Source organism: Pseudoalteromonas aurantia (genome assembly GCF_005886875.1).
Lineage (GTDB): Bacteria > Pseudomonadota > Gammaproteobacteria > Enterobacterales > Alteromonadaceae > Pseudoalteromonas > Pseudoalteromonas aurantia_A.
This window is the reverse complement of the sequence record NZ_PNBY01000135.1, coordinates 1-46,713: the sequence shown is the minus strand read 5'-3', so window position 1 is coordinate 46,713 and position 46,713 is coordinate 1. Positions and strand designations below refer to the sequence as shown.

Sequence of the window (46,713 nt, the reverse complement as noted above, 5' to 3'; positions counted from 1 at the left end):
TTTCATGCTCTTGCCCTGGGCGAATACCTTTGCTAGATTGTAATTCAGTTAACCCTTTTAGAGCTCTAGTTAATAAAGCACCATTAAGTGTTTCTTTTCTATGATGCACTTGTTTCAAAGCATGTAAAAGTGCTTCTTTGCTTATACCTCCATTAACACCATGAAAACCTAACTCCAAAATATGCATCACAATATAATAATGCAAAAAATATGGCATAGGTTTGTCAGCAGAAATCGCAACACCATTCCCGCATGCCATAGACTCTAAATTTCTTAAATGTCGACCCGAATACTCTTCAGTTTTCGCTTGAATTGCTTGATCGTAAAATTCGGTATTATCAATAAATCTATTTTCTAATTGCTTTTTTGTAACGCCACTTTTTATACAAGTGTTTTTTAATAGCTCTTGGAATACGCCAACACTTCCAAATGCATTTTCTATACAGCTAATTAAAATCACTGTCGAAAATGTAATATTGAGAATCTCTGAACCTTTAGTTGCTATTGCTCTAAAATCGTCTTCTAGCCATGGTTCAACAGGGATTTCGAAAATCCTATCTTGCAGTTCGTTATTAAATTGCGCTAGCCTATTGGCTTCTTTCCAAACACCTAGGATTATGAACCGTACCTTTAAATCTTGAAATGTTCTTAAATCGTAGGCAAATGTTCTTTGCAGCTCTTCGGGAAGGTAATGGAAGTTTTCTAAAATTATAACTTTTTTATGACCAACTCTATGAATTAAATCAGCAACATCATCGGGTAGTTCTAAATTAAACTCTATTTCATCAAATTGCTCTTCAAGTTTTTTATTTTTATCTTTCTCTAATCCTACTTCTACTTTACCTTTTAAAACCATGGCTACAGCACCTTGGATAGAAGCTTTAGATTTTATTTTTGTGGTATCACCTGTTCCTTCAGTGAAAGAAGTCTTTAGAATTACACCTGATTTTCTCAGTATAGATTGGTAAATATCTTTGAGGGTTGTTCTCGGGGATAAACTAATAAGTATATTTTCTTCATACTTGATATATTTTTTGACTAAAGCTGTCTTCCCCTGTTTGGAAGCACCATAAATAATAATTTGCTTGTCGGTACGAAGGGCATCTTTAAACTTGTCATCGACTTGCTCCCTTTCTACATGGCTTTCAACTTGCTTTCCACTTACACCAAATACTTCTTCGACATTCACTGATATAACTTCCTTTTATGATGCTACGAACAACTCTAGTTGCGCTATAACAGCGTTTTAGCGTGAATGCCGATAAACACTCGACACTCATCTCATTCAGAGAAAACCAAAACTGTTTATTAATTTTATATATATTAGTAACTTAACACTTTCCCTCACACACAACAATCATCTTTTCACACCTTCTGAACCCGAGAATTTACTTAACCGAGCATCAGTTGGGTCGTTATGTAATTTTACTAAAGTAAAAACCACATATAATTCAGTTAATTATGTCCACATGCTAATTTAAACGCGCATTTTTAAAATTACATAACGAGAAGCAAAGTTCGCAATTTTCACAAATTAAATTATAACTGTATATAAATACAGCTATCGGGCTTGTTATGTCTTCCTCTCCTTTTCTTGAATCTGTTCGAACCGAACTGCGCACAAGGCGCTATAGTATTAAAACTGAGAAAGTGTACTTATACTGGATCAAGTCATTCATCATTTTTAATGATAAAAAACACCCTAAGGATATGAGCAACCCTGATATTGAGCGCTTTCTAAACCATTTAGCGGTTAATAGACTCGTCAGTGGCGCAACTCAAAACCAAGCTCTGTGTGCCATTATTTTTCTGTATCGATATAATTAACCTCAGCTCTGGATAAGCGAATTTGCCCAATAAAGCTATTTTTCTCACTCTCGGCGTTGCTTTCATTTGTAATAGCCGGCTATTACTGCATAAAAGCGCCTTGATATTGAGTAAAATATCATCATTGGATTGTACGTAAGTTTGTTTTCAAAACATTTTCTGCTCCAAAACTCTTATCCAAACCTGAGGTTAATTAAAAAAGATATTAAAAATCTTCGCTACTCGTTTACTAAACGAGAGCAATCAATGCCTACCGTGTTATCCCATGAAGAAGCCATGCAGGTAATTGCGCAGCTACATGGAAAATATTGGTTAATCGGCTCGCTACTTTACGGGTGTGGGCTACGAATCAATGAAGCACTCCAACTTCGCATAAAAGACATTAATTTACATGACAATTCCCTCTTTGTATTTCGAGGAAAAGGCAAAAAAGACCGATATACTTTGCTGCCACAGCGCCTTAACCATGCAATAACCCAACAAATAGCGCAGGTGAAACTACTTCATACTAAAGACGTGTCTGAAGGATATGGCTTAACTTCACTTCCGCCTGCCTTATTACGAAAATACGGCAATGCAGCGAAAGATACTGCGTGGCAATATCTATTTCCTTCATCTACGCGTTGTGTGCACCCGTATGACAACTGTATTTGCCGACACCACATTCATGAAACATCCTTTAGAAAACAGTTAAGGCAGGCTGTGTTAGCCACGCCAATTACCAAACACGTTAAAGCGCATACATTCCGCCACTCTTTTGCCACACAACTATTACAAAATGGTACTGATATTAGAACTGTGCAAGAGCTGTTAGGCCATACCGATTTAAAAACAACCGAACTCTACACGCATGTGATAGGGAGTCGATTTGGCCATACTTTAAGCCCAATAGATAGATGAAACATTCAGTTATAATAGGCCAGTAAGCTAATGCCTTACTGACGTATTATAAAGGGCTGTTTATAACTGATGAATTATTACAGGCTGACTCACTTGGGCCTAAGTGCTGCTATCACTTTTGCATCTACCCAATGCTGTTTACCAACATAATAGCGACTACCATCTTTTCTATAATGCCAATTACCTCGAATAAAAAACAAATATTTACCATCATGTGACACGATTGGAGAACTTTCTTGAAGATTAGTGTTTATGAGAGGCCCCATATTTTGAGCCGCTCGCCAAGTGCCATCTGTATCTTTAAAGCTAATATAAAGATCTGACTGACCGTTGCCATCTTCGCGCACCACATCCCAGATCAGATAAGATTCATCGGGTGCAATATAAGGGTGGGCGATATAGTCCCCTTGGTTTATCTCAGGCCCTAACTTCACGGGGTTTTCGTATTTGCCATCAATTAAACGCGAATAACCCAAACTGCCGTGTCCATTATCTTCTTTTTTAAAAAAAGGAAAGTAATAGGTGCCATTTAATGACACTGATAAGCCATGCGCGTTTTCTTTTAAAAAATCTCCCGGGGTTTTTAACTCTGACCATCTGTCACCTACCCTCTCTCTATATTTCTTAGCGACATACATTGTATTGCCATCATGAGAGAATTGCGGCCATCTTATTGGTGTTTCTGATACAGGCCCCCAGCGTTTACCATCATAGCGAATAACAAAAAATGTCCTTTGTTTATATTTACCATTTGCTCTTGTGAAGTAGAATGTTTTTAAGTCAGGGGTAAATGTACCGCTTTCAAATAACCCCTCTGGTGAGACGACCTTGGGCTCAAACACTTTGGGAGTTAAGCCTGGTGGCTTTTCACCAAAATAGCGTGCCTCACTTCCTATAGGTTGAGCTTGGCTATCACTATTCCCGCTCAACGCGATGGCTGAAAAAAATAACACAGTTGACATACCAATACGTTTCATAATTTACCTTGTTGTGAAACCAATAATAGCGATTACTTGCTTATTGTTTTTAATTCGGCAGCTATTATTGATGTATGATTGAACGAGAGAGAACGGTAACCTTTTCGACAAAAAAACACCTGACACGCGAGTGACTTTATACTGATTTTTAGCTGGTTAGTACTGTATATCCTGCATGTAAAACGCACTGTTTTAAGATAACCAATATATTTTTATAATCATATAAATCATGTGATTAAAAAAATTACGTTCATCAATTTACAGGTACATCGTTTTGAAGTGGGGTTTTTAATACTTGAGTTAGAAGCAATCGACTACTCTGCCATTCACCACTGATGTAAAACGCATCGCCTGAACCATAAACAGGGCCAAACGGACGAATTAAAAAGAGATCTAAAATACAGTAAAATAGATGAGCACCAAATCATAAAAAGGTGTGGCTATGTATTGCCTTAGGCGCTGGAGTCGGCTCCAATGTCGGTGTCACGATTGGGGTTATTTTTGATATTTTAGCATTGAGTATTACAATGGGAGGCGCATTTGGCGCAAGCATAGGGGCTACTATAAGCGCCCCTTTATCAACAAAAACACCGCATCAATAGCGCGATGTTTAATAAAAAATATGCCTCGCCCTGCTGTCTTTTTGCTGACTGAGTGTTAACTCACATCACATTTTAACGACTATCAACGGTAAAGTCAGTGTTCATAACGCTCGGCCCATGTCAGGGTGCCCAATAACTTGGGTTCATCCTGTTCATAAGAATAAGTATGAATATCATCTATTTGACGTGCATGAAAGCGCTGCTCAACATCTGCTATATTTACGCTTGCCCACTGTTCGAGTGAGTCTGACTTTTTAAATAAATGCGATTTTTCTACTACATCCGTCATCAACTTAGACCACAATTCGGCCTGAATTTGCGCGGGCTTATCATTAACTTGCTCAATCATGTCATTCATCCAGTTTAATCCAAATCCCTCATACGCATTTAATAATTTTTTATGGAAGCTTTTACGCTTTCCATCGTCAGGCATAGCATCATCCAATGACACGAATTGCCCCTCTGAGCTTTTGTGATAGTTTAAATGTGCGCCGTAATTCACTTACTGGCCTACATAATTAAAAATATTATTTGGCCCGTTGTCGTCCGCTTCATTTAACATATCAAAAAAGCCCTTTTATCGTTGTGCAACACCAATTTTGCCATAGCAATAATGCCACACTCTCAGCAGCACGAGAGGTAGTCACGTTATTTTACACGTATTCGGCTGCTCCTTTATCCAGCAGCGAGCGTTCTGCATCAGTCAGTTTAATGTGACCCGAACTCACCGCTGAAGGGCGATGCATATCTGCCAATTGGGCTTTGTATAAAGTAATTTGCTGTATTTTCACCGCTGTTTATTTGCGATCGTTTAGTTCAAAAAACACTCAGCAACAATAGGTGTCGACTAACTCCTTGCAAGCTTTATCGTTATTTGGTTATAAAATTGCCACAACGTCAAAGTGCTGAGTACGATCGCCCACAGTAAGCACCACTTCATCATCAACTTCTTTATTAAACAACGCTTGTCCTACAGGGGAGCCATGTGTGATCACCAAAATAGCATGTTGCTGAACAGTCACTTTTAACCCGCCTTCGCTGGGGCCTAAGTAAAACCAGTGCGTCTTATCATCTATATCAATGAGTTGCACAAGACTCCCTTCTTTTGCCTGTTTTTTAGCGTCTTGGCTAAAGCTATGGGTAAACAGCGCAATCGATTTATGGATCTCATTCACCCGTTCACTTTGCCCATGCGCTAAATACCCTGACTCAATACTTAAAGAGTCATACTGTGTTTCTGCTGCGCTTTGTTCATGTGTTGCATCTTGATGTGCACTGTCTGCAGCTTGTTTTGCTTCTGCCAGCTTTGTGTCTAGTGCAAATTTTATATGCTCTATTACATGGCCTTTATTCATCTTTATTGTCACCGTTTACTACTGAATTACATACAAAGGAAAATCGTACAAGCTTTCCTGATTGGTATTATCGACTACGTTGAGTGTTAATCTCCATTGCATCACTTGCGTTGTACAAAGACCAACCATAGTTGTTGCATAAAACTGACCATTTTTTTCTTGCTCAAAAAACACCGGAATATACCCCATATTCATCTCTTCTCCGGCTAAAAAAGCAGACTTAATCACCATATTACTTGGAAGAGTGACTGTTACACCGATTTCTTCCTCTCCCTTTATTAACTTAGAAGAGTACCAAAGCATTAATTTTTCGGCGTTGGTGCAGGGCGATAGCACGACACAATTTTCAATTTCACTTAAACTTTCACTTTTTTCTGAACTTTCATGTATAATAGCTGTGGGGTCAGAGCAAGCGCTCAAAAAACTCAACACGGCAAGTACGCAAAACCATGATTTGGGCATTATTTATCCTAGTTTAGGCGATAAAAACTGATGCATAGTAATGCAGATTTTTATAATACGCTACACTGATGAATAACTGAGCAATGAATGGGGTGAAATTTGATTGAGGTCATAATTCTAAGCGTTTGAGGTATCTTTTTTTTTGCAAAAAAATTATTATTTCCTTGCAAAAATAAAGGTTTCTCAGGTTGGTTTCAAATGAAATTGTCAAGCAATTTCATTTTTAAGCAAGCTTGTTGAAATATAAAGCAGGGCCTGTTTATGCAGGTAATTCATTTCTAATCGCATTAATTGCAGCGGAAACCAGAAAATGAGCCAGACAGTAGCATCACAAACTGAGTACAATTATAAAGTTGTACGCCAATTCGCTATCATGACAGTGATTTGGGGCATCGTTGGCATGGGTGTTGGTGTTCTTATTGCTGCCCAACTAGCTTGGCCAGCATTGAACTTTGATACACCATGGTTAACTTACTCTCGACTACGTCCGTTACACACGAACGCAGTTATATTCGCATTTGGTACTAGTGCACTTTTTGCAACATCTTACTATGTTGTTCAACGTACATGTCAAACGCGACTTTTTTCCGACAAACTTGCTTCGTTCACCTTTTGGGGTTGGCAGGCAATCATTGTTTCGGCAGCTATTACGCTTCCTCTTGGTATTACTTCGTCAAAAGAGTACGCAGAGCTAGAATGGCCAATCGATATCGCACTTGCGGTTGTTTGGATCACCTATGCGGTTGTGTTCTTTGGTACATTGATCAAGCGTAAAGTTTCTCATATCTACGTAGCAAACTGGTTCTATGCTGGTTTCATTATTACGGTTGCAGTGTTGCACATCGTTAACAGCATGGCAGTGCCTGTGTCGTTAACTAAGTCATATTCAATTTATGCTGGCGCAGTCGATGCGATGGTTCAATGGTGGTATGGTCACAACGCAGTAGGTTTCTTATTAACAGCTGGTTTCTTAGGTATGATGTACTACTTCGTACCTAAACAAGCTGGTCGCCCTGTATATTCTTACCGTTTGTCCGTAGTTCACTTCTGGGCATTGGTTTCTCTTTATATTTGGGCTGGTCCTCACCACCTTCATTACACAGCACTTCCAGACTGGACGCAGTCTTTAGGCATGGTAATGTCGATTATCTTATTCGTTCCTTCATGGGGTGGTATGATCAACGGTATCATGACGCTATCTGGCGCATGGCACAAACTTCGTACTGATCCCGTGTTACGTTTCTTAGTTGTGTCTCTTTCGTTTTATGGTATGTCAACGTTCGAAGGCCCAATGATGGCGATTAAGTCAGTTAATGCATTGTCTCACTACACTGACTGGACTGTTGGGCACGTGCACTCTGGTGCGCTAGGTTGGGTTGCGATGATCTCTATCGGTGCAATTTATCACCTCATTCCTGCCTTATTCGGTCACGGCAACATGTACAGCGTTAAACTCGTTAACACACATTTCTGGCTACACACTGTGGGCGTTGTTTTATACATCGTTGCAATGTGGATTTCAGGTGTAATGCAAGGCCTAATGTGGCGTGCTGTAAACTCTGACGGTACATTGATGTATAGCTTTGTTCAATCACTTGAAGCATCTAAACCATTCTACGTAATGCGATTCCTAGGCGGTGTATTCATCGTTGTGGGTATGCTTGTTATGGCATATAACGTATTCCGCACTGTGAATGCTAAAAGTGGCACACTTGCTACCGATGCACACGCAAAAATGGCTTAAGGGGTGTAGAGTATGAGCGATAAAAAATTAGCCAATAAACATGAAATTGTAGAAAAGAACGTTGGCCTGATGGCCATACTGACTGTTTTTGCAATCAGCTTTGGGGCCCTGGTCGAAATTACACCACTTATGTTCCAAGAAGACACAACTAAACCTGTTGATGGCCTCCGCCCATTAACGGCATTAGAAATGGAAGGTCGTGATATTTACGTGCGTGAAGGCTGTTATAACTGTCACTCACAGATGATCCGTCCATTTAGAGATGAAGTTGAACGTTATGGCCACTACTCTGTAGCTGGTGAGTCTGTATGGGATCACCCATTTCAATGGGGTTCTAAGCGTACTGGACCTGACTTAGCGCGTGTTGGCGAACGTTATTCTGATGATTGGCACTACGCCCATTTGATGGACCCTCGTTCAGTAGTTCCAGAATCTAATATGCCTGGTTACCCGTGGTTAGATAGCAACAAGGTGGATACCTCTCTTACTTTGAAGAAGTTGCAAATCTTCCGTGACAATTTTGGCATTGATAAAGCATCACCAAAGTATGATGGAAAAGGTTACGGCGATGATAATGAGCTACTTGCTCAAATTGCTGAAGTCGATTCTATGAATAACGCCACTGGTGCAACCGAAATGCAAGCCCTAATTGCATACCTTCAGCAACTTGGCACACATTTGAAGTAATTATTATGGATTACGGCACATACAGAGGCATTTTGACTCTGATAATTTTGGTACTATTTATTGTGATTGTTGGCTGGGCATACAGCAAACGCTCAAAGAATCGTTTCGACAGCGCCGCAAATGCGATTTTCGAAGACGAGAAAAAGCACGACAGCACAATCTCTAACGAGGAAAAGGAGTCTGAAAAATGACTAGCTTTTGGAGTATTTGGGTTATCGTATTAACCCTTGCATGTCTTGCTCTGATCTTAGGCTTACTACTTTGGAACCTGAAAAACTATGCAGGTGTTGAAGAAGGTGAAAGCTGTGGTCACGAGTTCGATGGTATCGAAGAATTAAACAACCCACTACCAAAATGGTGGACATATATGTTCTTCGCAACCTTTGTTTGGTCTGTGTATTATTTAGCAGCCTACCCTGGCCTTGGTAATTTTACAGGTTTCCTTAATTGGACCAGCTCAAACCAAGGTGTTAAATCAATGGAAGAATCTAAAGCCGCTATTGAAGCTGCAAAAGAGAGCGGAAATTGGGTACAGCTAGACAAAGAAGTTGAGTATGCACAAGCGCGCTTCGGTCCTATCTTTGAAGCATTTGCTAAACAAGACGTGATCACACTAGCCAAAGACGAAAAGGCACTTGAAATCGGTCAACGTTTATTTGCGCAAAACTGTGCACAGTGTCACGGCTCTGATGCACGTGGTGGTATGGGCTTCCCTAACCTAACAGACAACGACTGGTTGTATGGCGGCAAACCTGATCAAATCAAAGAAACACTCCTTAAAGGCCGTGTAGCTGCGATGCCTGGTTGGAAAGACGCACTTGGTGAGCAAGGCATTGACGAAATGACGGCTTATGTACTTAGCCTTTCAGGTCGTAAAGTTAACCAAAAAGATGCTGATGCAGGTAAAGCTAAGTTCGCAATGTGTGCGGCTTGTCACGGTATGGACGGTAAAGGTTCTGTTGCGCATAATCTCCCATTCGGTGCACCTAATCTAACAGATAACATTTGGTTATACGGTGGTTCTAAACGCGCAGTTGAAGAAACACTAAACCACGGCCGTGCCGGTGTAATGCCTGCGTGGAAAGAGATCTTAGGTGAAGATAAAGTTCACTTATTGACCGCTTATGTTTATAGCTTATCGCAAAATAATCAATAAATTATAACCAGTTAATCGAGATCAAAAAAGCCTCCATTTGGAGGCTTTTTTTTAGGTTTTTCACCGTAAATAGGATAAAATACCCGCACACTTTTTAAGTCTTTGAGTCGTTATGAATCCTACCCCGTGGTATAAAAACTTTTGGCCCTGGTTTTTAATGTTCTTTCCTGTAGTCACCATTGTTGCCTGCATTGGATTAGTCGTATTTGCGATTGGCAATGGCCCCGATATGGTCGTTGATGACTACTACAAAAAAGGTAAGGCAATTAACCTTGAGCTCACAAAGTTCAATAAAGCCAAAGCGCTTTATTTACACGGAGAGTTACAAGTAACAGCAGACACCGTCAAGTTTCACTTTACTAAAGGTGATGCCAGCAAAGTTAACGCATTAAAGGCATCGTTTTATCATCGTACTATTCAAAAATACGACTTCAATACAAACTTACTTGCCAACGCTAATGGCGAATTTACCGCTGTATTAGATCCAATAGAACAAGGCGCTTACACTGTATTCCTTGAACCTATGGATGGCAGTTGGAAATTAAAAGAAAACTTACAATTACCTAGCGACACAATCATAAAAATATCACCAGAATATAAGTAGTCACCATGTCAAAAGCGTGTTTCCATTGCTTAGAGCCTGTCCCAAAAGGATTCAATGAAACGGTGCTATTTGATGGCCAGCAACACCTTGTGTGTTGCATTGGCTGCCAAGCCGTTGCTGAAACCATTGTTGCACAAGGTATGAGCGACTATTACAAATTTAGAACGGAAAGTGCAGGAAAAGTAGACGAGTTAATTCCTGAACAATTGTCGATTATTAAAAGCTACGACAACCAAGATATTCAATCAGATTTCGTCTCCGACAGTGGTAACTTGTCAGAAGTATTATTGAGTGTAGAGGGCATTAGCTGTGCAGCATGTGCTTGGCTTATTGAAAAACAACTGCTGGCACTCAATGGGGTCACTCGTGTGGATGTAAATACATCAACACACCGTGCGATGGTCATCTGGAACAAAGAACACACGCTTTTAAGTGATATCATTCAAGCGTTAATGCAAATTGGCTACAAAGCTTACCCATTTCAGGCAGACGACGAAGCAAACCAAAAGCAGGCAACCGCAAAAGCCTATATTCGCCGTTTGGGTGTAGCAGGTTTAATGACAATGCAAGTGATGATGTTTGCATTTGCGATGTACTTTGGCATGTTTTCAGGCATGGAAGAAGACTTCGAACAGTACTTTCGCTGGATCAGCCTGATCTTGGCTTCCCCGGTTATTCTTTACTCAGCACTGCCCTTTTTAACCAATGCGATTAAAGGCCTCAAAGCCAAACAACTCAACATGGATTTGCCTGTCTCTTTAGCTATTTTTGGTGCCTATGCAGCGAGTTGTTACGCCACAGTGATGGAAGTGGGTGAAGTTTATTTCGAATCGATTTGTATGTTTACCTTTTTACTTTTACTGGGTAAATACCTCGAATTTAGAGCACGTTTAAAAGCCAGTGAGTTTACAGCAAACTTACAAAAACTCTTGCCGCTTACCGCACGAAAAATCGATGATAATGGCGGTGAAACGGTCATTGCAGCCAAAAATCTAAAACTCCATGACCGTGTACTTATCAAAGCCGGTGAAACCATTGCTGCCGACGGTATAGTCATTGAAGGTACCACAACCGTCGATGAGTCTATGATGACGGGTGAGCACTTACCAGTGAAAAAGCACCTTGGCCAGCAGGTGTTTGCCGGTACCGTCAATCACGATGGTGTTGTGAGTATTCAAATTAATAAAGTGGGGCAAAATACTCTACTCAACCAAATTATAAAACTCCAACATTCAGCCCTGTCGAAACGACCCAAATTGGTCGAGGTTACAGACAAAGTCGCACAATGGTTTGTTGCTTGCTTATTGGTTTTTGCTTCAATGACTGCCATTGGTTGGTACCCAGTTTCTCCCGAGCAAGCTTTTTGGATCACTATTTCAGTCTTAGTGGCAACTTGCCCTTGTGCACTGAGTTTAGCCATCCCCACCGCACTCACCTGCGCCGTGGCGACCCTGACTAAAAAAGGGGTCTTGATCAAAGAGGGCCATGTACTAGAAACCTTGACCAAACTCACACGTGTCGCATTTGATAAAACAGGTACTTTAACAGAAGGCCATTTCTCTATAGACAAAGTGGTGTTACATAGTGACGCTTATCAAGAACAAGAGGTACTTGCCTTAGCCGCCAGTTTAGAAAAATACTCTGAGCACCCCATTGCAGCCGCATTTAGCGAACACTTAAACACACACCATGAGCTAAAAAACATAGAAGTGCATACCGGTAAAGGAATAAGTGCTTCATTAGGCGAGCAAACCATTGCAATTGGCAAAAGTGGCTGGCATCAAGGAAAGCGCTCTAATGCACAAGCAACTTTATACATAGATGAACACGCAATCGCGGACTTTTATTTCAATGACAAAGTCAGAAAAAATGCCAGCGACGTCATTGCCCAGTTACAAAATAACGGTTTGAGCTGCCACTTATTAACGGGCGACAGCTCCGATGCAGGCGCAAAACTGACATCAGCGCTTAAGCTTGACTCACAACAAAGCAGTTGCTCTCCAAGAGACAAACAACATGCTGTTGAAGCATGGTCTAAACAAGGCGAAATCGTCGCTATGGTGGGCGATGGTGTAAATGATAGCCCTGTTTTTAATAGTGCGCACCTGTCTATCGCGATGGAAACCGGTGCCGATATCTCAAAAAATACCGCTGATGTGGTATTGTTAAAGAGTGACCTTAATGCCATTTTGCAATTGCAACAAATTGCGTTGCAGACACGTCGTATCGTAAAACAAAATTTAACCATTTCGTTATTATACAATGGGTCTATTTTGCCACTGGCAGCGCTTGGTATGGTTCCTCCTTGGGTCGCGGTTATAGGTATGTCGGCCAGCTCAATCATTGTGATTGGTAATTCATTGAGGTTGTTAAAGTTATGAGCATCATTTATATTTTAATTCCCATCGCTATTTTGTTCGTCATTATTGCTATCGGTATCTTTTTTTGGGCCGTTAGAAGTGAGCAATTTTCAGATCTGAACAAACAAGGCCATAGTATTTTGTTTGAAGACGACAAAGAACAACACAAAAACGCCAATGACCGAGATTAGTTTATTCGGGGCATTTATTATGGGCTTAGTAGGCAGTGGCCACTGCATTGTTATGTGCGGGGGGATTGCCTCTAGCTTGCAAATGGCCAATACAACTCTCAAACCCATCACTGTCGGATTACTTTACAATTTAGGGCGTGCATCAAGTTATATGATTGCTGGTGCATTAGTGGCGTCATTAGGCAATGCGTTTGCTAAACAAAATACGGGATTTGCACTGAGTTTAAAAATATTCAGTGGTGTATTTATGATACTGGTTGGCTTATACGTAATGCGCTTAGCCAGCTCACTCAAATGGCTTGAAAAAGCGGGTAAAACCGTGCTTTGGCAACATTTAGTGAAACTAAATAAGCACTTATTACCCATTAACACTTACCCAAAAACTTGGCTGTATGGCATGCTCTGGGGTTGGTTACCTTGTGGGTTGGTCTATTCAGCACTGACATGGACTTTGCAGGCCCCTACTCCTTGGTATGGCAGTGCCATTATGCTCAGTTTTGCACTAGGTACACTACCATCCATGTTACTTGTAGGACAATCAGCACAACAACTCAGCCGCTTTTTGAACCTGACGCTTATTAGGTGGGCATTAGGTAGTATTTTTATCTGGTATGGCATCTATCTACTAATCATTGCATCCGATAGATTAGTACATTAACCTAGGTTCAGCGTCATATTTTAATGGATTTATTATGGATTTAAACAATCAAAAACGTTCAAAGAGTCAATGCACAATTAGCTGTAATGACTGTAGTATAAGCCAATTATGTTTACCATTTACTTTAAATGGCAGCGAAATGGATAAGCTAGATGAAATCATCGAGCGTAAAAGACCATTACATAAGGGTGATTACTTGTTTGAATCAGGCGCGCCACTTAATTCAATTTATGCTGTTCGCTCAGGATCTTTTAAGTCGTATACACTGTCAGAGCAAGGTGACGAGCAAATTACAGGCTTTCATTTAGCCGGTGATTTAGTTGGATTCGATGCCATTAATCAGATGAAGCATCAAAGCTTTGCACAAGCACTTGAAACCTCAATGGTCTGTGAAATTCCATTCGATACCCTTGACGAGCTGGCGGGGAAACTACCTAAACTACGTCAACAGATCATGCGATTAATGAGTAACGAAATTAACTATGATCAAGAAATGCTGTTGTTATTAAACAAAAAAACAGCAGAAGAACGCCTTGCTACCTTCATATATAATTTATCAAATCGCTTTGGTGAACGCGGCTTTTCTCGTAAAGAGTTCCGTTTTACCATGACGCGTGGCGAAATCGGCAATTACTTAGGCCTCACCGTTGAAACCATCAGTCGACTGTTAAGTCGATTCCAAAAAGCTGGCTTTATCAAGGTTGAAGGTAAATTCATTACTCTCTTAAATATTCCTGAGTTAGCAAAAACAGCAGCTATTTCTATTTGATCTAGGGCAATGAATTCCTAATAACAGCTTTCGCCTTGCGCTAAATCAGTTACACTTAATATAACTGATTTAGCTAATTTAGCATGTTAAGGAGTTCGTAATGGATAAAATTAAACGCATTCTTGCCGTTATTGATCCAACAAAAGCACAGCAAAATAGTTTGCAACGCGCCCTTTCATTAGCCAAAAAAACCGGTGCGCACATTACCGCATTCTTATCAATTTACGACTTTTCTTACGAAATGACCACCATGTTGTCTCGAGATGAACGTGAAGCTATGCGAGAAGCGGTTATCAAAGATCGCGAAGCTTGGATCAACGACTTACTCTCTAGCATTAACGACATAGACGTACACAGCTTGGTTTTATGGCATAACCGCCCTTATGAAGCCGTTATTAATACCGTTATTAATGAAGGCTATGACTTAGTCATTAAAAGTACGCACCAACACGACACGTTAAAATCAGTGATTTTTACGCCCACCGACTGGCACCTTATTCGCAAGTGCCCCTCGCCTGTTTTGCTAGTAAAAGATCATGAATGGCCTGAACAAGGGCATATTCTGGCAGCAGTCAACTCAGTCAGTGACAACGAGCAACACCAAGCATTAAATCGCCGAATTATTAGCGACGCTCAATTTATTTGTCAGCTCGCCAATGCCCAGCTTAGCCTTGTCAATACTTACCCTTCAACCCCAGTCAATATTGCCATTGAGATCCCGGAGTTCAACCCATCACAGTACAATAAAGCGGTTAAAAAGCACCACGAAGATGAAACCTTTGCTTTAGCAGATTCATTCAATATTGCGCGAACTGAATGTGAAATAAAAGAAGGCTTACCAGAGGATATGATCCCTTTAGTGGCCAATAAAAAAGGGTCTGAGCTGGTTGTTATCGGCACTGTTGGTCGCACCGGGCTGAGCGCAGCCCTTGTTGGAAATACCGCAGAGCATGTGATTGATAGCCTTGATTGTGACGTGTTGGCATTAAAACCAGATGGGTATAAAAGCCCGCTTGCAGGGAAATAACTTTAACTGCCTAAGCGGTGCTATGTGCTGATTTCACCGCTTACTATACAAAATTGTATCAGAAGCAACGCATTATTTAAGGTATTATGATCACAACTCATCAAGCTGGGCAACGAAATTAATGCAAAAATTGCCAATTGTTTAAAAGCAGGTAATGCATTCACCGAACAACAACGAATTGCTTTTAACGAAAAAATAGAATTAAGGTATGTGAGTACTGCAGATAAAGCGAATTTATTTGATGCGTTACAAAAGATCAGGCTCAAGTAAAGCATCATATAACTTTAAAGATAACAACCCCAGTATATATGTGGGTGTTATCTATGTACTAGTATTTAGATATTCGTCACATCGATGAATAAAGACTCATCAATATTTGACGATGACACGGTGGCCTCAGCAAATTCATACTCTGCTTTTTGCGCCTCTCGGTCGATTGGTAAATTAATAAAATCAAACAAGCCTCTATCAGCTAGCTGACTCGGGCTAACATTCTGTATTGATTTAAAAATACTCTCAACACGACCTGGTGTTTTAGCATCCCAATCAACAAGCATCGCTTTAATATTCTGTCGTTGTAAGTTTTCTTGTGAACCACATAGATTACAAGGAATAATTGGAAATTGCTTATATTCGGCGTATGTAATCAAATCTTCTTCACGACAATAGGTCAATGGTCTGATCACCACATTTCGCCCATCATCTGAACGCAGTTTTGGTGGCATCGCTTTTAGTCGAGCACCGTGAAACATATTTAAAAACATGGTTTCAACAATATCATCTAGGTGGTGGCCAAGCGCTATTTTAGTTGCACCAATTTTTTCCGCAAATGAGTACAAGGTACCCCGTCTTAAACGAGAGCAAAGTCCACATGTCGTTTTGCCTTCAGGCACCTTTTGCTTTACAACCGAATAGGTGTCTTTATCAACAATGTAATAAGGGATGTCAAGGCTTTCAAAGTATTCAGGTAAAATGTGCTCGGGAAAGCCAGGCTGCTTTTGATCGAGGTTAACCGCTACAACATCAAATTTGATCGGCGCAACTTTTTGCAAACTCAAAAGTATATCCAGCATCGCAAATGAGTCTTTACCGCCACTAATACACGCCATCACCACGTCGTTTTCTTCAATCATGTTGTAATCCACCACGGCATTACCAACATTCTTTCTTAGACGTTTATGTAGCTTTGTGATTTCAGGTGTTTCTTTTTGAGTCATTGCAGGTTTCCCACATCGCCAGTTCACCGACGCCGCGTTATCAAATAAAATTACAGGGCGCGAATTATACGGGTTTTTAGCTAAGGTTGGAATACTGCGGTTTAGATTCTAACATTTGGACCTTTTTGTATTGTAAAGGCTCAAAAAAGCCAGGAATTATTTGCTAAATTTGGTAAAAGCGACTTACCTTAGAAGGATAATATTACCAAAGGAACTATAATGATGTTACGAATAATATTAATAGTCAGTATTTTTATTACACTTTCTGGTTGCTCTGATGCCGCCCCTGTTCCAGTCAGTGAGTGTGCAAAAGTAGTCGCTCATGCAAAAAAAGTACTCGGTGATAAGGCCCCTAATACCATAGACATGACAAAACAATGTAAAGAAGCAAGTGATGAAGCCCGCGGATGTGTATTAACCGCCGACAAAGCCATGAAAATACTCAACTGCGATATGTAAACACTACGGTGATATATTCAAGACCGCTGCATATCAGAGAGGCGCTCACCTCTCTGATATTTGACACTAAGTACGATACAATACTTTTATGACATGCCAACCAAACCGAGTTTTCACGAGATGAGGCTCTAATATTTCTTTGCTGAAAACAACTTTATCAAACTGCGGAACCATTTGACCTCGTTTGAATTCACCTAAATCCCCCCCTTTTTTACCCGAAGGACATGTCGAGTGCTTTTTAGCAAGCACTTGAAATTTTGCCCCTTTTTTAAGTTGCTTAATAATATCTTCGGCAAGCTCCTTGTGCTTTACCAAAATATGTAATGCATGCGCAGTATTGGCCATAATTGCCCCTATCGATGTAAATCGTGCGAATTGTAGCACATCTCCACACCTGATGAAGTAAATCAAAAATTTCATTATTATCAAAAAGCAAAGGCCAACCATATATAATAATTACTTTTATTTTTAAAACCAAAAAGTAAAAACCGGTTACAGCCAAAGAGAATGACAAAAAACAGTATCAAAAAGTACAACGTAACTAATTTTTAATAATAAAAAAGCCAGAAAAAAAATTGCAACAAAAAAGATAAATGTAATTTAAGTAAAATACTATCAAAGGAAGACATGACGCTTCCTCAAGCGGCTACTCCCAATGTTGCTGGTGGCACACTAAGTCAAGATAATGTTGTGGGTGGAAATTGTGGCTAGCTAGGCTTCTTTCAAGCTTAATTATACTTAGGGTGGAGTTCCGATTTGCTCACATAATAGCCAAAAAGCAATTCCGTCCTCAAATCACCGTTTCAAGCTACCTCTCTTCGTTTCGCTGCTAAGCCGTCTTTTTGCTTCGATACTGCCTGATTATGTTTAAGCATACCCTGTTGTTCAACAGGGTGTATGCTTTGAAAAGAGTGTAAAACCACAAAGCGGATGTTGTTCTCAGTGTATAAATTAGCATACTGAGCAATATTGGATACCTCCAAGGAATAGACAAACGGCCTTCGCTTTATGATTGAATTTAAAGACCGTTTAACTGGTTACTGTAAATGCTGGCAGTGACACAAAATTATTTACAGGCTTATAATTTATTTGCCTTCTCAATCAATCGAATTTAATTTTTTAACATTAAAACTCAGTTGACCCTGACTCGATTCGCCATTACCAATCAAAAAGAACGACTAGTCACTCGCCGGTTTTACATAGGTAGACAAGCCATAGGTAAGTGCTTTTAATACTCGATTACCGTTCTATTCTAAATATGAAATTCTCAGCGTAGAATAAACATACATTTAAATAAAAGGTAACCAATACATTATATCACCCCGCATTTTTACAACTAAGGTGCTCACTCAACATATCAATAAACCGACGGACTTTAGGCGAAAGATGTTTTTTACTCGGGTAAATCACATAAACATTCACCGTTGGTTGGCTATACTCTGCAAAAAGTACTTCTATATCATTATGAGCCAATGCATTTCCGATATAAAATGCAGGTAATCTGCATACGCCTAGCCCAGCTTTAACCATCGCAAGTTCCATATGTCCGTTATTACATTTTACCCGCTGTTTTACATCAACCGAAAATGCTTTTTCACCACGCTTTTCAAATTCCCAACGACCCGGCATCTTCAAATTTGAATAACAAATTGCATTGTGGTTAACCAATTCTCGAGGGTGGTGTGGCTTCCCATATTTTTCAATATAACGCTTTGACGCGACGATATAAGTCGGGCAAGAATAGATTCTTTTGCATATTAAGCTCGATTCATCGAGTGCAGGGGCCGCTCGCACCGCTAAATCATATCCATCACCAATCACATCAATACGCTTATCACTCAAGTCTAATTCTAAGCTAACGTTCGGGTATTGTTCCATATATTGTGCGATAACCGGCTTTAAATGATCATGACTAAAACCTATTGGGCAGCTGATCTTTAATGCTCCTTTTGGGATCGAGTCATTATGAGCCACTAAATCAAATGCAGTTTGAGCATCTGAGACCAACTGCTCACATTGCTGAAAATACGCCTCCCCTTCTGGCGTCAAAGCAACTGACCGCGTCGTACGATTTAAAAGTCTCACCGCTAAGCGCTATTCAAGCTTAATAACCTCTTTGCTTACGTGTGAATTCGAATGCCCTAACGCTTTAGCCGCTGCACCAAAGCCTCCACGCTTAACCACTTCAACAAAAATAAGGATCCCATCAAACAAATCATTATTAGCCATATGGAAATAGTTACTCCACTTTTAAAGTATTAACATCACATAGAACTTAATATAGACTTATTTTCATCGAGTCAAGCATGGTCACAATCATTAAAGGGTTTCTAAAGCAAACCGCATGCTAACGCTCATTATCATATATATTATTTGGAGAACACCATGAAGGTATTAGCATTTGCAGCAAGCAGCAGCCGCCAGTCAATTAACAAGCAATTGGCAATCCATGTCGCATCAAAGATAAACAACGCAGAAGTTGAATTGCTTGACCTCAACGATTACGAAATGCCTATTTACAGCTCAGACAGAGAAAATGCATCAGGGATCCCTGAACAAGCACAACGATTTTTTGCAAAAATAACAGAAGCGGATGCCATCGTTATCTCTTTTGCGGAGCATAATGGGACATATACCGCAGCTTATAAGAATATCTTCGATTGGGCATCCCGCATTGACATGAAGGTATATCAAAACAAAGCCGCTATTTTACTTGCAACATCACCGGGCCCTGGTGGAGCAAAAAGTGTATTAAGTAAGGCTACGGACTCGGCACCTTATTTTGCTTTAAATGTAAAAGCATCAATATCAGTACCAAGTTTCTATGACAATTTCGATATGCAAAAAGAACAAGTCACTCACTCTGAAATTATTGACCAGATCAATACTGCGATAAACGGGTTAGTAGCTTAGTCAATAGAGTGTAATCGTAATACCGCTATAAACAACAATGATTAGGGAGCTTCTTCTCCCTAACAAAAAATATGAATAAAAAAACAACCAAGTTAAACAAAAGTTACTGAAAAAAGAAATAATTAAAATCTGGTGACTATGCAACGTATTTCAGAAAGATAAATATCACTAAATGTTAAAATTATTGAAATATAATATTACACTCCATTATCAGCAAACAATAAAAACACATTACTCCAAGCTATAAAAACATCCATTATAATTAGTATTATAGTATTAAATAATCCTTTTTCATTGACACTTGTTTACAAATATACGCTAATAACCATTCTCATTCGTTGATGTATCGTGTACATTGCGCCGCTGTCAATAATAAGTGGAGTATGTATGCTAATTAAAACCCGATTACTATTATCTTTTATGTTAATTGGTCTGGTGCCAGCAGGAATAATCGCGCTATTTTCCTTACTAACGGCAAGCTCTGCTCTAGAAAAGCAAGCATACAACCAACTCACCTCTATTAAACAAATAAAACACACACAACTGACGGACTACTTTAACGCACGTCAAGCAGATTTAGAGATCTTAGCCTCCGAGTGGCAAGCCGCGCACGCTAAAAAAGCAAATCAAGCTCTCAAGCAAACAGCGCAGCAGCATCACAGTTTCTTTAAAACATTTATAGAAAAAAAAGGCTACTACGATTTATTTGTTATAAACCCTAATGGCTTTGTAGATTACACCGTGGCTAAAGAACCTGATTATCAAACGAGTTTAGTATCGGGCCCATACCGAAACTCTGGACTAGCAATACTTTACAACAGTGTACTTATAAAACGCAGTTTTGTACTTCAAGATTTTAGTCGCTACGCACCGAGCAATAATGAACCAGCCGCCTTTATTGGTTTGCCTGTTATTGTCAATGGTAAAATTGAAACAATAATTGCATTACAGCTGTCTATCGATGCAATCAATCGAATCATGCAAACCCGAGATGGAATGGGTGAGTCGGGTGAATCATATTTGGTGGGTGATGACTTGTTAATGCGCTCAGACTCATACCTTGATCCAACAGGACATTCTGTTATTGCAAGTTTTGCTGGCAACGTTGAACAAAATGGCGTGAATACCGTCGCAGTAAAAAAAGGGCTACAAGGCATTTCTGATACTGAGATTATTATCGATTACAATGGTAACCCTGTTCTCTCTGCATACCTCCCCTTCACTTTTTCAAACCTAAAATGGGTTTTGCTTGCAGAAATTGATGAATCAGAGGCATTTGCCCCCGTATATAAGATGTATTGGGCGATTGGTTTAATTGTCATTATCACGTTAATTGGCGTCGCCGCCATCACCATTATGATCGCAAAGTCAATCATACGCCCGCTTGGCGGAGAGCCGAGCACGATGCACTCAATAAGCGAACGCATAGCACAAGGTGATCTTCGTCAAACCTTTGAACACATGGACTCGCAGCAAGGTGTTTATGGCGCCATGGCACGAATGAATCAATCATTAAATAGTATGATTGGCACTATCGTCGAATCTACCTCGCAATTAGCGAGTACCGCAGCGCAAACCAGTGCAGCCAGCAGTCAGTCTAATGCCAGTTTGCAAGAGCAACACGCAAACATCGAACAAGTCGCCTTTGCAATGGAGCAAACCAATCAGTCTATCGAAGAAGTTGCCACTAATGCACGTGCAGTGGCTGATTTAAGTCATAGTGCTGAGCAAACTTCTAGTTCAGCCAATGAAAACCTGCAAGCAACAGTTATTCAAATGCAAAAGCTCGGTGCAGCCATCGACAATGCAGAAGCAGTGATAAAGCGGGTTGAAGGTAATGCGCAAAATATTAGCCGCGTATTAGAAGTTATTCAAACAGTTACCGAACAAACCAACTTACTCGCGTTAAATGCGGCGATAGAGGCAGCACGTGCAGGTGAACATGGCAGAGGCTTTGCGGTTGTTGCTGATGAAGTTCGCCAACTTGCTAAAAAAACCCAAGAGTCAACGGCTGACATTGAAGGAATGATCAATAACTTACAGTCAGGTACACATCAAGCTGTTGAAGAAATGCACCTGTCTATTGAAGCGACCAAACTGACCATTAATGCTGCAAACGACAGTGCAACACTGCTTGAAGATAGCGTGCAACAAATCAATCAAATCGCACAAAGCGCTGAAATGATTGCCACTGCAGCTCATCAACAAACCATGACCACAGATGAAATTAAGCATAACATTAAGTCAATCAAACAAGCAGCTGTTGATAACGCAGCAGGCGCAGATCAAGTCTCCTCCGCGAGCTATGAATTAGATAGGCTAAGCAAGGATCTTAAAAACGTCACAGAAAGCTTTAAGCTCGCTAATTAACTCACTCTCAAATAAAACGCCAGTTCACTCACTGGCGTTTTAAAAGCTAAGTTATATTAACGTTTTACAGTACATTACCTTATAATTTTCTGGTGATCATCAAAGCTAAAGCCAGCAATAAACTCGATACCACTAAGCAAGCTTCTAGCCCATAACTTTGATAAATTAAGCCTGAAAACACCGTGCCAAATAATCGGCCCATAGCGTTAGCCATATAATAAAACCCAACATCTAACGATACGCCATCGCTGTCTGCAAGTTTAACAATTAAATAACTGTGTAAAGACGAATTAATCGCAAACAAAGCACCAAACACCAAAAGCCCAATAACAACAATAGCGAGTGGACCTACATCCAACACCAAACCTGACGCTATCAACAAAGGCACCAAAGTTAATGGCGTAGCCCAAACCACGGCAGCTCGGTTGCTTTGTTCAATGCTGCTCGCTCTACCTGTGATTTTAGGCGCATTCGCTTGAACTAAACCGTATAAAATGACCCATGTTGCCATAAAGCCGCCTACCCAAGTGTGATCCCAACCAAACTGACTAGACAAGTAGACAGGTAGTGCAACAACAAACCATACATCTCGGGACGCAAATAGGCACAATCGGGCCGCAGACAGTAAATTAATCGCTCGGCTTTTTGAGAAGATCTCAGAAAACTTGGGTTTATTTTGCTTTTTACCTAAGTCTTGCTTTAACAAACATAAACTCACCAACCAAGTAATACTCAACACGCCAGCCATCATCCACAAAGCACCAGAAAAACCAAGCCATGTGAGTAATACCGCCCCCAGAAAAAAGCCAACCCCTTTTAACGCATTTTTAGAACCGGTTAACAAAGCAACCCATTTATACAAGGTGCTATCTGCATTTTTAGGGATCAATAATTTTATGGCACTTTTGGCACTCATTTTATTAAGATCTTTGGCTATTCCAGATAACGCTTGGGCCACCATAACATAAGCAACGGTTAACCACTGCGGGTTAATAGCCAACATGGCAATAGCGCCGATTTGTAAGAATAGCCCCACATTCATCGTTTTATTCAAACCCAAGCGTGCCCCAAGCCAACCACCGAGTAAATTGGTAACAACACCAAACATTTCATAAAACAAAAATAGCATGGCAATGCTAAGCGGACTGTATCCTAACTGATGAAAATACAACACCACCAGCATGCGCAATGCACCATCAGTCAACGTAAAGGTCCAATAGTTCGCCGTGATCACTAAGTATTGCTTTAGCGCTTGCGATAAATGTAGAACGGGCATAATACTCTCTAACTATTTTGTGCAATAACATAGCGAACAAGGTCGGCGGTACGATTTGCATAACCCCATTCATTGTCATACCACAAGTACATTTTTACTTGGGTATCGTTAATCACCATTGTCGATAATGCATCAACAATACTGCTGCGCGGATCTGTTTTGTAATCAACCGATACTAACGGTCTCGTTTCATATCCTAACACCCCTTGCATATCACCATTTGCAGCGTCTTCCATCCAACGATTGATTTCTTCAGCTGTTGTCGGTCGACTTACTTCAAAAACACAGTCAGTAATAGAGGCATTTGCTAAAGGCACACGTACCGCATGGCCATTGAGTTTACCTTTTAATTCTGGGAATATATGTGTGATTGCAGTCGCAGACCCAGTAGTTGTTGGGATTAAGCTAGCACCACATGCCCTCGCTCGACGTAAGTCTTTGTGAGGTGCATCTAAAATTGTTTGCGTATTGGTTATATCGTGAATAGTGGTCATTGATCCGTGTACGATACCAATCTTATCTTGTAACACTTTAACAACTGGTGCCAAACAATTGGTCGTACACGATGCTGCCGTCACTATTGGGTGTACTGATTTATCATATAAATCATGATTTACACCCATAACCACATTCAACACGCCCTCTTCTTTAACTGGCGCAGTCACTACCACATGCTTAACACCTTGTTGCAAATATCCTGATAACTTTTTTGTGGTTTTAATTTTTCCTGATGCTTCGATGACTAAATCACAGTCAGACCAATTCGTCTCTTCAAGCAACGTATTTTGTGTCACTGCGATCTGCTGATCATTAATAATGATGTTTTCGCCTTGCGCTAGCGCTTCATGCTCCCAACGCCCATGTACCGAGTCAAAATTCATCAAGTGTGCCAATGTATGTGCGTCACCAGCAGGATCATTAATACGAGTGATCGAAATATTGACACTGTTAAATAAAGCGCGCATTGTTAAACGCCCCATACGGCCAAAACCATTAATACCAACTTTAATCGTCATTTTTCTCTCCTAAGTTTTCTGTGTCACAGCATGATAAAACACGCTCAGGCCTAGAGCCCATTGCATTCAGTTTGGTGAATGCCGCTAAATAATATGCTTCGTTATCTTTATGTGTCTGCGCCAACGTTGTTAACGCCCATTGAGGTAACGCATCGTTGACTCTGTAATAGACCCACTGCTTATGCTTTCTATCTAATAACAGTTTTTCTTTACGTAATTGCGCAAGATGGCGAGACACTTTTGGTTGGCTTTCATTCAGCGCCACCATAAGTTCACACACACATAACTCTCCCTCTTGTTGAATAAGTAATAACGCTTTTAAACGTGTTTCATCCGCTAAGCACTTGAAGAATGTGACAGGATCCATACTGACTCGCTATAGTTTTATAATATATGAAATATCATATATTCGAATTTCCATATATACAAGTATAAAATTGCTTTGACACATCTTTTAATAAAATATTCATTGATAATTTCCTGGTCTGGTATAGGTTAATAATTACCCAAGGAACCTTGGGCAATCAAAATTAAGGAAACGAAAAGTCAGATTTAAATTTAGATGCTACATCGCAAGTAGCGGGTGGCCGACCTAAAAGTTGGTAGGATGGCTGCGGCCCTTCAATGGACCGATTTTGCTATGAGGAATCTCTTTCCCCACGCTTTTGTGAAGGCTAACCCAGTAAGTCAATAAAACACTTTTAGAGTGCTTTTTAGGGCCCAAGCATTAAAGAACATCGAGTAGTCCTCTATTTATTAAATTTGATACTAATCTTTCACCTAAATCGGCATAATAGTACAAAATAGTTCAACAAGGATTTAACATGAGTGAGCAAAATTCAAGCTTTGAAGTCAACTTTGATGGTTTAGTGGGCCCAACACATAATTACGCGGGGCTATCCTATGGTAATGTCGCATCTCTCAATAATGCCGACGCAATTTCTAACCCCAAAGAAGCTGCACTGCAAGGCTTAGTCAAAATGAAAGCAATGCACGATATGGGGCTGAAACAAGGTGTATTCGCTCCTCATGCCCGTCCAGATGTTTCTGCATTACGCCGACTGGGATTTACAGGCAATGATACACAAGTACTTAACAAAGCAGCAAAAGAGTCTCCCATATTATTAAGAACGTGCTATTCAGCGTCAGCCATGTGGACCGCCAATGCTGCAACTGTGTCTCCTTCTCAAGATACCACTGATGGGAAAGTCCATTTCACCAGTGCAAACCTGAATAATAAATTTCACCGTTCATTAGAACCCAGTACAACCAGTAATCTACTCAAAGCCATGTTTAATGATGATGAAACCTTTGTACATCATACTCACCTACCCGACCAACCATTTTTTGGTGACGAAGGCGCAGCAAATCATACTCGTCTATGCGATGAACATGGTACTAAAGGATTAGAGGTGTTTGTGTATGGTGCAAGCAGTTTAAATCAACAAATAGTCGGACCAAGTAAATTTCCTGCTAGACAAACATTAGAAGCGAGTGAAGCGATCGCGCGATTACATAAAATTCCAAACGAACAGCGTATTTTTATTCAACAAAACCCTGAAGTTATCGATCAAGGTGTTTTTCATAATGACGTTATTGCCGTAGGTAATGCGAATGTTTTATTTTGCCATGAACAAGCATTTTTAAATCAAACACAGGCATTAACCCAAATACGTCAAGCTTACACTGGTGAAAAATTGCACATTGTTGAAGTGCCAACCCATGCTGTCAGTGTGCAAGATGCAGTAAAAAGCTACCTATTTAATAGCCAGCTAGTCAGTTTGCCTGATGGAAGCATGATGTTAGTAGCACCTGAAGAATGTATTAAAAATCAAAAGGTCGCTGATTATATTGAATCTATGCTAAGTGCTAACAACCCTATTAATACAGTGAAGTTTTTTGACCTACGTCAAAGCATGCAAAATGGCGGCGGCCCCGCTTGTTTACGTCTACGTGTTGCACTCACTCAAACAGAACTAAGTAAAGTCAATCAAGCGACATTAATGAGTGAAGAAAAATTTAACACTTTAAGCCAATGGGTTGAAAAACATTATCGAGACAAGTTAAGTGATCATGATTTGGCAGACCCACAATTACTCGTTGAAACTCGCGCGGCGCTTGATGACCTGACTGACATATTAAATCTGGGGAGTGTTTACGAATTTCAAAAATAGGCACACACTAAAAGATACTTTCTCTTTAAAGGCTGCAAAGATTTTGTAGCCTTTAACCTCTTTTTACTCATGTATTTCTATCCATATTTAAATTTGTATTCAAAACTATGACATGATAAATTAAATTGCATACAATATACATAAATGGATCTTCTTATGCTGCGTACTTTTATTATACTCAGTACATTACTCTTATCAGCCTGTGCTCAAACAGGTATGGCTGTGCCTACTAGCAAACAGGTTAATTCACTACAGCCAGTTTCTTATCATAATCAACGCGTCGATATTCAAATCAGTGGCAGAACCTCTAAACTGAACCACATAGACATTGCCTTTTTAGGGAAAACAATTCCCCGCACTTATAGCGACAATAAAATTCATAACAGCAGAGGCTATGACTGGTGGGTAAGTAAACATTTCGCTTTAAAAAGTGATTTACCCGAAGACAAAGTCCGCCTCTATTTAGAGTTGCTTGAAATGTCTTATCCTCATTACGTTGAACTGTTTGGAATGGCCCCCAGCAACATCGCTAATCAACGAATAGCAGTGGTATATGGGAGCTCTCGAGAGCGGGTGCGAGAAGCGATGTTAGACGATGGTTTTTTAAGAGGTGTACATAAAACAGCGGGCGGAGAGACCATGTTCTACAATCGCGCGGGCTATAACTTTCCAAGTCACCGTGAGCACCATCAAAGATATATCGTCATACATGAAACCATGCATGCATTTCATATGGCACTCAATGGTCATTCAACTTGGGCCCCCAATTGGATCACTGAAGGTCTTGCTGATTCAATTGCCAGTCATGTATATAACCCAGAGACGAAAGAACTCACCGTCATGGTTTTTGATAGAGCGCCAATGAATTACATCACGACTGGCTTGAAGCAATTTAAAGCAGGCAATGCCCCCTCAATTGAGGCAATTAATAATGATCCTGCACTAAAACGAGGCCTCAACTTCTTCGTCATACACTTTTTAATGCAAGATCCAATAAGGCAGCATTATTTCAAACGTTTTCTTGCTAAGCTCATGCACGAAAACCCCCATTCAGACGATACGCTCCCAACAGCGAATAGATTATTGAAGGAAATATTCCCCAACTGGGAAGAGGTTGAGCGTCAATTTCAAGCGTTTGTAACAAACATTCGGCCTACATTTCAGATAAAAAGTGGTCCATGGGAACAAAATGGCGGTGCGTATTGGTTACGAAGTGACGACAGCAAAACATTACACGAGCTCACAATCACCCCCCATAAACGGGCGCATCACGCAGTTTTAGACTTTCCTAGGCCTCAAGCAAGCTCTCTCATAGATACGAAGCTCTCAGAAAGCATTGCCATTAAAATTGATTTTGAAAAGTCACACATTCATCGCGGTCAGATAGGTATTGGGCTTCACGCTCATCGCATATTACATCAAGATGCGCAAGAACACATGATCCCATTAATGCTTTTTGAGGGTCAACGACTTTCCCTTGGTTCAATCGCTTCGAATGTTCCTATTAAGTCACTTGCACTCACATCAGATATAACCGAGGAACTTGCAAAAACAGGTCGTTTAGGTATGACCATTACTCAACAAGACGATAGGTTAATCGTTATTGCTGCAACAAAGAGCCACAAACAAACTCTGAACTTTAATTTACCTATGCGTGTTGACCTAAACACTCTATCAATACTTGGGCAAGGTATGAACCACAAGCTAACACCTTATTTATCAAGCCATACTCACACCGTTGTGCACCAAGAAAATAACAATACTGACCCTTGGCTTTATCCTCAGCCAGATCTCATTCTTCGCGCTTTTAATGCATGCGAAAACTATGCGACTATTCTACGTCACTGTCGCTCACAACTCGCGCAGTATATACAAAAGCTCCCCGATCCGAGCCAACATTTATCAATTACACAAGCAATTCATGACTTGATTTCAAAGTGGCAACCACAAATACCAACTTATGCAGCCATGACTCTTAATGGGATAGATATCAATACTTACTTCGACGCCCAGCAACCTTATATGACCGTGAATAACACAAGTAACACTGATGTGAAGGTCATGATAAGTCCGCTCTCTTTGTCGAATAAAAAGCACGCAGTAGTCAAAGCGAAAACGACTGCTCATATCAAGCTAGATCCTAAAATGGCAGCCGTTAACTACACTCTATATCTAAATGATTTAGTCGCAGATGGTCAAATTGACCTGCATGACACATTATTTGATGGCGTGTATTTAAGTGTGTCAAAAAGCGATGGAAAATTGACACTTGAATTAAGTGGCCCTTATTCAGGGCAAACGTCAGGAGAAATTTCTGCCACGTTTTTAAGCTACAAACATTCAGATGCAACAAAGACAGTGTGGCGCCAACCCGTTTCAATAGCTCCTTACGAGCATAAAGTTTGGCGTCCCACTGAACTAAATTTGCAGCACTATAAAATGGGTATACTTGAAATATCAGCGATATTAGATGTAGAACCTCTTAAGCTAACTAAACGAGTTAAATTATGAATCTGAAATTGTATAAATAAATACGACCCCTTGCACTCTGTCTAGGATCCAGTAGCTGGCACATTCATGTGAGTAATATGTTTCTATGAATGTGCCACCGTCTCTACATAACAGAACAAGTCGAAAAAAGAGAACAATTGAATCAATGCTTAATCACATGCTATTAATTTTCTTGCATCTTCTAGCTATCACTCAATAAAAAAATTGTGGCTGAGCAACTAATATCAACCATTGCTCAGAAGAACATTTATCCAAATACCACTTCACAACTCTTAATGGCTTGGTCAGTCACCCGGCCTTATCGCATTCAGCTTGTGATATCGCATGTTCCATCGCCGTAATTAAAGCCTTAATTTTACGTTCAATATTCTCTATGTCATCTGTTTTCAAACAAACATCTATATCTGCAGACAATTGATGGATGTCTTCACAATCAAACATCCCTGCCGTCCCTTTTATGGCATGTATTGATTTTGATAATCCATCTAGATCTTGATATTTTATCTGGTTTTGTAATTGCACCTTTTGCTCATACAAACCACTGATATATTGCTGCTTTAAAGCTTCAAATTCTTCATCAGGTAAATCTAACTCATCATCAACCGCAATCTTTAAATAGTGACTAACTTTTTGGTTGAACTGTACTCTATCAATTGGCTTTGACAAATGATCGCTAAAACCGAGCTTCATATAGCGCTCAATTTCATGGCGCATCGTATTGGCGGTTAATGCAATCACTGGCGTACTGCACCCCGTTGCTTGAATAAAGTTCAGAGCTTGCTCACCATCCATCACGGGCATCTGAATATCCATCAAAATTAAATCATATTCGTTATCTAACACCGCTTGTACTGCCAATTGACCATTTTCCACTGTGGTCACGTTTAGACCCATGCGCTCTAGAATACGTTTGATCAACCGACTATTATCACTATGATCTTCTGCTAACAATATATCGCCATTGAGGTCATTCTGTGTATGAAGGGGTTGCTCTTGCGCTATTTGACTTTGATTAACTTGCTCGAAACTCGTTAACCAACGGGTTTTCTCAGTCGTAAATAAACCTAACTTTAAGGTGAATGCGGTACCTGAACCCACCTCACTTTCAACATCAATATCACCGTCAAGTTTACGTGCTAAATTTTTAGAAATATTCAGCCCAAGTCCAGTGCCTCCGTACTTTCTTGAGGTCGAAGAATCAGCTTGGTAAAATGCGCTAAACAACTCTTTTTGTTCATCTTTTGCCATTCCGATGCCCGTATCCTTTACACAAATAAGTAATTTTTCATCTACACACCTTACCCCGATAGAAATCTTACCGACCGTTGTAAATTTCATGGCATTTGAAGTAAGATTCAGCAATATCTGTCTGAGGCGTGTCGGGTCAATTACCACATAGTCAGGTAATGGAAAATGGTAATTCAACTCAAACTCAAGTCCTTTGTCGCGAATTTGTTTACCTAATAATGACTCAACATGCGCGATTGAATGGAATAAATTGGCTTCTATTAATTCAATTTCTAACCGGTTCGCCTCTATTTTTGACATGTCTAAAATATCATTAATAAGGCCCAATACATGACGGGAATTTTGTAAAATAACACTGATCGCATGATTACGTTCATGCGGTTTTATATCCCCTAACATTATACCATCAGCATAGCCAATGATTGAGGTCATAGGTGTTCTGATCTCATGACTTATATTGGCTAAGAAGCGGCTTTTTGCTTCACTTGCATCACGTAATTCAGACGCCAACTGTTCCAGCTCATAAGTGCGTTTAAGTACCTTTGATTCAAGGTTTTTATTAAGCTCAATATTCTCTTCACTGGTTAGTCTAAACTTATCTGCAACGGCAAACGCCAACAACATCGCATCTAATGCGATACCGGTTAAACCGAGCAAATATAAGTTAAGAGTAGAAGGGGGTAATATTCCTAAGTTGGTTAAATTACCAATCATGTTAGGGACCATCATAGCAACATACGCGAGTACAAAGTATCGCGCTGGCACAAAGCCATCTAGCATGCATCTTACCCCAATGAACATACCTAGACATAATGCAATGCCTGTCATAACGGTTGCCCATAAAAAACCAAAGCCTGGGAACAAAATACAAAAAGGTAGGCCTGTTGCTGATATCACGCCTACCCAAATCGACAGGGTCGCTAAGTTAGGGTGTGTTTCTTTTAGTTTAAGGAGGCTGTTATAAAAGAGCACGTTGGCAATCGGTGCAAGCGCAAAGCCTAACCAATGTAAGTGGGCTGAATAAAATCCAAATAACTGATCTGAAATATGAAAAAAGTGGCTCCAAGCGAAAACCCATACGCCAGTAAAAATAGCGTAATAAAGATGTGTAGTATCTTTAGAGCCAATGTATATCAATAAATTATATAACCCCAAAACAATACCTACACCAAAGCACAACACCATGATGAGGTTTTCTCTTACCACCAGCTCTTTAAATTCACTGACTGATTTAATAACAAGTTTTGTCGGCGTATAAAAAAAATCGCTTTCAAACATCGTTATTAAATAATAACTTTCACCAGGCAATAGCCTGATAGTATTCCCATAATGAAACGCAAATTCATTTGGATTATCACCACCACTATAATAACGTTGAACTTCACCATCTCGATGGTAAACCCTTGTTTCAATACTCGACATCACCGTGTTATATGGGTAAAGTACCAGTTCTTCTTGTTCAGTATTATTTTCCAGCTCTACAACTAACCAATAACGCCCTGAAAATAGAGTCGTTGAAGGTAAAATATCAAGCCTTTTAGACCAGTTTTCTATTGTATTAAACGAGTCAGGGAATCCTGTATTATCTTTCGAAGCGAACAACGTAGCATGATCATGTAAATTAACATCAAGTTTTTTTGAGTCGTACGAAAAAGGCTCGCCAAAACTCGACAAGGAAATAAACAAACTCAGTATCACGATCAATCTAGTCAATAAGTGCATACAATGCCTTGAACGATTCAACTTTGTAGGCAAACACTGTACTTTGCTTATCCACCCATGACACCCTTCTGTAAGTATTGGCTATTACTGTCAAAAACGATAGGTAAAATCAACACCAACCCGTCTTCCCTCACCTTTAAAATCTTCTAACATGCCCAAAAATTGGCTTAGATCAAACTTCAAATGGCTATATTCTTTATCGAATAAATTCTTAGCCCAAATATTAGCTTGCCAACTTTGTGTTCGGTACTGTTTATTAAAGTGCCATAGGGCATAGCCAGATTGCATAGCATATGGATTTTGGTTTTGGTCGAAGTAGTACTCCGATTGATAGTCGACACCTAACGAAGTCACAACATCTGCACCATCAAGCATGTATTCATAACTTAACTGAGCATTAGTGTTAACTTCAGACGTGAAAGGTAAACGCTTATCTGACAGAGTAACCCCAAGCGGATCTGTATAATTTTCAAACTCAGCATGAGGTATAAATCCAGCGCCAATATTAAGCACTACGGCCGCGGTTAGCTGATACTCGATGTCAATTTCAGCACCGTAAATTTTTGAAGAAGCAACATTTTCTAGTAATTGAATCGGTGGTAACCCTGGTTCAGAAGCTGGTTGATTCATAAATACTTGTTGGTCTTGGTAATCATAATGAAAGAGTGCCCCGTTAACTTTAATGCCCGCCTCTGACCAAGTAAGTTTTGTGCCTATTTCATGTGCATTTAATGACTCAGGTCCATAAGCTGCATTCTCTGCTTGTTCAAGGCTAGATAAATAACCGCCATTATAACCCCCACTTTTATTACCATTAGAGAAACTATAATAAATCATTTTGCCTTCAGAGAAATCATAGTTTATTGCAACTTTACCTGATAAACCATCGTCATCTCTCGCACCTAATACATGATAAAATGGTAACAGTACACCTTGAGGTTGGCTTTGATCTAACACACTGTTCACTACCGACACCGAATCATATTCAACAGATTCGTCACTATAGCGTAACCCAGCCGTTATACGTGTCGACGGCCGCCATTGCCACTCATACTGTGCAAACAATGCAGCAACGTTAGTTTTTATATCATTATCGTAAAAAAACATTGTGGATGCTGCACCAAATGGTGTGCCGCGTAAATCTCTGCCTAAATCATTATTATTATCTTGATAAAGGCGCTCTTCTAACAAAAATACACCAGCAGTCAGGTGATCTTTTCCTATTTGAGCATGGTATCTAATCTCATTATTCAGTAGTTCGGCTTTTAAACCTAAGTTACCTTCGCATAATTTAGCTGGCGCACCATCACAATTAAAAGCATGCATTCTGTCTAAGCGACTAAATGCATTTAACCACACCAACTTACTGTTATCACTGACATCCCAATTAACTTCTGCAGTCCAACCCTTTCCAATACTATGGTGAGGAGAGTCATTGTTCACGCTCACAGCCCAAAAATCATCGCTACCGTCATTAAAGCCAAATCGATCAACACATTTACCTTGGGAGGCGACCGCCGCTGAACACGTCACTAAATTTACAGGGTCACTGTATATACCTATATTACCTACAGGTTGCACAATGCCATTCCAATGGCTGTAGTGGGCCTTAAAGTAAAAACTTATGGTATCCCACTCACCAAAATAGCTTAATCGTGCATTGTTTTGTTCTAAACCAGCTTCAGGTGATGGCTCATATAAATTGTAACTAGTGTACTCATACTTTGTGTGGCTAAAGGCCACTCTAAACGCTGAATGAGCATCCACTTCATGGTTGTATGCCCCTTGCAGTTTTTGCCAGTCGTCAGTACCAATACCTCCCGTCACGTAACCATAACTACCCGCATCAGGTCTCGCTGAGCGGATTAATATTGCACCGCCGGTACTATTTCGGCCAAACAATGTTCCTTGAGGGCCCTTTAATACTTCTATCTGCTCAATATCAAACAAATCTACTAATTGATTATTTGCAGAACCAACTGACGCACCATCAAGGTACATGGCAACAGGAGATGTATTGGCTGTATTGTAATCAATCAGACCAACACCACGAATATTAACTGCTGGTGGTGTCCCTTCTGCCGCGTTTTGGCTAATTTTCATATTCGCAACAAAATGGCCAATTTCGGTCGCATCTTTAATCCCTCTTGACTCCAACTGTAAACCAGTGAGATGTGAAACCGCAATGCTAACTTCATCAATCGATTGAGCGCGTTTTTGGGCGTACACCTCTATCTTTTCAATGGCTTCTGAGGCGGCAAAAGTGTGTTGGCTATAGGTACCAGCCACGATGGACGATAGGATAAAATTAAAGGCGAGAGATTTTGTCATTTCCATACTCTTATATTGCAAATCATTAGGTTGCTGACCGAGAGTATAGTTCAAATGTCATATCATCCCAAAAATATCAATAGGTACAAGTCACATTTATTACCAATAGTTTACCGCAACAACCCCCTCTAAGAACTTGCCTGCCATTTCATATAACCGTAAGTTAAAATATTGAAAATAACAGGCGATATTTGTAAAGAATAACCGCATCTAAACCGGTCTAGATTTACGGGTTAGTATTTATGCGCCATCTGGTTCGAAGCCAAACTCACCAGAAATACATTCCGGATAGCCAGAAATTGCTCTTGCAGTAAGCATTCCAGCCATAACCGCAGCTTCAACGCAGCCAGCGTTCACACCAGTTTTGATCCAATCACCGGTAATATATAAATTTTGGAAATCAGTACCGTCAGTCGCTAATCGATATGCGCTGCTACCACTGACCGATAAAACATACCGTTCCGACGGGTCTACGTTGACTCGCCAATACTGATCATTGAATCGCTGCTGGCCAACAAGGCTCGGCTCACTATGTATTACAGACCAATCAAATTGACCAGCAATATAAGCATTCGGCCATAAAGGTTGCATTTCAATATTTAATTTATTGAGCGCATTTTGCTTCACTTTGGCTTTTTCACGTTTAACAAATTCATGATCTGTTTTTGGGGGGTAATTATCACAGCTACATGCACTACAGAAATACGCAATATTAACAGGGCCATTACTCGGCCAGTCCTCTTTAGATAACAAATTCGACATCGCTGCCCAAGTATCAAATGGCTGCGAAAATGCACTTAAAATGGGCCGCTCTTCGCTTGCTGGTGTGTAATTAAACCCAAGTTCTTCATCTGTTTTATTCAACCATACCTGAAACGCCTGTGTTGCTACTGTTTTAACGTGTTCAGCCTGCGCTGCTAATTTGGCGTCTTGGTGAAGTAACTCGGGGCACAAGTGCTCTAATGACGCAACGGATATACCAAAAACCACTTGGTCAAAATCGATACCACGTTTAAGCGTTTTTGTCGGTAATGGTTTATTGAATTCAGCTTGGTATATTTGTGGCCAATTAGTCCAAAAAGACTCCAAGTTAATATTATGCGATCTAATTAAATCAGCTTGCCTCGCATCAATTTGATCTAATAATGGCTGAGCAGGCCAACATGGCAAGCCTTTTACATCTACCAACGGTTCATACTGCTCATTTATCAGCGACACTTGCTGAGTGATAACAATATCTTCGACATAATGCGTACCATCCGCTTCGGTGTTGGCCGTCAATGCTTCTACTTGACTGAAAAACTCGAATTTAACGCCCCGTTGTTTGAGCAATTCGTACACTGGTGAGAAAATCACGTCCCCCATTCCAGCTTGCATTTTCCACATTACGCCGCCGTGATAGCATAAAATGATACGTAACATCGCTAAAGCTGCAACCCCAGCCTCTACATCGCCTTTTTTGAAATCTCCATCGACATAGCCAAACACGAGATCATAAAACCCGCGCACTGGCGCAGACTCAACACTGTACGTTTTATTTGCACCATTATTTCGTAGCCACTGTTTAAAATCTAAATGGTTTATTGACCCAAAGCCTTTTGAAAATACTTTATCCTTGATCAGCCCCGTTACCATAGCAATGGCAAGATCGGCACAAATATAGGCACGACGAATATTGTCGTTCTCGTCCAGCATGTCAGCTACTTCGCTATTTAACCAACGCTTGAGTTTTCTCACAACGTACCAAACAACCAGTCTGTCTCTAGGCTCACCCAAGTACTTATCTTGGGCTCTTAATGTCAGTAAGCGCTGTAGTTGATGCCCTAAAATACTCGGTGTTGACCAAATTTCTTTAAGTTCATCATGCGCACTATCAAAAAAATCTTCGACGTCATCTTCAATGTCATCGTATGCGTCTCTTACTTGCGACGCCAAATGCTGTAATAACCCACGATCTCGTCGCTTGGTTGTTTGTAATTTTGTTTGCTTGTGTGCTTTATCTACTTCGTATTCAATAGAATCAACGAACTTTCGTAACCACGCACCCAACATCTCAACCAACTGCCAGAAATGCAAATCGAGCGTACCATCGGCGGGATTACCTTCAATAACCGGAAAATCAATGGGCCATGTTTGCCATTCTTGCTCAATATATTCTTGTAATACCACAAAACTATGGGGTTTAAATGCGTCTTGCCAAGTACTCAAAGGGTCTGAATTAGGACGATCTAATTTGTTATAAACAGTTTCAATCATTTTAAACGAGTTGACATAGGCCCCAAACCACACATGTAACCCATGCTCTTCAATACGCTCTGCCATTTGCGCATTACGACCACTCGCTCCCTTCCCTCCTAAACGCCAACCGAGCTGATGGACCGTAATATCGTAATGTGATTGCCAATCATCTTTTTCAGTTAAATAAACCGCTGCCGTCATCGCAGCAACACCACCACCTAAAATAGCAATTTTTTGTTGTGTCATAATCGCGTTCCCTTCTCTACTAAAATCAGTAATTAAGCTAAAGAGGTATGAATTTCGTAAGCACCGTCTTGATCAAAATCCATATTGACATAATAGGGCAATACGGCCTGCTGCTCGCCAATTGCGATACCAAACATGTCGTCAAAAGGAAATGCATCGAGCTTATTTATCGTCACTCTATATTCGTCTTTTAAAAATCCAACCTTGTGGATTTTTTCAATCGTAGAAGGTGAATGAACCACCGCTTTGTATACTGATTCGTTCGCGAAGCCATCAGGAAATTGTTTGAACAAAATCTGATCCATTTGAGGGTTTTTAAACCCTTCTAAAAACTGCTTTATTAGCTCAGCACTTATATTTAAATCACCACAACTAGAATGCAGTAATTGAGATATTTCGTGACCAATTTCGACTAACTCTTCAAACCAGGTATCCTCATCTGCGATCCGCTTAACATTTAGCAATTCATGGCAACGCATTTTTGTTTCTGGAGTAAATGGATGAAAGGTATCTAAACTAATTGAAAAATAGTCAGCCTGTTTATAGGAAGTTGGCATTTCATATCGACATTGATATTTATTGTATCCCCACGTCTCTCGCCCATTAACTAATGCATTAATGTTGTTCACTGCAATAAATGCTGGGAACCAATATATGTGACTTACTTTCTGATCTGCTTTACTGACTTGCGCAATAGGCAACCATACGATGATGTCTGTCTCTTGCATCCAGCCATAACCACTAAATGGTGGGACTTTTGACGCGATATTTTCAATATCGGTGAATGTCAGTAAACAATAAGACGATAAGGGCTGAAAATAAAAAGTACTGCTTTGAACGGTATTTAATGTAGCATTAACAAATTCATGAATTTTTTCATAATCTCCGGCAATGAAAAACCCATACATCATGGCGTTTAACATTCTACATGGTGGCTTAGCAATTGGATTACCCGGAAAGTGCTGATAACGCCCATAAAGAGATTCAGTCATTGGCTGATGTCCTTTTTCTTCGTTATAAAGTGACCTCCACTTGATGATTTACAAGTGAGTTTTGAACGACAACTGCTTCTTGGTCGCACAAATGAGTATAGTGAAGATATGCGTATGTGTTGAAGTTTTGCGAAAGTGCATTCATAAAGCCATGGTTATACCTTGTACGAACACACTGAACACCAGAAACTGTTTTTAATCTAGAAATCACTGGTGAAATATCGAAATGTTCTTCTTTGTGCGGAAAATAAAGGTCAACGTGACATTGAGGGTGTAAATTCGTGTAATTACGTATTTGACCCGGATAAAACCCTATCATTTTTTGTACGCGTTTCAATGGTGTAGCTGCCAGCGCTCGCCAAGCAGCTACTGCCCCAGCACTAAACGCCACAATAAAATCAGGTTGTTCGTTAATGAGTGCCTCTTTTACTTTAAAAGCATAGCCATCATGGCCCATTGAAGTAATAAACCTGTCGTATGTTTTTTTTTCAGACTGCCCAGTTAAGTTTTGGCAGCTAGCATAAGGAGAGCATATAACCACTTTGGTGCCAAGCTCCTGTGCAAATGCATCTAGTTTGGGTGTGTGACCAAATATGTCACTGACAATTAGCGTAACCATATTATGTACTCTTCTTTGTGAGTTTTTATTTAGAAATTGTTACGCCAACCTCCGATCTTATCGGAAAAATATTAATCTTAAGCAATCAAGCTATCGCATTTTATGGAGTTAATCATTTGTATTCCATTAAAACCAAACATATTATGCAGTGCTTAAGCGTTATTATTTAAGGTTGGGACATATTAAGCGTAGCAGTGCTTTCTACTTTGTAAATTCAGTAATACAATTTAATTACACTAAGCTTACAAAAAATGTTCAAGCCATTTTTTTCTTTTTGCTACACTTAGTGAAGACTCCTATTACAGTAGGACAATAAATTGCGAATAATAGTGTCAGTAATAATACTTTGGGTGTTTCCAATAAATGCTAAATCTATCAACTGGATACGTTTAGATTTTGCCCCATATTATATACTAGAAGGCCAATTACAAGGGCAAGGTAGAGATGAGTTACTCATTCAACTCTTACATGACATGATGCCCGATCACACCTTCTCTAACAGTACGTTACCAGCTAGCCGTGCTATTCATGAGCTGTCTAATGCAAACAAAACTAATTGCATGATTTCACTTTATAAAACAACTAATAGAGCACGGTATATTCAATTCTCTGAACAATATTCAACCATAGGTTTATCACCTTCTATTGCGCTGCGAAAAGATATTATACAGGCGCTAAACTTAGCGCCAGGGCAACGAGTTTCGTTGCTTAAATTATTAAAAGAACATAAATTAACTGTTGGCGTGTCACTCAACCGCTCTTTTGGCAAAAAAATTGACTCTATATTGGCCACACTTCCCACTGAGCAGTTGATACTGCGCCCCGGTAAAGATCCATTAAAAAGCCTAACCTACATGCTGTTAAAGAAGCGATTGGATTTAATCATTGGTTACCCAAGCGAACATTATCACTTACAAACGTTATTAGAGAACGGCAACGAACTCGCTCAATTAGTTATTAGTGAAACAGATGATATTACGCGTGGGTATGTTGGGTGTACGAAAAATGCTGCTGGGCTTGCGTTAATTGCTGAGATAAATAAAGCATTAGCTCCTTTACATGATGAGCCTAAGTACAACGAAGTCATGCTTAAATGGCTACCCAATGAGCTTAAAGCACAATTGAACAGCCACTTACGCTAGTTAAATTACTTGCGGATCCCTTCGATGTGTAAACCAAGGTTAACGTGTGTTGAGGCTGGGCCTAAGTCATAGTCAATGCCATAGTCCGCCAATTTAATTTTAGTCGCACCTTCAAAACCAACGCGGTAGCCACCCCAAGGATCACTGCCTTCACCTAGTTTTTCAATGTCAAACGCAATCGTTTTTGTCACACCATGCAAGGTAAATTTACCTGTTACCTTAGCGTTGGTCTCATCGCTAAAGCTAATACTTGTGCTTTCAAAGGTCGCCTTTGGATACTTACTCACGTTTAAGAAATCACTACCTCTGAGGTGCTTATCTCTTTCTGCATGATTTGAATCGATTGAACGAGTGTCAATGACCAGCTTGATTACTGACTCATTTGGCTTTTTAGCGTCATAATTAAATTCGCCGTCAAACTGATTGAACCGGCCATGAAGCCAACTATAGCCAAGATGTTTAATTTTAAAATTTACAAACGCGTGCGCGCCCTTTGTATCAATAACATAGTCAGCTGCACTGGCTGTGGTTGATGTAACGCACGTCGCTAATAAACCTGCGATTAAAAACTTTTCCATACTATTGCTCCTCTTGTGGTGAACACATTCTTTTTAAGGTCAAATCTTTCAATATCCAATGATGATATAGGGCTGCGCTGGCGTGTATAACCACCAAGCCTATCAAGGTCCACGCTATGTATAGATGAACAACACCTGTAATATCACTTTGCTGTTCAAACAACTCTCCAATACTGGGCAACACAACTATCCCAAACACGTCAATACCCCGACCGTCAGCGGTTGAGATTAAATACCCTGATACAAACAAAATAAACAACAACGCATACATAGCAAGGTGTGCCAGTTTGGCAAGTCTATGTTGCAACTGATGACTTCTTTGAGCACTAGTTAGGTCTTGCACAGACTCATTTGTTAGTTTCCAAGCCAAACGTAAAATGATGAAAACGGCAACGATAACCCCTACGCCTTTATGAATAGTGAGTGCGTCTCTATACCAAGGGTCGTAGTAGCTTAAATCCACCATATACAACCCTAACCCAAACATAGCGAGAATGGCGCACGCACTGAGCCAGTGAAATACAATGGACACCCAGCCGTAACTGCGTTTCGTATTACGGAGCATACAAAACCTCCTCATCAACTTTAAACATTGACGCTAGCTTACCGAGAAACTTTAGTGAATGATACGCATATAAAAGCATAGTTAATGTGCATAGACGCACAGGATGGTGACGTATGTAAAAAAGCGCGGCACCAAAGGTAGCCACGCAAAGTTTTGGGGGGAAGTTAAAACCTTTGTCTAATTCTTATAAAAGTAACTGTCTTTGGTCATAGTGATACTGCTGTCTTCAAGTGCATCTATTGTGAATGTTATGGCTGTCGCTTTTTTACGTAAATCATACCCATCAGCAATAACGGTCACAGGCACCAACTCCATTTCTCCTGCCTCAATCACGATTCGAGTCGGCACTTTTAGAGTTGCACTTTCTAATCCACCTAAACTAATTTGATAGCTCATCGTTTGTTGCGTCTTATTAATAATGCTTAAGGTATATGGATTTTCGACTAACCCTTCATAATTCATACGATACAACGCATTTCTGTCGCGAATAACCGATGCCTCAATAGGTGTACGATTAAATGCCCAAACTATCATTGTTATAATGATCAAAGCAGTAAGGGAGGCATAACCTAGTAGTTTGAGCCTGAAAGGATCTGTCTTTATACCATTCGCTTGATTTTCACTTTCATAGCGAATGAGGTTTTTTTCGTAGCCAAATTTACTCATTGTGTCATTGCATGCATCAATACACAGACCACAGTTAATACACTCGTACTGCATGCCATTTCTGATATCAATACCTGCAGGACACACATCAACACATAAATTGCAGTCTACACAATCCCCTAATCCAGCTTTTTTGGGATCTTCTTTGCGCTTTCTCGGGCCACGGTTTTCACCACGCACGGTGTCATACGTCACCACCAATGTGTCCTTATCAAACATCACTGCCTGAAAACGAGAATAAGGGCAAGCGACGGTACACATTTTTTCTCTTAAGAATCCCGCATTACCATATGTACAAAACGCAAACAAAAACACCCAAAAGCTAGTCAACCCTGACCACTCCAATAAAAACATATCTGTATATAGTTTGTGTGCAGGAATAAAGTAAGCCATAAAAGACGTTGCAGTGAATACAGAAATCAATAACCAAGCTACATGCTTTAATGTTTTTTTACGCACTTTGTTAAATGACCAAGGGGATTTGTCTAGTTTTATTCGTTGATTTCGCGTGCCCTCAGTTTTATGCTCGACCCATGTAAATAACAGCATCCAAACTGTTTGCGGACATATATAGCCACACCAAACGCGGCCAAGCCAATTAGTCACAAAAAATAGCGCGAAAGCCCCTGACATAAATATCCACGCTATAATCATAAAATCTTGTGGTAAAAAGGTGGCCCCAAAAACTCTAAACTGCTGCGTTGCTACGTCTAACAAGACAGCTTGTTTACCTCCATATTGGATAAAGGGAATGGTAATGAAGGTTATCATCAGTAACCAACTTAAATAACGACGGATTTTTTGGAAGAAACCTTTTTGCTCACGGATATAAATCGGCCCCTCAGATTTATAGGGCTTAATGATCATATCTTCTTCTTTAATATCAAACTTCATAGTACTTGCTTTACATTGACAATAGACAGTTTGATGTTTGCAAGTTTCAGACCAAACTGAAACTTCATTAAGGCTCTGATTTTTAATAAAAATAAATTTAAACACAGCAGGTAAAACGCGATATATCACGAACGCACGCGACATATCGCGATTTATTTAACTTCTAACTATACCCAGCTTTTTCATTTTTGATCTTAACGTGCTTTCTGGCATCCCCAATTTCATTGCCGCGCCATTTTCGCCTGCCACACGCCAATGACTAACTTGCAACACCATTTCTATATGAGCACGCTCCACATCTAACAACAAGTAGCTCCCTTTTTTACTACCATAATTGTCTCCAGATAACGGCTGACTCAGGTTAAGTAATCGATGCGTGCTCAATATCGCTTCTCTTTCTAAGATATTTTGTAACTCTCTGATATTCCCTGGCCAGTCATAGGCTTGTAGTTTTTTTATGGTATCTTTCGACACACCTTTTAGCTGTTTGCCTAGTCGCTTATTTAGTTGAGATATTAGATTCGCGCATAACACTGGAATATCTTCTTTTCTTTCTCTTAGCGCTGGCACCTTAATTGGAAATACATTCAAACGATAATATAAATCCATGCGAAATGCGCCAGTTTCAACCATCGCCCATAAATCTCGATTAGTCGCAGCTATTACCCGCAAATCTACGTGCAAAGTTTGGCTGCCCCCAACCCGTTCAAACTCTCTCTCTTGTAACACCCTAAGTAACTTACTCTGAGCCTCTAAGGGTAGCTCCCCTATTTCATCTAAAAATAATGTGCCTTTATCTGCTAACTCAAAACGCCCTTTACGCTTTTCGTTTGCCCCTGTAAATGCCCCTTTCTCATGTCCAAACAACTCAGACTCCAAAAGACTTGGCGTGAATGCAGCACAATTCACTTTTACAAATGGCATGGCTTGGCGATTGCTTAAACGATGCAAATTACGCGCAACAAGTTCTTTACCTGTGCCATTTTCACCTAAAATTAAAACGGTGCTATCAGTGGTGCTCACTAATTTAATTTGTTCCAACATGGTTTGAAATATATGGCTGTGACCGACTAATCCTGAGTCTTGCCAATCGGCATTTAACTCAGAGAGAAGGTATGAATTTTCATCTTTTAATTGCTCACTTAAACATTGCACCTGTGCTAATGCATCTCTTAAAGCACGTTCAGTATCATGCTGCTGAGATACATCGCGAAATATCGCGACCGCACCAATCAACGCACCATCTTTATAAACGGGTGTTGACGTATACTCAACAGCAAAACAGCTTCCATCTTTACGCCAAAAAACTTCATCTGTAATATGGCGATGCTTACCGTCAAACATAGTGCAATATATCTGGCATTCATCAGCAGGGTACGGTGAACCATCTGCATGACTATGATGATGGTATTGATGTATTTTCTTCCCTAATAAATCATCTTCAGTCCACCCTGTCATTCTTTCTGCTGCAGGGTTTACAAAAACCGCATTGCCAGAGAGATCAAAGCCATAAATACCTTCTCCAACAGAATTGAGTAAGAGCTCTGGATCATTTAAAAATCGTTTAACTACATTTGACATATTTAACCTCGCGAAATATCACGATTAACATATCAAATTACATATGGCCTGGCGAGTATTGCCAAGTCAGATTGGGTAAAAAGCCCCTTTTTATATAAGTAAAACAACCTATTCGACTGCTTATCGCGATAATCGTACCTATTCTTTAATTGTGACTTGTTCAATAACAATCGGTTCATAAGGCACATCATCATGGCCAGCCACCCTGCCTGTTTTTACTTTTTCTATTTGCTTTATCACCTCTAATCCGGCTGTTACCTGACCAAAAGCGCAGTAGCCCCACCCCTCATTCGTTGTCGAGAAATGATCAAGAAACGCGTTATCAGCTGTATTAATAAAAAACTGTGCAGACGCTGAGTGCGGCGCATCAGTCCTTGCCATTGCAATGGTACCTAAGGTATTTTTCAACCCTCGATTCGCTTCATTGACGATACTTTCTCGAGTTGGCTTTTCTTTCATTTTGGCAGTGAAACCGCCTCCTTGGATCATAAACCCTTTAATAACTCGGTGAAAAATTGTGCCCTGATAAAAGCCATCCTCACAATACTGTAAAAAGTTCTTTCTCGTTACCGGTGCGGTAGTTGTATCGAGCTCTATCTCAATATCACCAAAGTTTGTTGTAAATATAACCATTCTATTGCTTCACTCAATTAAAAAATTATAGTTACATATAGTACGATCTTTTTAATATCCGCAATACATTTTCATTGCCTAACAGTCGTGATTTAACCCTTAATTCTGCTGTTATTGATGACTTGGACTCAGTGCTTCACGTTTATCTCGAAGCTGAGAACGCATGACAAGCACAGGGCGTTCTACCAAAAAATACAGTAATGCTGCCGTTAATAAAGTCACAGCTGCAAAAACGAAAAATGTGGCACCCCCTCCGATTCTCTTAGAGTCAAATATATACACATTTACTACATGGAAAACTGATTTATGGGTCAAACCATGCTTTTAGCACGCTTGGTGCACTATACCAATGCCATGGATACTGAAATACAATCAGATCGCATTATCCGTCTTATCAGCTATGAATTGTCATACATACTCCCTCAAATTTTTATAATTACAGTGGATGAAACGAACACATCAATGAGGTCTGACCATAATGGATAGGTTACTCTGAACAAAGTACTTTTCTTAAATAACGTAAAATGTTAAAATGATATAATATCACATAACAAACTCACCTTTATGAACAGTCACCTTCATGCTCAAAATCACCATCCACTTCCCACACAATATGTTATCGATGATACAGCCAATGTCCTCGGCGAAATTTATAAAGATGACACATCCCTCGTTTGTTATTGCCAGCGCGCACCTTGGGCGCTTTCTCGAGCTGCACATAGCTTTGCAAAAAACCAAGACGGTGAAGTATTAAGATATCAAGGTAAAATAGACCCTGAACTGACCACAAGACTTAAAAATATATTTTGCCACAGTGCACATGGCAACCTCATTGTTAATCATATAGAGCTGATGCTAACTATGTTCGATACTCTTTTTGAACCCAAAGAAATTGGCCTAAGGGTTATTTCTTGTACAGAAGCGCACAGTCCGGCATTTCATGAAAATAAAATGATTGCTAGAATGACGTCAAGCTTAGGCGGAAGCGGAGAACGCTGGATTGAGCGAAAATATGCACAATATTACCCGTTAGAAAAAGGGCAAATTTCTGCACAAATCAAAGCACCCCACACAAATTATATTAACAGCTTATGTGATGGGGATATCGCTATTTATAAAGGTACGAACTGGCTAGATCACGAACACAGCGCGCTCATAAGTGCATCTCCTGAATTTAATGAAGCAGATGCCAAATTATGTACATATATTGATTTTCTTGGCTAAATTATCATTCTCTAAGGCAGTGATCTAATTTACACGATATTTATCCCAGCCAAAGTACCACCATCAAGCGGCAATGCAACGCCAATTATGTAGCTAGCCTGTTCAGATGACAGCCATAATACTGAAGATACGATCTCTTCGCAGCGTGCAACACGACCAAGCGGCTGTAATTTAGCTAAATGCGCTTTCATATCATCGGACATCGTTGCGAGCATTGGCGTGTCTACGCTCGCAGGACAGATGTAATTAACCCTACACCCTACTCAGCGCTTTCCAATGCCGCTGTTTTAGTCAGTCCAACCACGTCATATTTCGCAACACAATAAGCAGTATCTGCACCTTTTGCAGCTGTAAGCCCTAACACCGAGGCATTATTTATTATATTACCAAAGCCCTGCGCATACATTAACTTTAATTGTTCGCGTAAACACAGCCCCGTTCCCTTAAGATTAATACTCTGCACTTGATCACACTGCTCTACAGTGCAGTCTGTAACAGATGCCATCACGCCAAAACCCACATTGTTAAATGCAATGTCTATGGCCTGTATTATCCCAAAAAAAGATAGAATAAAGGCTTCATCTACAATATCACTCGCAAAACTCAACACCTCACAGCTCAGAGACTCTTCCAGTAACACGAGCGCATATTCGTTAATATCAAGCAGTGCCAATTTTGCCTCTTGCTGAGCATAAGAAAGTGCTGCTGTTTTTCCTATTCCCGAGGCTGCACCACTGATAAATACCACTTTATCTTAAAATCAGGGCAAGAGCATGAAA

General features: G+C 40.1%; 44 protein-coding genes and 1 pseudogene. 19 read left to right on the top strand and 26 right to left on the bottom strand.

Annotated features, from left to right (window positions below):
• On the bottom strand, positions 1–1,189 hold a 1,189-nt coding region (locus tag CWC18_RS19565), incomplete at its 3' end, for an AAA family ATPase (RefSeq protein WP_138675931.1).
• 386 nt (positions 1,190–1,575) lie between these two features.
• Here CWC18_RS19565 and CWC18_RS19560 point away from each other — a divergent pair.
• The gene (locus CWC18_RS19560) at positions 1,576–1,827 is read left to right on the top strand and encodes a site-specific integrase (protein ID WP_119860744.1); all 252 of its coding nucleotides are present in this window, start codon (positions 1,576–1,578) and stop codon (positions 1,825–1,827) included.
• 129 nt (positions 1,828–1,956) lie between these two features.
• Complete coding sequence (locus CWC18_RS19555) at positions 1,957–2,727, top strand: integron integrase (RefSeq protein WP_349666248.1); 771 nt, start codon at positions 1,957–1,959, stop codon at positions 2,725–2,727.
• A gap of 89 nt (positions 2,728–2,816) precedes the next feature.
• Here the strand turns inward: CWC18_RS19555 and CWC18_RS19550 are convergent, their stop codons facing one another.
• The 5 genes from CWC18_RS19550 to CWC18_RS19535 form a co-directional block, all read right to left on the bottom strand.
• Positions 2,817–3,704 carry a PD40 domain-containing protein gene (locus CWC18_RS19550; protein WP_138675929.1) on the bottom strand — a complete coding sequence of 296 codons (888 nt, stop codon included), beginning with the start codon at positions 3,702–3,704 and terminating at the stop codon, positions 2,817–2,819.
• A 696-nt stretch (positions 3,705–4,400) separates the two neighbouring features.
• A complete protein-coding gene (locus CWC18_RS19545; RefSeq protein ID WP_138675928.1) occupies positions 4,401–4,808 on the bottom strand; it encodes a hypothetical protein in 408 nt (135 codons plus the stop codon).
• Between the two features lie 151 nt (positions 4,809–4,959).
• Positions 4,960–5,097, bottom strand: coding sequence for a hypothetical protein (locus CWC18_RS21140; RefSeq protein ID WP_171041170.1), 138 nt, complete (start codon positions 5,095–5,097; stop codon positions 4,960–4,962).
• Positions 5,098–5,184: 87 nt separating this feature from the next.
• Positions 5,185–5,661: a GreA/GreB family elongation factor gene (locus CWC18_RS19540; protein WP_138590076.1), complete on the bottom strand. Its 477-nt coding sequence runs from the start codon at positions 5,659–5,661 to the stop codon at positions 5,185–5,187.
• An 18-nt stretch (positions 5,662–5,679) separates the two neighbouring features.
• The gene (locus CWC18_RS19535; protein WP_138589996.1) at positions 5,680–6,123 is read right to left on the bottom strand and encodes a hypothetical protein; all 444 of its coding nucleotides are present in this window, start codon (positions 6,121–6,123) and stop codon (positions 5,680–5,682) included.
• Positions 6,124–6,433: 310 nt separating this feature from the next.
• On the opposite strand from CWC18_RS19535, the gene ccoN reads away from it, so the two are divergent.
• The 10 genes from ccoN to uspE all read left to right on the top strand — a co-directional run bounded on the left by ccoN (position 6,434) and on the right by uspE (position 15,319).
• Positions 6,434–7,867: a cytochrome-c oxidase, cbb3-type subunit I gene (ccoN, locus tag CWC18_RS19530; protein WP_138589997.1), complete on the top strand. Its 1,434-nt coding sequence runs from the start codon at positions 6,434–6,436 to the stop codon at positions 7,865–7,867.
• 12 nt (positions 7,868–7,879) lie between these two features.
• Positions 7,880–8,554, top strand: coding sequence for a cytochrome-c oxidase, cbb3-type subunit II (gene ccoO / locus CWC18_RS19525; RefSeq protein WP_138675927.1), 675 nt, complete (start codon positions 7,880–7,882; stop codon positions 8,552–8,554).
• A gap of 5 nt (positions 8,555–8,559) precedes the next feature.
• Entirely contained in the window at positions 8,560–8,745 is a 186-nt protein-coding gene (locus CWC18_RS19520; protein WP_010362722.1) for a CcoQ/FixQ family Cbb3-type cytochrome c oxidase assembly chaperone, read from the top strand.
• Positions 8,742–9,710: a cytochrome-c oxidase, cbb3-type subunit III gene (gene ccoP / locus CWC18_RS19515; protein WP_138675926.1), complete on the top strand. Its 969-nt coding sequence runs from the start codon at positions 8,742–8,744 to the stop codon at positions 9,708–9,710. Before CWC18_RS19520 ends, ccoP begins: the two co-directional genes overlap by 4 nt.
• Before the next feature lie 112 nt (positions 9,711–9,822).
• Entirely contained in the window at positions 9,823–10,314 is a 492-nt protein-coding gene (locus CWC18_RS19510) for a FixH family protein (RefSeq protein WP_138589999.1), read from the top strand.
• A 5-nt stretch (positions 10,315–10,319) separates the two neighbouring features.
• The gene (locus CWC18_RS19505; RefSeq protein WP_138675925.1) at positions 10,320–12,695 is read left to right on the top strand and encodes a heavy metal translocating P-type ATPase; all 2,376 of its coding nucleotides are present in this window, start codon (positions 10,320–10,322) and stop codon (positions 12,693–12,695) included.
• The gene (ccoS, locus tag CWC18_RS19500; RefSeq protein WP_119860734.1) at positions 12,692–12,865 is read left to right on the top strand and encodes a cbb3-type cytochrome oxidase assembly protein CcoS; all 174 of its coding nucleotides are present in this window, start codon (positions 12,692–12,694) and stop codon (positions 12,863–12,865) included. Before CWC18_RS19505 ends, ccoS begins: the two co-directional genes overlap by 4 nt.
• On the top strand, positions 12,852–13,523 hold the full coding sequence (locus CWC18_RS19495; RefSeq protein WP_138590001.1) for a sulfite exporter TauE/SafE family protein: 672 nt from the start codon (positions 12,852–12,854) through the stop codon (positions 13,521–13,523). Before ccoS ends, CWC18_RS19495 begins: the two co-directional genes overlap by 14 nt.
• 34 nt (positions 13,524–13,557) lie before the next feature.
• Positions 13,558–14,292 carry an FNR family transcription factor gene (locus CWC18_RS19490; protein WP_138590003.1) on the top strand — a complete coding sequence of 245 codons (735 nt, stop codon included), beginning with the start codon at positions 13,558–13,560 and terminating at the stop codon, positions 14,290–14,292.
• A gap of 100 nt (positions 14,293–14,392) precedes the next feature.
• Complete coding sequence (uspE, locus tag CWC18_RS19485; protein ID WP_138675924.1) at positions 14,393–15,319, top strand: universal stress protein UspE; 927 nt, start codon at positions 14,393–14,395, stop codon at positions 15,317–15,319.
• A gap of 335 nt (positions 15,320–15,654) precedes the next feature.
• On the opposite strand, the gene ttcA is transcribed toward uspE, so the two are convergent.
• Entirely contained in the window at positions 15,655–16,536 is an 882-nt protein-coding gene (gene ttcA / locus CWC18_RS19480) for a tRNA 2-thiocytidine(32) synthetase TtcA (protein ID WP_138590007.1), read from the bottom strand.
• A gap of 219 nt (positions 16,537–16,755) precedes the next feature.
• On the opposite strand from ttcA, the gene CWC18_RS19475 reads away from it, so the two are divergent.
• The gene (locus CWC18_RS19475) at positions 16,756–16,995 is read left to right on the top strand and encodes a hypothetical protein (protein ID WP_249348269.1); all 240 of its coding nucleotides are present in this window, start codon (positions 16,756–16,758) and stop codon (positions 16,993–16,995) included.
• 66 nt (positions 16,996–17,061) lie between these two features.
• Here the strand turns inward: CWC18_RS19475 and ppiC are convergent, their stop codons facing one another.
• From ppiC to CWC18_RS21880, 3 genes are all read right to left on the bottom strand, one after another.
• A complete protein-coding gene (ppiC, locus tag CWC18_RS19470) occupies positions 17,062–17,340 on the bottom strand; it encodes a peptidylprolyl isomerase PpiC (protein ID WP_138590081.1) in 279 nt (92 codons plus the stop codon).
• 972 nt (positions 17,341–18,312) lie between these two features.
• The gene (locus CWC18_RS19465) at positions 18,313–19,080 is read right to left on the bottom strand and encodes a substrate binding domain-containing protein (RefSeq protein ID WP_349666247.1); all 768 of its coding nucleotides are present in this window, start codon (positions 19,078–19,080) and stop codon (positions 18,313–18,315) included.
• Positions 19,081–19,089: 9 nt separating this feature from the next.
• Positions 19,090–19,224, bottom strand: coding sequence for a helix-turn-helix domain-containing protein (locus tag CWC18_RS21880; RefSeq protein WP_349666246.1), 135 nt, complete (start codon positions 19,222–19,224; stop codon positions 19,090–19,092).
• Positions 19,225–19,380: 156 nt separating this feature from the next.
• Here CWC18_RS21880 and CWC18_RS19460 point away from each other — a divergent pair, with 156 nt between their 5' ends.
• Positions 19,381–19,908, top strand: a complete 528-nt coding sequence (locus tag CWC18_RS19460; RefSeq protein ID WP_138590011.1) for an NADPH-dependent FMN reductase — start codon at positions 19,381–19,383, stop codon at positions 19,906–19,908.
• A gap of 387 nt (positions 19,909–20,295) precedes the next feature.
• Complete coding sequence (locus tag CWC18_RS19455; protein ID WP_138675923.1) at positions 20,296–22,278, top strand: methyl-accepting chemotaxis protein; 1,983 nt, start codon at positions 20,296–20,298, stop codon at positions 22,276–22,278.
• 79 nt (positions 22,279–22,357) lie between these two features.
• Here CWC18_RS19455 and arsJ read toward each other — a convergent pair whose 3' ends face one another.
• Genes arsJ through CWC18_RS19440 form a run of 3 tightly spaced genes read right to left on the bottom strand, consistent with a single transcriptional unit; the run spans position 22,358 to position 24,937 of the window.
• Positions 22,358–23,554, bottom strand: coding sequence for an organoarsenical effux MFS transporter ArsJ (gene arsJ, locus CWC18_RS19450; protein ID WP_138675922.1), 1,197 nt, complete (start codon positions 23,552–23,554; stop codon positions 22,358–22,360).
• A gap of 8 nt (positions 23,555–23,562) precedes the next feature.
• A complete protein-coding gene (locus tag CWC18_RS19445; protein ID WP_138675921.1) occupies positions 23,563–24,570 on the bottom strand; it encodes an ArsJ-associated glyceraldehyde-3-phosphate dehydrogenase in 1,008 nt (335 codons plus the stop codon).
• Positions 24,560–24,937, bottom strand: a complete 378-nt coding sequence (locus CWC18_RS19440; RefSeq protein ID WP_138590019.1) for a metalloregulator ArsR/SmtB family transcription factor — start codon at positions 24,935–24,937, stop codon at positions 24,560–24,562. Before CWC18_RS19440 ends, CWC18_RS19445 begins: the two co-directional genes overlap by 11 nt.
• A gap of 457 nt (positions 24,938–25,394) precedes the next feature.
• On the opposite strand from CWC18_RS19440, the gene astB reads away from it, so the two are divergent.
• A complete protein-coding gene (gene astB / locus CWC18_RS19435) occupies positions 25,395–26,744 on the top strand; it encodes an N-succinylarginine dihydrolase (protein WP_138675920.1) in 1,350 nt (449 codons plus the stop codon).
• Positions 26,745–26,900: 156 nt separating this feature from the next.
• Complete coding sequence (locus CWC18_RS19430; RefSeq protein WP_249930157.1) at positions 26,901–29,255, top strand: hypothetical protein; 2,355 nt, start codon at positions 26,901–26,903, stop codon at positions 29,253–29,255.
• A 288-nt stretch (positions 29,256–29,543) separates the two neighbouring features.
• Here the strand turns inward: CWC18_RS19430 and CWC18_RS19425 are convergent, their stop codons facing one another.
• The 5 genes from CWC18_RS19425 to CWC18_RS19405 form a co-directional block, all read right to left on the bottom strand.
• Positions 29,544–32,225: a 7TM diverse intracellular signaling domain-containing protein gene (locus CWC18_RS19425; protein ID WP_138675919.1), complete on the bottom strand. Its 2,682-nt coding sequence runs from the start codon at positions 32,223–32,225 to the stop codon at positions 29,544–29,546.
• A gap of 90 nt (positions 32,226–32,315) precedes the next feature.
• Entirely contained in the window at positions 32,316–34,556 is a 2,241-nt protein-coding gene (locus tag CWC18_RS19420) for a TonB-dependent receptor (protein WP_138675918.1), read from the bottom strand.
• Positions 34,557–34,796: 240 nt separating this feature from the next.
• The gene (locus tag CWC18_RS19415) at positions 34,797–37,040 is read right to left on the bottom strand and encodes an NAD(P)-binding protein (RefSeq protein ID WP_138675917.1); all 2,244 of its coding nucleotides are present in this window, start codon (positions 37,038–37,040) and stop codon (positions 34,797–34,799) included.
• A gap of 32 nt (positions 37,041–37,072) precedes the next feature.
• Entirely contained in the window at positions 37,073–38,032 is a 960-nt protein-coding gene (locus CWC18_RS19410; protein ID WP_138675916.1) for an acetoacetate decarboxylase, read from the bottom strand.
• Positions 38,033–38,054: 22 nt separating this feature from the next.
• The gene (locus CWC18_RS19405) at positions 38,055–38,651 is read right to left on the bottom strand and encodes a hypothetical protein (RefSeq protein ID WP_138590033.1); all 597 of its coding nucleotides are present in this window, start codon (positions 38,649–38,651) and stop codon (positions 38,055–38,057) included.
• Between the two features lie 329 nt (positions 38,652–38,980).
• Here CWC18_RS19405 and CWC18_RS19400 point away from each other — a divergent pair, with 329 nt between their 5' ends.
• On the top strand, positions 38,981–39,793 hold the full coding sequence (locus CWC18_RS19400; RefSeq protein WP_138675915.1) for a transporter substrate-binding domain-containing protein: 813 nt from the start codon (positions 38,981–38,983) through the stop codon (positions 39,791–39,793).
• A gap of 5 nt (positions 39,794–39,798) precedes the next feature.
• Here CWC18_RS19400 and CWC18_RS19395 read toward each other — a convergent pair whose 3' ends face one another.
• The 6 genes from CWC18_RS19395 to CWC18_RS22015 form a co-directional block, all read right to left on the bottom strand.
• Positions 39,799–40,371: a YceI family protein gene (locus CWC18_RS19395; RefSeq protein ID WP_138675914.1), complete on the bottom strand. Its 573-nt coding sequence runs from the start codon at positions 40,369–40,371 to the stop codon at positions 39,799–39,801.
• A gap of 1 nt (position 40,372) precedes the next feature.
• A complete protein-coding gene (locus CWC18_RS19390) occupies positions 40,373–40,936 on the bottom strand; it encodes a cytochrome b (RefSeq protein WP_138675913.1) in 564 nt (187 codons plus the stop codon).
• Between the two features lie 177 nt (positions 40,937–41,113).
• Complete coding sequence (gene ccoG, locus CWC18_RS19385; RefSeq protein ID WP_138675912.1) at positions 41,114–42,496, bottom strand: cytochrome c oxidase accessory protein CcoG; 1,383 nt, start codon at positions 42,494–42,496, stop codon at positions 41,114–41,116.
• Between the two features lie 156 nt (positions 42,497–42,652).
• The gene (locus CWC18_RS19380) at positions 42,653–44,077 is read right to left on the bottom strand and encodes a sigma-54 interaction domain-containing protein (RefSeq protein WP_138675911.1); all 1,425 of its coding nucleotides are present in this window, start codon (positions 44,075–44,077) and stop codon (positions 42,653–42,655) included.
• Positions 44,078–44,215: 138 nt separating this feature from the next.
• Complete coding sequence (locus CWC18_RS19375) at positions 44,216–44,710, bottom strand: peptidylprolyl isomerase (RefSeq protein WP_138590045.1); 495 nt, start codon at positions 44,708–44,710, stop codon at positions 44,216–44,218.
• A 304-nt stretch (positions 44,711–45,014) separates the two neighbouring features.
• Positions 45,015–45,083 (bottom strand): hypothetical protein, encoded by a 69-nt coding sequence (locus tag CWC18_RS22015; protein ID WP_432760763.1) that lies wholly within the window; start codon positions 45,081–45,083, stop codon positions 45,015–45,017.
• 191 nt (positions 45,084–45,274) lie between these two features.
• On the opposite strand from CWC18_RS22015, the gene CWC18_RS19365 reads away from it, so the two are divergent.
• Positions 45,275–45,934: a DUF1826 domain-containing protein gene (locus CWC18_RS19365; protein ID WP_138675910.1), complete on the top strand. Its 660-nt coding sequence runs from the start codon at positions 45,275–45,277 to the stop codon at positions 45,932–45,934.
• A 29-nt stretch (positions 45,935–45,963) separates the two neighbouring features.
• On the opposite strand, the pseudogene CWC18_RS21795 reads toward CWC18_RS19365, so the two are convergent.
• A pseudogene (locus CWC18_RS21795) lies at positions 45,964–46,182 on the bottom strand (SDR family oxidoreductase); the annotation flags it as partial.
• A gap of 11 nt (positions 46,183–46,193) precedes the next feature.
• Positions 46,194–46,682 carry an SDR family oxidoreductase gene (locus CWC18_RS19355; RefSeq protein WP_138675908.1) on the bottom strand — a complete coding sequence of 163 codons (489 nt, stop codon included), beginning with the start codon at positions 46,680–46,682 and terminating at the stop codon, positions 46,194–46,196.
• Positions 46,683–46,713 lie beyond the last annotated feature (31 nt).

Coding starts and splice junctions, on each gene's coding strand:
- CWC18_RS19430 (WP_249930157.1), top strand. CDS start 26,901: ATGCTGCGTACTTTTATTATACTCAGTACATTACTCTTATCAGCCTGT.
- ccoO (WP_138675927.1), top strand. CDS start 7,880: ATGAGCGATAAAAAATTAGCCAATAAACATGAAATTGTAGAAAAGAAC.
- ttcA (WP_138590007.1), bottom strand. CDS start 16,536: ATGACTCAAAAAGAAACACCTGAAATCACAAAGCTACATAAACGTCTA.
- CWC18_RS19380 (WP_138675911.1), bottom strand. CDS start 44,077: ATGTCAAATGTAGTTAAACGATTTTTAAATGATCCAGAGCTCTTACTC.
- CWC18_RS19410 (WP_138675916.1), bottom strand. CDS start 38,032: ATGACTGAATCTCTTTATGGGCGTTATCAGCACTTTCCGGGTAATCCA.
- CWC18_RS19475 (WP_249348269.1), top strand. CDS start 16,756: ATGATGTTACGAATAATATTAATAGTCAGTATTTTTATTACACTTTCT.
- CWC18_RS19460 (WP_138590011.1), top strand. CDS start 19,381: ATGAAGGTATTAGCATTTGCAGCAAGCAGCAGCCGCCAGTCAATTAAC.
- CWC18_RS19505 (WP_138675925.1), top strand. CDS start 10,320: ATGTCAAAAGCGTGTTTCCATTGCTTAGAGCCTGTCCCAAAAGGATTC.
- CWC18_RS19495 (WP_138590001.1), top strand. CDS start 12,852: ATGACCGAGATTAGTTTATTCGGGGCATTTATTATGGGCTTAGTAGGC.
- ccoP (WP_138675926.1), top strand. CDS start 8,742: ATGACTAGCTTTTGGAGTATTTGGGTTATCGTATTAACCCTTGCATGT.
- CWC18_RS19420 (WP_138675918.1), bottom strand. CDS start 34,556: ATGACAAAATCTCTCGCCTTTAATTTTATCCTATCGTCCATCGTGGCT.
- CWC18_RS19390 (WP_138675913.1), bottom strand. CDS start 40,936: ATGCTCCGTAATACGAAACGCAGTTACGGCTGGGTGTCCATTGTATTT.
- CWC18_RS19510 (WP_138589999.1), top strand. CDS start 9,823: ATGAATCCTACCCCGTGGTATAAAAACTTTTGGCCCTGGTTTTTAATG.
- CWC18_RS19405 (WP_138590033.1), bottom strand. CDS start 38,651: ATGGTTACGCTAATTGTCAGTGACATATTTGGTCACACACCCAAACTA.
- CWC18_RS19395 (WP_138675914.1), bottom strand. CDS start 40,371: ATGGAAAAGTTTTTAATCGCAGGTTTATTAGCGACGTGCGTTACATCA.
- uspE (WP_138675924.1), top strand. CDS start 14,393: ATGGATAAAATTAAACGCATTCTTGCCGTTATTGATCCAACAAAAGCA.
- arsJ (WP_138675922.1), bottom strand. CDS start 23,554: ATGCCCGTTCTACATTTATCGCAAGCGCTAAAGCAATACTTAGTGATC.
- ppiC (WP_138590081.1), bottom strand. CDS start 17,340: ATGGCCAATACTGCGCATGCATTACATATTTTGGTAAAGCACAAGGAG.
- CWC18_RS19490 (WP_138590003.1), top strand. CDS start 13,558: ATGGATTTAAACAATCAAAAACGTTCAAAGAGTCAATGCACAATTAGC.
- ccoG (WP_138675912.1), bottom strand. CDS start 42,496: ATGAAGTTTGATATTAAAGAAGAAGATATGATCATTAAGCCCTATAAA.
- ccoS (WP_119860734.1), top strand. CDS start 12,692: ATGAGCATCATTTATATTTTAATTCCCATCGCTATTTTGTTCGTCATT.
- CWC18_RS19540 (WP_138590076.1), bottom strand. CDS start 5,661: ATGAATAAAGGCCATGTAATAGAGCATATAAAATTTGCACTAGACACA.
- CWC18_RS19455 (WP_138675923.1), top strand. CDS start 20,296: ATGCTAATTAAAACCCGATTACTATTATCTTTTATGTTAATTGGTCTG.
- CWC18_RS19440 (WP_138590019.1), bottom strand. CDS start 24,937: ATGGATCCTGTCACATTCTTCAAGTGCTTAGCGGATGAAACACGTTTA.
- CWC18_RS19550 (WP_138675929.1), bottom strand. CDS start 3,704: ATGAAACGTATTGGTATGTCAACTGTGTTATTTTTTTCAGCCATCGCG.
- CWC18_RS19415 (WP_138675917.1), bottom strand. CDS start 37,040: ATGACACAACAAAAAATTGCTATTTTAGGTGGTGGTGTTGCTGCGATG.
- CWC18_RS19375 (WP_138590045.1), bottom strand. CDS start 44,710: ATGGTTATATTTACAACAAACTTTGGTGATATTGAGATAGAGCTCGAT.
- astB (WP_138675920.1), top strand. CDS start 25,395: ATGAGTGAGCAAAATTCAAGCTTTGAAGTCAACTTTGATGGTTTAGTG.
- CWC18_RS21880 (WP_349666246.1), bottom strand. CDS start 19,224: ATGGCTAATAATGATTTGTTTGATGGGATCCTTATTTTTGTTGAAGTG.
- CWC18_RS19535 (WP_138589996.1), bottom strand. CDS start 6,123: ATGCCCAAATCATGGTTTTGCGTACTTGCCGTGTTGAGTTTTTTGAGC.
- CWC18_RS19425 (WP_138675919.1), bottom strand. CDS start 32,225: ATGCACTTATTGACTAGATTGATCGTGATACTGAGTTTGTTTATTTCC.
- CWC18_RS19365 (WP_138675910.1), top strand. CDS start 45,275: ATGAACAGTCACCTTCATGCTCAAAATCACCATCCACTTCCCACACAA.
- ccoN (WP_138589997.1), top strand. CDS start 6,434: ATGAGCCAGACAGTAGCATCACAAACTGAGTACAATTATAAAGTTGTA.
- CWC18_RS19445 (WP_138675921.1), bottom strand. CDS start 24,570: ATGACGATTAAAGTTGGTATTAATGGTTTTGGCCGTATGGGGCGTTTA.
- CWC18_RS19560 (WP_119860744.1), top strand. CDS start 1,576: ATGTCTTCCTCTCCTTTTCTTGAATCTGTTCGAACCGAACTGCGCACA.
- CWC18_RS19520 (WP_010362722.1), top strand. CDS start 8,560: ATGGATTACGGCACATACAGAGGCATTTTGACTCTGATAATTTTGGTA.